Source organism: Ramlibacter ginsenosidimutans (assembly GCF_016654015.1).
Taxonomy (GTDB): domain Bacteria; phylum Pseudomonadota; class Gammaproteobacteria; order Burkholderiales; family Burkholderiaceae_C; genus Ramlibacter; species Ramlibacter ginsenosidimutans.
Window position 1 is genome coordinate 109973 of record NZ_JAEPWM010000009.1, and the last position, 56679, is coordinate 166651.

A 56679-nucleotide genomic window follows, 5' to 3' on the forward strand; every position below is an offset into this window, starting at 1 on the left:
AGGCGCTGGTCGTGGCGCGTGTCGACCATCTCCGGTTCGCCGATCGCGGCGAGCATGCGCTCGGCAGCCGTGGCATACGTCAGCGGCTCCTTCTTGCACAGCTCGAGGAACTCCTCGATCGACATCTCTTCCTCACGCTTTTGCTCGTATCGCGTAAGGAAATTGCGGACGACGTCCATGAAGCCTCCTTCGTTGCGCACTGCAGCCCTATGAACAGTGCGTCTGTCACTGTACTCCGGTGCCGGCTTGCTGGCTCAACGCGCCATGTAGGCCGAACGCCGACTTCACTGTAGGTGAACGGTAGATAAAAACAAGGGGCTCGAGTTGCGTCGCGACGTGTAAACGACACTCTGCGCGTCAGCTCGTGCGGGTCACCTTCTTCAGGTGCGGCGGACTGTCAGGGTCGTTGCCGCGCGTACGCGCCAGCGCTTCGACCATCGGATAGAAACTCTGGATCGCGCAGACCGCATCCAGCTCGGGCACCGCGCTCTCTTGCAACAGGAGGTTCGCGTCCGGCGTGCCGGCCGGCGCCGCCAGCAGCACCCTTGCACCACGTGCGCGCATGGCCTGCGCCACTTCGAGCAGGCCGGCCTGCGCGGGCCCGCGCGGCGCGAACACCAGCAGCGGGTAACCGGCCTCCACCAGGCGCATCGGACCGTGCTGGATTTCCGCGCCGGAGAAGGCCTCGGCCTGGATGCCGCAGGTCTCCTTGAACTTCAGCGCCGCCTCCATCGCCACCGGCAGGCCCAGGCCGCGCCCGACGACGAACAGGCGGTCAGCTTCGCGCAATGTTGCGACGGCTTCCGACCAGTCGGTGTCCACCGCACGCTGCAAGGCATGCGGCAGGTCTTCCAGTGCGGCCGCGAGTGCGGCATCATCCTGCCAGGACGCGACCAGTCGCGCCCCGGCGACCAGCTGCGCGATGAAGCTCTTGGTCGCCGCTACGCTGCGCTCCTCGCCGGCGTGCAGGGGAAACAGCCACTCCGCCGCCTGCGCGAGCGGCGAGCCGGCCTCGTTCACGAAGGCGCAGGTCAAGGCGCCGCAGCGGCGGAAATACTGCGTGGGCCCGATCAGGTCCGGGCTCTGCCCCGATTGCGAGAACGCGAGCGAAGCCAGGCCGTCGCAGCGGATCTGCGATTGATACAAGGTCACCAGCGACATCGGCATGGAAGCCACCAGGCGGCCGAGGCGCGCCATCACCAGGTAGGCCGCGTAGTGGGCCGCGTGGTCCGAGCTGCCGCGCGCGATGGTCAGCAGCGATGCCGGCGGATGCCGGCGCAGCCGCTCGCCGAACGCGCGCCAGCGGTCACGGTCCTGCGCGAGCTGGCGCGCGACCGCCTGCGGCGCCTCGCGCGCTTCATCGAGCATGCGCGACATCGCGCGAACCTCCTGCGATGAAGACCTCCTGCACCTGCAGGTCCCGGTCCAGGACCACCACGTCGGCCCAGGCGCCGACTGCGAGCCGGCCCCGATCGGCCAGTTCCAGGAACTCCGCCGGGTTGGCCGACACGCGCCGCGATGCATCGTCCAGCGGCAGCCCGATCACGTCGACCAGGTTGCGCAAGGCGCGGTCCATGGTGAGCGTGGAGCCGGCGAGCGTGCCGTCGGCCAGGCGCACGCCGCCCAGGCACTTCGTCACGGATTGCCGTCCCAGCCGGTACTCGCCATCGGGCATGCCGGTCGCCGCGGTGGAGTCGGTGACGCAATAGAGGCCAGGGATGCAGCGCAGCGCCGCGCGGATCGCGCCCGGGTGCACGTGCAGCAGGTCGGGGATGATCTCGGCGAACTGCGCATGCGCGAGGGCCGCGCCCACCATGCCCGGCATGCGGTGGTGCAGCGGCGTCATCGCGTTGAACAGGTGCGTGAAGCCGCGCGCGCCGCGTTCCAGTGCCTGCAAACCGTCTTCGTAGGTGCCGAGGGTGTGGCCCACCTGCACGCGAAAGCCGGCCGCCACGAGCTGCGCGATCGCCTCCATGTTGCCGGGAACCTCCGGGGCGAGCGTGAGCAGGCGGATGGGCGCGAGCTGGTGCAGTTCCTGCAGTTCGGCCAGCGCCACGGGCCGCGCGAAATCGGGCTGGGCGCCGAGCTTGCCGGCGTTGATGTAAGGGCCCTCGAGATGCACGCCGAGGATGCGGGCCGCGCCGGATGCGGGCTGGCGGGCCAGCGCGCCCACCGGCCCGAGGGAACGGCGCAGGTCGTCCAGGGGCGCCGTCATGGTGGTGGCCAGCAAGGCCGTCGTGCCATGTTCCGCGTGCTTGCGCGCGACCTGCAGCGCGGCGTCGCCGCCTTCCATGATGTCGCGGCCGGCGGCGCCATGCACGTGCAGGTCGATGAACCCCGGCAGCAGCAGCGGCGCGCCGGGATCTCGGGCGCGCTCCAGCGGGACTGGCGTGCCTTCGACGGCTTCGATGCGCCCGTTCTCGGCACAGCGCAGGGTGCCTTGCACCAGGCCGGCGGGCGTGAGGATGCGACCCTGCAGGCTCCTGGTCACAAGGCGGGTTCCAGCTCTTGCACCGTGCGCTGCGCCAGCATCAGCGCACCCTGCGCGGCGGCGGCCTGCGCTGGCACGATGCGGCTGCGCACGAAGGGCCGCATGCGCGGCGCGAGCCTCTCGCCGATGCTGCCCGCCACTGCCAGCGGCAGGCGTCCGCGCGGGTCGATCGCCAGGGCCAGTTCCTCGAGTGCGGAGGTGGCCTGCGCGAGCAGGCGGGCCGCCGCGGGGTCGCTGTCCTCGCACTCGAACACGGCGCGGGCGAGCTGGGCGAACTCGAACTGGCCGGCGGCGCCGCACCACTCCTGCAGCGACTCGCGGTCGTCGCCGCAGTGCAGCCAGACCTTGCGAGCCAGCGGGCTCGGGTTGGCGCGGCCGTCGAACGCGGCCAGGCCATGGCGCACGGCCTGCAGGCCGAGCCAGCCGCCGCTGCCTTCGTCATCCACGCGGAATCCCCATCCGCCCACTGTAGCGCGGCTGCCGTCCGCGCGGAGCGCTTCGGCGATGCTGCCGGTGCCGGCGATGAGGATCGCGCCGGGCTGTCCGGCGTGGGCGCCAAGGAGCATCGTGTAGGAGTCGGTCTCGGCCGCGAGCACTGCGAAGCCAGGGTTGCGCAACTGGAATGCCTCCCGCCACGGCGCATGGCTGGCGCCCGACAGGCCGGCGGCGAGCGCGCAGTCCTGCCAGTCCGGCATGGGCCGGCCCGCCGCCTCGAAGGCGCGGCGCACGGCCAGCAACACGTTGTCCCAGGCCTGCGGAATGCCCTGCTGCAGCGCAGACGGGCCGGCCGAGCCGGGGAGCGCCGCGCCGCCGCCCACCGGCTGCACGAGCGCGCGCGTGCCGCTACCGCCGCCATCGACGCCGATGAGGTACCGCAGCATCAGAAAGGACTCCTCCCTCCGGCTTTCAGCTGTTCCATGCTGGTTGGAGCGCTGCCGGCCCGCGGAGTTGCAGCGCAGCCGCGTGCGACTGCGGCGCATCCGCAGGTAGGAACGAAGCCGCGCCGGCCGGCTCAGGCCCCGGGCTGGTCCAAGCCGAGCAGCCGCACGGCATTGCCCTTCAGGATGCCGGGCATCACCTCGGGCTTGAAGCCAGCTTCCTCGAAGTCCTTCATCCAGCGCTCGGGCGTGATCAGCGGGTAGTCGCTGCCGAACAGGATGCGGTCCTTCAGCAAGGTGTTCGCGTATTGCACCAGTTGCCTGGGGAAGTACTTCGGGCTCCAGCCCGAGAGGTCGATCCACACGTTGGGCTTGTGGGTGGCGACCGAGAGCGCCTCGTCCTGCCAGGGGAAGCTGGGATGCGCCATCACGATCTGCATGTCGGGGAAGTCGATCGCGACGTCGTCGAGGTGCATCGGGTTGCTGTATTCGAGCCGCAGTCCGCCGCCGCACCGCATGCCCGAGCCGATGCCGCTGTGGCCGGTGTGGAAGATCGCCGGCATCTTGTGCGCGTTGATCACCTCGTAGATCGGCCACGCCATCTTGTCGTAGGGGTGGTAGCCCTGCACGGTCGGATGGAACTTGAACCCCTTGACGCCCTCTTCCTTGATCAGGCGCTCCGCCTCGCGCGCGCCCATCTTCCCCTTGTGCGGGTCGATGCTGGCGAACGCGACCATCATGTCGCTGTTCTCGCGCGCGGCCTGCGCGATCTCCTCGTTCGGGATGCGGCGGCGACCCAGCTTGGATTCGCTGTCCACCGTGAACATCACGAGGCCGATCTTGCGTTCGCGGTAGTAGGCGATGGTCTCCGCAATGGTGGGCCGGCGATTGCTCCGGAAGTACTTGTCGGCTGCACGGTCGTACTCCTCGCCGTAGTTGTCGAAGGGATTCCAGCAGCTGACTTCCGCGTGCGTGTGCACGTCGATGGCGATGAGGTTGGCGTGGTCCATGGTGTCTCCGATGAAGGCGTCACCTAGGGTAAGCCCTAGGCAACGGGCATTGAATTCGTTATTGTTTATAACAATAATCCGCCCACTCCGCAAACACCATGACCTCCCATCCAGACCTCCAGCTCGAGATCGACGGCGACGTCGCCATCGTGCGCCTGAACCGCCCGGCCAAGCGCAATGCCCTTTCCGACGGGCTGGTGCTCGCCGTGCGCGACGCCTTCCAAAGCCTGCCCGACACCGTGCGCGCCGCCGTGCTCGACGGCTCGGGCGACCACTTCTGCGCCGGCCTCGACCTGTCCGAGCTGAAGGAGCGGGACGCCGGCGCGGGCCTGCACCACTCGCGCATGTGGCACGGCGCGCTGGAGGAAGTCCAGTACGGCCCGGTGCCCGTCGTCGCCGCGCTGCATGGCGCGGTCGTGGGCGGCGGCCTCGAGCTCGCCGCCGCGTGCCACATCCGCGTGGCCGACGCGACCACCTTCTACGCGCTGCCCGAAGGCGCGCGCGGCATCTTCGTCGGCGGCGGCGGCGCGGTGCGCATCCCGCGCCTGATCGGCGCCGCGCGCATGACCGACATGATGCTGACCGGCCGCGTGTACCAGGCCGAGGAAGGCGAGCGCGCCGGTTTCGCGCAGTACCTCGTGCCCGCGGGCGAAGCGTTCAGCAAGGCGCTGGCGCTGGCGAAGCGCGTCGCCGAGAACGCGCCGCTGACCAACTACGCACTGATGCACGCCCTGCCCCGCATCGCCGAACAACCGGCCGACCAGGGCTTCCTCACCGAGGCGCTGATGGCCGCCATCGCGCAAAGCGCGCCTGAGGCCAAGAAGCGCGTGCGCGATTTCCTGGAAGGCCGGGCGGCCAAGGTCAGCAAGGGTTGAGGCCGGCATGACAGCGCCGACCACCGCCCCCGTCCGCTACCGGCCCATGCGCTTCGGCGTGACGCGCGGCGTGCTGCGCGAAGGCGCGGGCGGCGTGCGTTACCTGCGCGCGGAGCAGCCGCTGGAGCCGTATGCGAAGCGCATGACCGACCGCCTGCTGCACTGGGCCGGGACGGCGCCCAACCGCGTGTTCATGGCGCGGCGCGTGCGCAATGCGGACGGCAGCCGCGGCGACTGGCAGCAGGTCACCTACGCGCAGGCGCTGCAGCACGCGCGCCGCGTCGGCCAGGCGCTGCTCGATCGCGGCCTGAGCGCCGAGCGCCCCGTCGCCATCCTGTGCGAGAACAGCCTGGAGCACGCGCTGATGGCGCTCGGCTGCCTCTACGCGGGCATCCCGTTCTCCCCGGTGTCCTCGGCCTATTCCACCGTGAGCCAGGACTACGACAAGCTGCGCCACGTGCTGGAGACACTGACGCCGGGACTGGTGTTCACCACCGACGCGCGCGCCTACGGGCGCGCCATCCTGGCCGCCGTGCCGGCCGATGTCGAAGTCGTGCTGGCCGAAGGCGAGATCGCAGGCCGCAAGACCACGCCCTGGCAGCAGCTGCTGGACACGCAGGCTACGCCCGCCGTCGACGCTGCGATGGCCGCCACGGGCCCGGAGACGATCACCAAGTTCCTGTTCACCTCCGGCTCCACCAAGCTGCCCAAGGCGGTGATCAACACGCATGCGATGTGGTGCGCCAACCAGCAGCAGATGCGCCAGTCGATGCCGGTGCTGGCCGACGAGCCGCCGGTGCTGGTGGACTGGCTGCCATGGAACCACACCTTCGGCGGCAACCACAACGTCGGCCTCACCATCTACAACGGCGGCACCTACTACATCGACGATGGCAAGCCCACGCCCGCGCTGATCGGCGAGACGCTGCGCAACCTGCGCGAGATCGCGCCGACCGTCTACTTCAACGTGCCCACCGGCTTCGAGATGGTGGCGCACGCGATGAAGGCCGACCCCGTCCTGCGCCGCACCCTCCTGTCGCGCGTGCGCATGTTCTTCTACGCCGGCGCGGCGCTCGCCCAGCCCGTGTGGGACCTGCTGCACGAGGTGCAGGAAGCGGAGATCGGCGAACGCATCGTGATGGGCACGGGACTGGGCATGACCGAGTCCTCGCCCTTCGCCGTGTTCATCACCAGCCCCGAGGTGAAGTCCGGCTACCTGGGCCTGCCCACGCCGGGCATGGAACTGAAGCTGGTGCCCACCGAGGGCAAGACCGAGATCCGCTACAAGGGGCCCAACGTCACGCCCGGCTACTGGCGCAACGCGGAAGCCAGCGCCGAATGCATGGACGAGGAAGGCTTCTTCTGCACCGGCGACGCCGTGCTGTGGATCGACGACAACGACATCCACAAGGGCCTCAAGTTCGACGGCCGCATCGCCGAGGACTTCAAGCTCGCCACCGGCACCTTCGTGAGCGTCGGCCCGCTGCGCGCGAAGATCATCGCCGCGGCTGCGCCCTACGTGTGGGACGCGGTGATCACCGGCCTGAACCGCAATGAAGTGGGCGCGCTGGTCTTCCCGACGCCGAAGATCCGGCAACTGGCGCCGCACCTTTCCGCCGACGCGCCGCTGCGCGAGGTGCTGGAGAGCGCCGCGGTGCAGGACCACTTCCAGGACGTGCTGGACGCGCTGGCGAAACAGGCCACGGGCAGCGCCAACCGCGTCGCGCGCCTGCACCTGATGGACGAGGCGCCCTCCATCGACAAGGGCGAGGTCACCGACAAGGGCTCCATCAACCAGCGCGCCGTGCTCAAGCACCGCGACGCCCTGGTGCAGGCGCTGCACGACGACCGCCTGCCCTTCACCCTGAAACCGCACAAGGAGAAAGCATGAAGATCCAGGGACAGGCCGCACTCGTCACGGGCGGCGCCTCGGGGCTGGGCGAAGCGACCGCGCGCGAGCTCGCGCGGCTGGGCGCGAAGGTCGCCGTGCTGGACGTGAACCTGGCGCAGGCAGAAAAGGTGGCGGCCGAAATCGGCGGCGTTGCCTGCCAGTGCGACATCACGAACGCCGAGAGCATGTCCGCGGCGATCGCCAAGGCGGCGCAGAAGCACGGCGTCGCCCGCATCCTGATGAACATCGCCGGCATCGGCACGGCCAAGCGCATCGTGCAGAAGGACGGCAGCGCCGCGCCGCTGGAAGACTTCGCGCGCGTCGTCAACATCAACCTGATCGGCACCTACAACGCGAGCCGCCTGTTCGCCGCGGAGTGTGCCAAGCTGGGGCCGCTGGAAGACGGCGAGCGCGGGGTCATGCTGTTCACCGCCTCGGTCGCCGCCTTCGACGGCCAGGTGGGCCAGCAGGCCTACAGCGCGTCCAAGGGCGGCCTCGTGGGCATGACGCTGCCGATGGCGCGCGACCTGGCGCAGCACGGCATCCGCGTGTGCACCATCGCGCCCGGCCTGTTCGCCACGCCGCTGATGAAGCAGCTGCCCGAGCCGGTGCAGGAGTCGCTCGCGAAGTCCATTCCGTTCCCGCAGCGCCTGGGCAAACCCGAGGAGTTCGCCGGGCTGGCTTGCCATATCGTGACGAACACGCACCTCAACGGCGAGGTGATCCGCCTGGACGGCGCGCTGCGCATGGCGCCGCGCTGATCCGCACCCCTTTCAACCCGGAGACAAAAGTCCAATGAAACTCGTCCGCACCCTGATCGCAGCCGCCGTCGCCCTCACCGCGGCCAGCGCGGCGCTGGCCGACATCAACGTCGGCGTCACGCTGTCGCTCACTGGCCCCGGCTCCGGCCTGGGCATCCCCATGCAGAAGCAGCTCACGCTGTTCCCCAAGGAGATTGCCGGCGAGAAGGTCAACCTGATCATCCTCGACGACGCGTCCGACCCGGGCAAGGGCGTGAGCAACGCGCGCCGCTTCATCACGGAGGACCACGTCGACCTGATCTTCGGTTCCTGCATCACGCCGGTGTCCGCCGCCATCGCGCCGGTCGCCGCCGAGAACAAGACGCTGCAGATCTCCGCCGCGCCGGTGGGCGTGCCCCCGGCGGACGAGCACTGGGTGTTCCGCCTGCCGCAGGGCAACGATGTCATGGCCCACGCCGTGATCGAGGACATGAAGAAGCGGGGCGTCAAGACCATCGGCTTCATCGGCTACACCGACGCCTATGGCGAGCTGTGGCTCAAGGCCATGGAGCCGCTGGTGGCCAAGGAGGGCATGAAGATCGTCGACGTGGAGCGCTTCCAGCGCAGCGACACCAGCGTGACCCCGCAGGCCCTGAAGCTCGCCTCCGCCAACCCGGACGCGATCCTGGTCGTGGCCTCGGGCTCCGGCGCCGCGATGCCGGAGATGGCCATCGTCGACCGCGGCTACAAGGGCAAGATCTACCAGACGCACGCGGCCGCCACGCCCGACCTGGTGCGCATCGGCGGCAAGGCCGTCGAAGGCACCTACGTCGTGTCGGGCCCGGCCATCGTCGCCGAACAGCTGCCGGACAGCCACCCCTCCAAGAAGGCCTCCATCGACTTCGTGACCAGGTTCGAGAAGGCCTTCGGCCCCGGTTCGCGCAACCAGTTCGCCGGCCACTCCTACGACTTCGCCATCGTGATGGAGAAGATCGTTCCGATGGCGCTGAAGAAGGGCAAGCCCGGCACGCCGGAGTTCCGCACCGCGCTGCGTGACTCCATGGAAACCATCGGCCGCACCATCCTCGCCCACGGCGTGATGAACTGGACCCCGGCCGACCACTGGGGCTACACGAACGAAACGGGCGTGATGCTGCAGGTCAAGGACGGCAAGTTCGTGGTGGTGAAGTAGCGCCTGTTCCTCCTTCCCCCTCTGGGGGAAGGTCGGGATGGGGGCACCGCGCCCATCGCGTGCGCCGCAGCGCCCCCACCCTAGCCCTCCCCCAGAGGGGGAGGGAACAAGTACAACCATCTGTCCCCCATGGATCTCTCCATCGCCAGCATCCTCGCGCTCGACGGGCTCACCAACGGCGCCGTGTATGCCTTGCTGGCGCTCGCCACCGTGCTGGTGTTCGCCGTGACGCGCGTGATCTTCATCCCGCAGGGCGAGTTCGTCGCCTTCGGCGCGCTCACGCTGGCGCTGTTCCAGGCCGGCAAGGTGCCGGGCACCGTGTGGTTCCTGCTGGTGCTGGCCGGCCTCGCCGCGCTCGCGGACCTGGTGAACGGCGTGCGTCACCACAGTTCCCCCCGACGCATCGCCCGGCAGATGCTGCGCACGCTGGCGTGGCCCGTGATCGCCTCGGCCATCGCCATCTGGGCCGCGCCGCGCGGCCTGCCCTTGTTCGCCCAGGCGCTGCTGACGCTGGCCCTGGTCACGCCCTTCGGCAGCCTGATCTACCGGCTCGCCTACGAATCGCTCGCCGACGCGTCGGTGCTGGTGCTGCTGATCGTGTCGGTCGGCGTGCACTTCGCGCTGGTGGGGCTGGGCCTGTTCTTCTTTGGCGCGGAGGGCTTCCGCAACCCGAGCTTCTGGGATGCGCGCTTTTCCGCCGGCACGGTGACCCTCACCGGCCAGGCGCTGATCATCTTCCTCGCCTCGATCGCGCTGATCGTGTTGCTGTACCTGTTCTTCGAACGTACGCTGACCGGCAAGGCGCTGCGCGCCACGGCTGTCAACCGCGCGGGCGCGCGCCTGATGGGCATCTCGTCGGCCGGCGCGGGCCGCCTGGCCTTCACGATGGCTGCGCTGATCGGCGCGCTCTCGGGCCTGCTGATCGGGCCGACGACGACCATCTTCTACGACAGCGGCTTCCTCATCGGCCTCAAGGGCTTCGTCGCCGCCGTATTCGCCGGGCTCTCCAGCTATCCGCTGGCGCTGGCCGGTGCGCTGGGCGTGGGCCTGCTGGAAAGCTTCAGCTCCTTCTGGGCCAGCTCCTTCAAGGAAGTGATCGTCTTCTCCTCCATCCTGCCCGTGCTGCTGTGGCGCTCGCTGTCGGATCCGCACCGGGAAGAGCACTGATGCCCACCCCCACGTTTGCGGCTTCGCCGCGCCGCTTCGCCTTCCCGCTGTTCGCGCTGGTGATGCTGCTGCTGCCGGCGCTGCCCGTGCCGGACTTCTGGATCACGCAAGGCATCTACATCGGCCTCTACGCACTGGCGACGCTGGGCCTGGTGCTGCTCACCGGCGTCGCGGGCCTGACCTCCTTCGGCCAGGCTGCCTTCGTCGGCGTCGGCGCCTATACCGCCGCCTTCCTGACGGTGAAGCTGGGCGCGTCGCCCTGGCTCGCGCTGCTGGCCGGCGTGGCGCTCGCCGTGCTCGCCGCCCTGGTGCTGGGTGCGATCACGCTGCGCATGTCGGGCCACTACCTGCCGCTCGCCACCATCGCGTGGGGCCTGGCGCTGTACTACGCGATGGGCAACATGGAGTTCCTCGGCAAGTACGACGGCATCCTGGGCGTGCCGACGCTGCACGTGTTCGGCATCGACCTGGGCACCGGGCGCAGGCTGCACGTGCTGGTCTGGGTGTTCGCCCTGCTCGCAGCCTGGGGCTGCGCCAACCTGCTGGACTCGCGGCCGGGCCGCGCGATCCGCGCCGTGAAGGACGGCTCCACCATGGCCGAGGCGATGGGGATCTCGACCTTCCGCTACAAGCTGGTGGTCTTCGTGCTGTCGGCCGTGCTGGCCGCGGTGTCGGGCTGGCTGTTCGCCTTCTTCCAGCGCACCGTGAACCCGAGCCCGTTCTCCATCACCAAGGGCATCGAGTACCTGTTCATCGCCGTGCTGGGCGGCGTGTCGCACGTGTGGGGCGCCTTCCTCGGCGCGGGCGTGGTGCGAGTGGTCGAGGACCAGTTGCAGGTGCTGCTGCCGCGGCTGATCGGCGCGAGCGGCAACTTCGAAACCATCGTCTTCGGCGTCGTGCTGATCGTGGTGCTGAAGTACGCACCCGACGGCCTGTGGACCTTCGTGCAGCGCTGGCTGCCGCGCGCCGACCGCAAGCGCGACTGGGAGGGCGCCGCCGCCCTGCCCGCGCGCGACAAGCCCGCGCGCGGCGAACGCCTGCTGGAAGTGCAGGCCGTGCGCAAGCAGTTCGGCGGCCTGGTCGCGGTCAATGACGTGAGCTTCGAGATCCGCGCCGGCGACATCGTCGGCCTGATCGGGCCCAACGGCGCGGGCAAGTCCACCACCTTCAACCTGATCACGGGCGTGCTGTCGCTCACCGGCGGGCAGGTGCTCTGGCGCGGCCAGGCGATCGGTGGCATGCCTTCGCGCGCGATCGCGCGGCGGGGCATCTCGCGCACCTTCCAGCACGTGAAGATGATCCCGGAGATGACGGTGCTGGAGAACGTCGCGCTCGGCGGCTACCTGCGCGGCTCCAGCGGCACCACGCGCGCGATGCTGCGGCTGGACCGCGACGAGGAGCGGCGCCTGTTCGCCGAAGCCGAGCGCCAGCTCGCGCGCATCGGGATGGCCGACCGCATGCACGAACTGGCGGGCAACCTCGCGCTCGGTCCGCAGCGCCTGATGGAAATCGCCCGCGCCCTGTGCACCGACCCGGCGCTGCTGCTGCTGGACGAGCCGGCCGCGGGCCTGCGCCACAAGGAAAAGCAGGCGCTGGCCGACGTGCTGCGCCAGTTGAAAGGCGAAGGCATGAGCCTGCTGCTGGTGGAACACGACATGGAATTCGTCATGGGCCTCACCGACCGCATCGTGGTGATGGAGTTCGGCACCAAGCTGATGGAGGGCACGCCCGCGCAAGTGCAGGCCAGCCCGCAGGTGCGCGCCGCCTACCTCGGGACCGAACATTGATGGCCCAGCCCCTGCTCCAGGTGAGGGACCTGCACGCCGGCTACGGCCGCGCCGAGGTGCTCACCGGCCTCGACTTCGAGCTGGCGAAGGGCCAGGTCGTCACCGTGATCGGTCCCAACGGGGCCGGCAAGTCCACCACGCTCAATGCGCTGATGGGCCTGCTGCCCGCGCGCGGGCGCATCGTCTTCGACGGCGCCGACCTCGCCGACACGACACTGGAAGAGCGCGTGATGCTGGGCCTGGCGCTGGTCCCGGAGAAGCGCGAGCTGTTCGGCACCATGCCGGTGGAGGACAACCTGGTGCTCGGCGGCTTCCGCCCCATGAAGCTGCGCGTGCCCAACTGGCGCTCGGGGCTGGACCGCGTCTACGAACTGTTCCCGCGGCTGAAGGAACGCCGCACGCAGCTCGCCGGCACGCTGTCCGGCGGCGAGCGGCAGATGCTGGCCGTGGGCCGCGCGCTGATGGCGCAACCCAAGCTGCTGATGCTCGACGAGCCCAGCCTCGGCCTCGCGCCGCTGGTGGTGCGCGAGATCTTCGGCATCATCGAGCGGCTGCGCGAGCAAGGCGTGTCCATCCTGCTGGTGGAGCAGAACGCGCGCGCCGCGCTGCAGGTCGCGGACCACGCGTACGTGCTGGAGACCGGCGAGATCAGCATGCAGGGTCCGGCCGCGCAGCTGGCGGACGACCCGCGCGTCATAGAGACTTACCTGGGTGCGGCCAGGCCCGCGTCCACGTGACACTGGCAGTCCGATTCCAGCAGGAGACTTCCGCATGACCACCCGCCGCCTTTTCGTGCAAACCGGCGTCGCCGCCGGCGCCCTGTCCGCCTTCCCGTTCGCCGCCTTCGCGCAGGCCTTCGAGCAGGCGAAGATCATCAACGGCTTTCCTGCCGGCGGCACGGCCGACGCCTGCAGCCGCGTGATCGCCGACCGCCTGGGCCACACGGCCTATGCGAAGAACGCGGCGCTCGTGGACAACAAGACGGGCGCGGGCGGCCGCATCGCCTGCGAGGTGGTGAAGTCGGCGCCCCCGGACGGCTCCACGCTGCTGCTCACACCGTACTCGTGCATGTCCATCTATCCGTACATCTACAGCAAGCTGGCCTACGACCCGTTCCGGGACTTCGCGCCGGTGAGCATCGTGGCGGTGATGACGCATTGCCTGTCGGTCGGGCCGATGGTGCCCGCGAGCGTGAAGACGGTGAAGGACTACCTCGCCTGGGCGAAGGCGAATCCGGACAAGGCCAGCTACGGCTCGCCCGCGGCCGGCTCGACGCCGCATTTCCTCGGCGCGCTGCTGGGCCTGAACAACGGCGTGGAACTGAAGCACGTGCCGTATCGCGGCTCGCTGCCCGCCATCTCGGACATGATCGGCGGCACGCTGGCCTCCGCCTCGACGCCCACCGGGGACGCGCTCACCAACCACAAGGCCGGCAAGATCCGCATCATCGCCACGTCGGGCGCGACCCGCTCGCCCTTCGTGCCGGACGTGCCGACCTACGCGGAGCAAGGCTTCCCCGAGCTCACCGCGGACGAGTGGTTCGGCATCTACGCCCCCGCGCGCACGCCCGCCAGCGTGATCGCGAACGCCAACGCGGCGATCAACGCCACGCTCAAGGACAAGGCCGTCATCGACACGCTCGCCGTGTCGGCGCTGGTCCCGCGCGGCTCCACGCCCGCGGAGATGGACAAGTCCCAGCGGGACGAGTTCACCCGCTGGGGTCCCCTCGTCAAGAAGGTCGGCTTCACCGCCGAATCCTGAACCCGGCGCCCGATGGACGATTACCGCCCCCCGGTGGACGACCACCGCTTCCTCCTGCTCGACGTGCTGCACGCACGCGAGTCGCTGCAGCCGCTGCCCGCATTTGCCGAAGCGGACGCGGAACTGCTCACGCAGGTGCTGGAGGAAGCGGGGCGCTTCGTCGGCGAGGTGGTGGCGCCGCTGCAGGCGGCGGGCGACCATCCGGGCTGCCGCTTCGAGGACGGCCGCGTGGCGACGCCGCCCGGCTTCGCGGATGCGTACCGGGCGTTCTGGCAAGCCGGCTGGCCATCGCTCTCCTGCGCGCCCGAGGACGGCGGCCAGGGACTGCCGTGGGTACTCGAAGGCGTGCTCTACGAGATGCTCAGCGCGGCCAACCACGGCTGGACCATGGCGCCCGGGCTGCTGCACGGCGCCTACGAGTGCCTCAAGCACCACGGCAGCGAGGAACTGAAGCAGCGCTACCTGGCGAAGATCGCCAGCGGCGAATGGCTCGCGACCATGTGCCTCACCGAACCGCACGCGGGCAGTGACCTCGGGCTGGCGCGCACGCAGGCGCTGCCGCAGGCCGATGGCAGCCACCGCCTGCGCGGCACGAAGATCTTCATCTCCGGCGGCGAGCACGACCTCACCGACAACATCGTGCACCTGGTGCTCGCGCGCGAGCCGGGCGCACCGCCGGGACCCAAGGGCCTGTCGCTGTTCCTCGCCCCGAAATTCCTCCCTCCCACCCTGGGCGAGCGCCCGGATGCGGGCACGCGCAACGCCGTCGTGTGCGAGCGCATCGAGGAGAAGATGGGCCTGCACGGCAGCCCCACCTGCGTGCTGCGCTTCGACGATGCCATCGGCTGGCGCGTGGGCGAGCCGGGCCGCGGCCTCAACGCGATGTTCGTGATGATGAACGCGGCCCGCCTGCACGTGGCGCTGCAAGGCATCGGGCTGCTCGACGCGGCCTGGCAGAAGGCCGATGCGTATGCGCAGGAGCGCACGCAGATGCGCGCGCCCGGAGCGCTGCGCGGCACTGGCGCGGCCGATCCCATTGCAAGTCATCCCGCGGTGCGGCGCATCCTGGACACCGAGCGAGCCTGGGTCGACGGACTGCGCGTGCTGGCCTATCGCACCGGCGTCGAACTCGATCTCGCGCGGCACGCGCAGGAGCCGTCGCGCCGCGCCTCGGCGCAGCAGTGGTGCGGCCTGCTCACGCCCGTGCTCAAGGCCGTGTGCACCGAGCAGGGCTTCGGCGGCGCGAGCCGCTGCCTGCAGGTGTTCGGCGGCCACGGCTACGTGCGCGAGTGGGGCATCGAGCAGATCGTGCGCGACGCGCGCGTGCCGATGATCTACGAGGGCACGAACGAGATCCAGGCGATCGACCTGCTGGTGCGCAAGGTGCTGGTGGATGGGGGCGAAGGGATGTTCGCGGTGCTCGCTGGGCTCGAGGGAGAGATGCGTGCCAGTGCGGCCGCCGAGCGCGCCCACCCCCACCTCCACCCCGCGAAAAGGCAAATGCCTTTTCGCGAGGACCCCGGAGGCCCTCCCCCAGAGGGGGAGGGAGAAACAGAGGCGGTGCTCGCGCGGTTTGCCGAGCTCAGAGAGATCACGAAGGAGCTCGTCGCCGCTGCTGCCCTGTCCGACACCCTCGCCTACGAAGCCGCCGACGATTACCTGCGCGCCGTCGCGCTCGCCCTGTTCGGCTGGGCGTGGTGGACCATAGCGCGCACGCCCGGCGCCGATGCGCCGCGCTGGTCGCAGCCCGCGGCCGCCGCACGCCTGCGCATCCTGCCCGAATTCGACCTGCGCCTGGGCATCCTGCGCACGCAGTGCGCCGCCCTCCGCAACACCGTGCCACCCCGTCTTTCCGTCGCCTGAACCCATGCCCCGGCCCGCAGTACCCGCCCGCAGCAACCCGCCCGCCGCCGTGGAGGAAGTCGACACCAGCTTCCTCGAGACGCTCCTGGGCTACAACGCCCGCCGTGCCGCGCTCGCGGTGATCACAGTGTTCGTGGAGCGCATGGCGCCGTTCCAGCTGAAGCCGGTCGACTTCTCCGTGCTCTCGCTGGTGCGGCACAACCCCGGCATCACTTCGCGGCAGCTGTGCACGGCGCTCGGCATCCTGCCGCCCAACCTGGTCGGCATGGTGAACGCGCTGGAGAAACGCGAACTGGTCGCGCGCCAGCCCCATCCGCGCGACGGCCGTGCGGTGGGCTTGCACCTCACCGCGCGTGGCGAGAAGCTGATGCGCGATGCCGAGAAGACCGCGGCCGAGCTGGAAGCGGATTTCGCGGCGCGCCTCTCCCCTTCCGAGCTGCGCAACCTGATCACGCTGCTGAAGAAGGTGTACAGCTGAGGCGCGCGAGCGGCGCATCGCACGGCACGGTTTCGGCTGCCGGCGTTGTTTCACTGTCACGCTGCTATTGTTTCAGTAGCGCAGGCTGCGTAAACTCCGTTCCCCGCCCCGCAGCTCGCCGGGTGCCAGGAGTGCCCCCCGGATGAGTGCCAAGGAGAACGTCACCATCTACCAGCTGCTCGCGCTGCTGGAGGCGCGCTATGCCATCCGGGTGCTCTGGGCCCTGCGCGACGGCCATCCGCAAACTTTCCGCCTCCTGCAGGACAGCGTGGGCGGCATCACGCCGAACACGCTGAACACGCGCATCAAGGAATTGCGCGAGGCCGGGCTCATGCAACACAACGGAGACGGCTACAGTGTCACCACGAGCGGCACCGACCTCCTGAAGCGCCTGGCCGACCTGCAGCCCTTCGCCGCCCGGTGGGTGGCCGCCCAGGCGAAGAAGAAGACGCAAGCGAACTGATGCAAGACATTTCCATCGAGCGCTGGGAAGCAGCGCGGAGCCCGCAATGGGAGCGAACGCTCGATTGCGGAGCGGCGACGCTGCCCGCGGATGCGCAGCAGGCCACCCTGGTCGGACGCGCGTGGGTCGAGGGCCAGGGCGCCATCCTGGTGAAGGTCGAGGGCGACGCGCTGGTGGACCTCTCCGCGCTGGCCCCCACCTGCAGTGCGCTGCTGGAACGGCCCGATGCGGCGGCCGCCGTGCGCGCGCATGCCGGCAAGCGCCTCGCCGCCCTCGGCGAGGTCCTCGCCAACAGCGGCGCGGACCGGCGCGTCGCCGACCTGCCGTGGCTGCTCGCGCCGTGCGACCTGCAGGCCATCAAGGCCTCGGGCGTGACCTTCGTGGCCTCCATGCTCGAGCGCGTCATCGAGGAACAGGCGCGCGGCAATCCGGCGCTGGCGCAGTCGGTGCGCAAGGAGGTGGTCGCCGTGATCGGCGACGACCTGTCCAAGGTGCGGCCGGGCTCGCCCGAGGCCGAGCAGCTGAAGCAGGTGCTCGTGTCCAAGAACCTCTGGTCGCAGTACCTCGAGGTGGGCATCGGCCCCGACGCGGAGATCTTCACCAAGTCGCAGCCGATGAGTGCGGTCGGCACGGGCGCGGAGATCGGCATCCACCCCAAGAGCGAGTGGAACAACCCCGAGCCCGAGATCGTGCTGGTCGTCAACAGCCGCGGCGAGACCGTGGGCGCGACGCTCGGCAATGACGTCAACCTGCGCGACTTCGAGGGCCGCAGCGGCCTGCTGCTCGGCAAGGCAAAGGACAACAACGCGAGCTGCGCCATCGGCCCCTTCATCCGGCTGTTCGACGCGAAGTTCGGCATCGCCGACGTTCGCCAGGCCGACCTGGCTATGCTGGTGGTCGGCCCGGAAGGCTTCCGCATGGAAGGCGCGAGCAGTCTGAAGCAGATCAGCCGCGATCCGCTCGACCTGGTGGCGCACGCGATCGGGCCCAACCACCAGTACCCGGACGGGCTCGTGCTCTTCCTGGGGACCATGTTCGCGCCCACGCAGGACCGCTTCGGCCCGGGCCAGGGCTTCACGCATGCGGTCGGGGACGCCGTCGCCATTTTCACGCCGCGCCTCGGTACACTCGTCAACCGCGTCAACACCTCCGACCGCATCGAGCCCTGGCGCTATGGCGTGACTGCGCTCATGCGCGACCTCGCCCGCCGCGGCCTGCTCTGAACCTCCTGCGAAAGAACAACATGATCACCACCCCCAGCGGCCTGCAGTACGAAGACGAACTCGTGGGCCAGGGCCCCGAGGCGAAATCGGGCAACGACGTGCGCGTGCACTACACGGGCTGGCTGTACAACAATGGCGTGCAGGGGGCGAAGTTCGACTCGAGCCGCGACCGCAACGACCCGTTCGAGTTCTCGCTGGGGGCCGGCATGGTGATCCGCGGCTGGGACGAAGGCGTGGCCGGCATGAAGGTGGGCGGCAAGCGCACGCTGGTCATTCCGCCGCAACTGGGCTACGGCGCCCGCGGCGCCGGCGGCGTGATCCCGCCCAATGCGACCCTGAAGTTCGACGTCGAGCTGATCGAGACGCGCTGATCCCCGCGCGGCGGGGGCGGCGAGCGGCAGCGAACCCCGGCATTCCTGTAGGCTGGCGGTGAGCGACAGCGAACCCCAGCATTCCCCCGCAAGCTGGGGTTCGCCTGCGGCTCACCACCAGCCTACGAACATCCCGTCACCGCGCCTCCACCGTGATTTTTTGATGCCCTTGGCTTGAAAAGGGCTACTGAGCCCCAAGCTCTCCCGCGTACCCAAGAACACGGATCCGTTTTCCCCATGTCCCAAGACGACATCCAGAACACGAGTGAAATGCCCCAGGACTCCCCGGCCCCCGACGCCGCCGCGAACGACGGCCAGCCCTCCGCGCAGGACTGGCAGGCCCAGGTGGCCGCGCTCTCGGCCAAGAACACCGAGCTGATGGACCAGTTCCTGCGCGCGCAGGCCGAGATGCAGAACATCCGCCGGCGCTCCGAGGAAGAAGTGTCCAAGGCGCGCAAGTACGCCCTCGAAAGTTTTGCCGAGGCCCTGCTGCCGGTGTGCGACAGCCTCGAGGCGGGCCTGCACCACCAGGAGCAGACCGCCGAGCAGATCCGCGCCGGCGCCGAAGCGACCCTGCGGCAGCTGAAGTCCGCGCTCGAGCGCAACAAGGTGCTCGAGATCAATCCCGCCGCGGGAACCCGGTTCGACCCGCACCAGCACCAGGCCATCTCCGTGGTGCCCGCCGCGCAGGAGCCCAACACGGTCGTGACCGTGCTGCAAAAGGGTTACCTGATCGCCGACCGCGTGCTGCGTCCCGCGCTGGTCACCGTGACCGCGCCCAAGTGAAAGCCAGCCCGGCGCTTGAATCCGTAACAGTTATCCACAACTAGGCCACAGACTGATTCACAGCCCCTCGGGCGAACAGATTAGGAGAAAGCAAATGGCAAAGATCATCGGCATCGACCTGGGCACGACCAACTCGTGCGTTGCCATCATGGAAGGCAACAACGTCAAGGTCATCGAGAACTCGGAAGGCGCGCGCACGACGCCTTCGATCGTCGCGTACCAGGAAGACGGCGAGGTGCTCGTCGGCGCTTCCGCCAAGCGCCAGGCCGTCACCAATCCGCGCAACACCATCTATGCCGTCAAGCGCCTGATCGGGCGCAAGTTCACCGAGAAGGAAGTGCAGAAGGACATCGAGCTGATGCCCTACAAGATCGTCCAGGCCGACAACGGCGACGCCTGGGTCGAGGTGCGCGGCAAGAAGCTGGCGCCCCCGCAGATTTCCGCCGAGATCCTGCGCAAGATGAAGAAGACCGCCGAGGACTACCTCGGTGAAGAGGTCACCGAGGCCGTGATCACGGTGCCCGCGTACTTCAACGACTCGCAGCGCCAGGCGACCAAGGACGCCGGCCGCATCGCCGGCCTCGACGTCAAGCGCATCATCAACGAGCCCACCGCGGCGGCCCTGGCCTTCGGCCTGGACAAGCATGGCAAGGGCGACCGCAAGATCGCCGTGTACGACCTCGGCGGCGGCACGTTCGACATCTCGATCATCGAGATCGCCGACGTCGAAGGCGAGAAGCAGTTCGAAGTGCTCTCCACGAACGGCGACACGTTCCTGGGCGGCGAGGACTTCGACCAGCGCATCATCGACTACATCGTCACCGAGTTCAAGAAAGAGCAAGGCGTCGACCTGAAGAACGACGTGCTCGCGCTGCAGCGCCTGAAGGAAGCGGCCGAGAAGGCGAAGATCGAGCTGTCCAACAGCACGCAGACCGACATCAACCTGCCGTACATCACGGCCGATGCGTCGGGTCCGAAGCACCTGAACATCAAGCTCACGCGCGCCAAGCTGGAGTCGCTGGTCGACGAGCTGATCCAGCGCACGATCGAGCCCTGCAAGATCGCGATCAAGGACGCCGGCGTGTCGGTGAACGACATCCAGGACGTGATCCTGGTGGGCGGCATGACGCGCATGCCCAAGGTGCAGGAGAAGGTCAAGGAGTTCTTCGGCAAGGAGCCGCGCAAGGACGTGAACCCCGACGAAGCCGTGGCCGTCGGCGCCGCCATCCAGGGCCAGGTGCTCTCGGGCGAGCGCAAGGACGTGCTGCTGCTGGACGTCACCCCGCTGTCGCTGGGCATCGAGACCCTGGGCGGCGTGATGACCAAGATGATCAAGAAGAACACGACCATCCCGACCAAGTTCGCGCAGACCTTCTCGACGGCCGACGACAACCAGCCCGCCGTGACGATCAAGGTCTTCCAGGGCGAACGCGAGATGGCCAGCGGCAACAAGCTGCTGGGCGAGTTCAACCTCGAAGGCATCCCGCCGGCGCCGCGCGGCCTGCCGCAGATCGAGGTGACCTTCGACATCGACGCCAACGGCATCCTGCACGTGTCCGCCAAGGACAAGGGCACGGGCAAGGAGAACAAGATCACCATCAAGGCGAACTCGGGCCTCAACGAAGCCGAGATCGAGAAGATGGTGAAGGACGCGGAGATGAACGCCGCCGAGGACAAGAAGAAGCTCGAGGTCGTGCAGGCGCGCAACCAGGGCGAGGCGATGGTCCACAGCGTGCGCAAGTCGCTCAGCGAATACGGCGACAAGATCGACGCGGGCGAGAAGGCGAAGATCGAGGCTGCTGCGAAGGAACTCGAGGAAGCCCTCAAGTCCGACGACAAGGAGCAGATCGAGGCCAAGACGAACGCGCTGATGTCCGCCAGCCAGAAGCTGGGCGAACAGATGTACAAGGCGCAGGAAGCCGCGGGCGGCGCGGGCGCGCAGGAAGCAGCGTCGGCGGCCGGGGCGCAGCAAGCGTCTTCGGGTCCGGCGAACGACGACAATGTCGTGGACGCTGAAGTGAAGGAAGTGAAGAAAGGTTAAGCAACGCTTCGTGCGTGCTTGACTCGCCGCGTTCGACTCTCACGCCTGCGGCGGAGGTCGACGCGGCGTTTCTGCTGTAGAACGACCATACATGGCCACGAAACGCGATTACTACGAAGTCCTGGGCGTTCCCAAGAACGCCAGCGAGGACGAGATCAAGAAGGCTTATCGCAAGCTGGCGATGAAGTACCACCCTGACCGCAACCAGGGGGACGGCGCCAAGGATTCCGAGGTGCGCTTCAAGGAGGCCAAGGAAGCGTACGAGATGCTCTCGGACGCGGAGAAGCGCGCGGCGTACGACCAGTTCGGGCATGCGGGCGTGGACCCGAACATGCGCGGCGGCGCGGGCGGTGCGGAAGGCTTCGGCGGCTTCGCGGAAGCCTTCGGCGACATCTTCGGCGACATCTTCGGCCAGCAGCGCGGCGCCGCCGGCGGCCGCGGCGGCCGGCAGGTCTATCGCGGCAGCGACCTGTCGTACGCGATGGAGGTCACGCTGGAGGAAGCGGCCAAGGGCAAGGACGCGCAGATCCGCATCCCGTCCTGGGACGAGTGCGAGGCCTGCCACGGCACCGGCGCCAAGCCGGGCACGCAGGCCAAGACCTGCACCACCTGCCACGGCGCGGGCGTCGTGCAGATGCGGCAGGGCTTCTTCAGCGTGCAGCAGACCTGCCCGCATTGCCGCGGCACGGGCAAGATCATCCCGGAGCCCTGCCAGAGCTGCCATGGCCAGGGCAAGGTGAAGCGCCAGAAGACGCTGGAAGTGCGCATCCCCGCCGGCATCGACGACGGCATGCGCATCCGCAGCGCCGGCAACGGCGAGCCCGGCACCAATGGCGGCCCGCCCGGCGACCTGTTCATCGAGATCCGGCTGAAGAAGCACGCGATCTTCGAACGCGACGGCGACGACCTGCACTGCGTGGTGCCCGTGAGCATCGCGCGGGCGGCGCTCGGCGGCGAGATCGAGGTGCCGACGCTCGGCGGCAAGGCCGCGATCGACATCCCCGAAGGCACGCAAGCCGGCAAGCAGTTCCGCCTGCGCGGCAAGGGCATCAAGGGCGTGCGTTCGAGCTACCCCGGCGACCTGTACTGCCACATCGCCGTGGAGACGCCAGTGAAGCTCACCGAGCACCAGCGCAAGCTGCTCAAGGAACTCGAGGAGTCCCTGAAGAAGGGCGGCTCCAAGCACTCGCCCAACGAGGAATCGTGGGCGGACAAGCTGAAGGGCTTTTTCAGCGCTTAGGTCGGCGGGAGCGGGAGCGGGAACGGACTGCCGGACGCAGAGACCGCGAAGCAAGCAGAGGACGCAAAAGAATCCATCAAGGAATTCTTCTGCGTCCTTTCCCTCTTTTGCGCCCTCTGCGTCCGGCTGTCCCGGTTTAGCTGCCCGCTAACTGCCCGCGGTTCGCGAAGTGTGGTGGGCGCAGGACACCCGCGCGGCGCCAATGCACGCGCGGGGTGCCAAGCGGGCGGGGCGCGGCCACAATCGCCTCCATGGCGCTCAAGCTGTTCCGCAGCACCGGCTACTCCACCCTGCTGATGCCGGGCGAAGCACGCGTCGCGCCGCATCCGGCGCGGCTGGTGCTTTGGGCCTGCCTGTGGCTGGCGCTGGCCTGCAACGTCGGCCTCTGGCGATTCATCACGGAGGGCACCGAGCCGCGTGCCACCCTGGCGTCCGTGCTGCTCATCGCCGGCGGCAGCGGCGTGGTGCTCAACCTGCTCGGCTGGCGGCGCACGCTCAAGCCGGCGCTGAGCCTGGCACTGGTCCTCGGGGCGCTGTTCGCCACCGGTCTGTGGAGCCAGCACCTGCCGATCGAGGCGCTCTGGCAGGGACCGCCCCGCACCTGGATGCCGGCGTGGCCGAGTTTCCTGCGCTGGCAGGCGCTCGTGCTCCTGCTGGCGCTCGCGCTGGTGCCGGTGGTCTTCGTGTGGAACGCGCAGGTCCGGCGCCTCTCCGGGCCCGCGCAGTTGCAGGCGAACTTCTGGGGTGCGTGCCTCGCGGCGGCGCTGCTGGTCGCCGGCTTCGCTCTCGCGCGCTAGCGCCCGTCGGGGTTTGGCCTACACGGCGCCCCGCTTGTTTCCTACTGCCTCAGCCACAAGCTGGTCCTACGTTGTGGCTGCGGCCGCAACGCCGCCACAAGGAAGGGAACATGCGAAGGGAATTCCGGTCCGGCCCGCTGGGCACCGGCTGTGCGCTCGCCCTGCTGCTCGCGGGCGGCACGGCCATGGCGCAGCCGGTCGGTCCCGACGTGCGCCTGGGCAACGCGCAGTTCCAGCAACTGGGCAAGTCGTTGCTCGTGACCACCACCGATGGCGCCGGCACCCGGCGGTCGGTGATCGACTGGCGCAGCTTCTCGGTCCCCGCCGGCAGCATCACGCACTTCCTGCAGCCCGGCCCGGACAGCACGTCCATCAACCGCGTGCTGGGCAACAAACCCTCGGACATCCTCGGCACGCTCAGCTCCAACGGCCAGCTCGTGCTGGTGAATCCCTCGGGCATTGCGATCGGCCCGGGCGCGACCGTCGACACGGCGGCGTTCACCGCCTCCGCGCTGGCCCTGTCCGACGCGGACGCGCTCGCCGGACGGATGCGCTTCAGCGCCGAGCGCGGGCATCGCGGCGTCGATGTGCAAGGACAGGTGCTCGCGCGAAGCGGCGACGTGGTCCTGCTCGGGACCGACGTCAACGTGGGCAAGGACGCGATCGTCCAGGCGCCGAACGGCGCCGTGCTGCTGGGCGCGGGGCAGACCGTGGCGCTCACCGGGCGAGGGATCGAAGGCATCGTGCTGCAGGTGACGTCGCCCGCTGACCGCGCCGTCAACCTGGGTCGGCTGGAAGGCGATGCGGTAGGAATGTTCGCTTCCCAGCTGCGCCACACCGGCGTCATTGCCGCGAACCACGTGGTGCTCGCCGGCGACAAGGTGCGGCTGGAGCAAGGCGGGCCGGCCGGCAGGGCGGACGGATCACCCGGCCGCGGACCGGAGCCGGACCTTTCGGGCACCATCGAGTCGCCTCCGCCCCGGGGCGCGGGCGGCAGGGGCAGCTCCGCTGCGTCGGCTGCCGCACGCGCGGACGCGTCCCGCTCCACCGCGGTCCTTGCCGCGCTGGAAGCCGGCAAGGCCGGGGTGGTGGCCGCCAACGGCGAGCTGGTGACCAGCCTGCAGGCGCCGACCGAGCCCGGCGACAGCGCGGCCGAACGGCGCGACCGGCGCCGCGCCGCGGAAGTCGTGGAGCAGTGCACGCGCTGAGCCCGCGTGTACGTGGTTTCCCGCAGTTTCATATTTGTTCAAATAGATAGACTGTCGGTGTGATGCCACGCATCGCACGAGAGAGCATTTCAGGACTCCCCTGCCCCCGGCCTCCTCCGGGGGCTTTTTTCTGGGCGCTCGCAACATCACGAACGCGGAGCCTCGTCCTGGTCCAGGCCGAGGGGCAACCGGCCGAGACGCGAAGATCGACCTGCCGCTCAGAACGCGGCGAGCAGTTCCTAGTTCGGGCGCGAGAAGCGCCAGCGAGCTTTCGCATCGCTGGGGTTCGCTTTGCTCACCGCCAGCCTACGAAGGCACTACGACGGCACGCGAGGACCGTAGGCTGGTGGTGAGCCGCAGGCGAACCCCAGCTGCCTGCGCCGCGCGATCCCCGCCGTGCCGCGCACGGCAACGCACTTTCTTCCTCGCAAGGTTCGCGTGCGGGGCTCGCGCCGACCCCCGCGATCGCGAGTCGATGCTAGATTGGAACGCCATCCGCAGTCTTCTTCATGGCCGAGTCCCGCACGGCGATCTACGGCGCCCTGGCGGCGAACGTCGCCATCACCGTCACCAAGTTCATCGTTGCCGGCATCACCGGCAGCTCCGCCATGCTGTCCGAAGGCATCCACTCGCTGGTGGACTCGGGCAACAGCCTGCTGCTACTCCTGGGCGAGCACCGCAGCGAGCAGCCGGCCTCGGCCCAGCACCCCTTCGGGCATGGCAAGGAGCTCTACTTCTGGAGCCTGATCGTCGCCGTGCTGATCTTCGGCGCGGGCGGCGCCGTCTCGTTCTGGGAAGGCGTGCTGCACGTGCGCGATCCGCATGCGCTGGAAGACCCCTTCTGGAGCTACATCGTGCTGGGCTGCGCGGCGGTGTTCGAGGGCGCGAGCTTCACCATCGCGTTCCGCCAGTTCACGCGTGAACGCGGCGATACGCCCTTCTGGCACGCCTTGCGCATCAGCAAGGACCCGGCCACCTACACGGTAATGGCGGAAGACTCCGCGGCGCTCGTCGGGCTCGCGCTTGCCGCGATCGGCATCTTCGCCAGCCACGCGCTCAACATGCCGCGCCTCGACGGCGCCGCGTCCATCGCCATCGGCCTGCTGCTGGCCGGCGTCGCGGTCCTGCTGATCCGCGAATCCCGCGGACTGCTCGTCGGCGAAGGCGTGAAGCCGGAGACCGCGCGCGAGATCCAGGCCATCGCGCGCTCCGCTCCCGGCGTGCGCGACGTCGGCCGGGTGCTCTCGATGTACGTCGGCCCCGAGGACGTGCTGGTCACCTTCGCCGTGACCTTTGCGCCCGAGATGCCCGCCTCCGAGCTGGCGCGCACGATCAAGCAGATCGAGCACACCGTGCGCGAACGCTTCCCCAAGGTGCAGCGGATCTTCGTCGAGCCGGTGGCGCCCCCAGCGACGGACGCGCCGGCGCACGGCTGATCGTTGTCGCTCAGGGCAGCAGCGCCATCGGGAGTTTGCGTTGCATGTGTCAGAACAGGCAGCCCTGCCCGGGCGGCGACGGCGGACGGAACAGGTCGGTGCGGAACACCTGCCGCTTCGCATTGAAGCCCAGGCGCCGGGCCGTGCGCTCGAAGCGCTGGCGCACCAGCTGCGCCCAGGTGCCCGAGCCCTTCATGCGCGTGGCGAAGTCGCTGTCGTAGTCCTTGCCGCCACGCATCTCCTGGATGCGGTGCATCACGCGCTGGGCGCGCTGCGGGTAGTGCTGCTCCAGCCACTGCCGGAACAGCGGCGCGACCTCCCAGGGCAGCCGCAGCACGTGGTAGAAGGCCTCGCGCGCGCCCGCGTCCCACGCGGCCTCCATCACCTGTTCCATGTCGTCGTTGAGGAAGGGAATCTGCGGCGCGAGGCTGACGCCGCAGGGGACGCCATGCTCGGCCAGCGTGCGCAACACGCGAAGCCGCCGATGCGGCGCGGCGGCGCGCGGCTCGAGCTTGCGGGCGAGCTCGGCGTCCAGGGTGGTGATGGTGACGTAGACCGCCACGAGCCCCTGCTGCGCCATGGGCGCGAGGAGGTCGAGGTCGCGCTCGACGCCGCTGGACTTGGTGACCAGGCCGAACGGATGGTTCGCCTCGTGCAGCACTTCGATCAGCCCGCGCGTGAGCCGCAGTTCGCGCTCCACGGGCTGGTAGCAGTCCGTGGCGGTGCCGATCGCGATCAGCTGCGGCCGATAGGACCGGCGCGCGAGCTCGGCCCGCAGCAGTTCCACCGCGTTGCGCTTGGCGATGATCCGGGTCTCGAAGTCGAGCCCCGGCGAGAGATTCAGGTAGCTGTGCGTGGGCCGGGCATAGCAGTAGATGCACCCGTGCTCGCAGCCGCGGTAGGGATTGATGGACTGGTCGAAGTAGATGTCCGGCGAGTCGTTGGTGGCGATGATGCTCTTCGCCGTCTCCCAGATGATCTCCGTGCGCGGCGGCGCGGCCGGATCGTCATCGGCGTGCTCCCAGCCGTCGTCGAAGCCCTCCCGGGCATCGGAGGCGAAGCGATGCGGAAAGCGTGTTGCCGTGCCGCGCCCCTTGATGGCCTCGATCGGGACGCGCACCTCCGCGGCCCGGGTGTCGGTACTGCGGTCGATACTGTTCATGCGTACAGTATGCCACCGCGGCGAGCGTCCGTGCACGGGGCGGGGACTACACGCGAAACGGGGCGGACCTGACAGTGGCGCGCCGTCCTGCGCCGGAGACTGGCCTCAGAACAGGAGCCACACCATGTTCGGACTGCCCCCCTATGCCTGGTTCTTCGTCTTCGCCATCATCGCGGCGGCCGCGGCGCGCGTGCTCGTCGGGCGAGTGCGCGACGACGCCGCGTCGTTTCCGGGATGGATCCTGTATGCCGTGGCGATCGGCTGCGTGATCCTGGGCGTCGCGACGCTCTGGCTCGGCCGCGCGGCGTAGCGCCCGCGCCGGCGACAGGCGCTCAGGCCGTCGCCATCGCAGGCAGGGCCAATCGCCCGCGCGCTTCGGCGTACTCGCGCGCAAGGCGCGCCACGAGCTCGGCGACGGACACGATTTCCTTCACGGCGCTGATGCCCTGCCCCGAGCCCCAGATGTCCTTCCACGCCTTCTTGCTGCCTTCGCCGCCGCCGAAGCTCATCTTGCTGGGGTCGCTCTCGGGCAGCCGATCGGGATCCAGCCCCGCGTTGCGGATGCTGGCCTTCAGGTAGTTGCCGTGCACGCCCGTGAACAGGCTGGAGTAGACGATCTCGTCGGAGCTGCCCTCGACGATCGCGCGCTTGTAATCGTCGCTGGCGCGCGCCTCGTGCGTGGCGATGAAGGCGGAGCCGATGTACGCGAAGTCCGCGCCCAGCGCCTGCGCGGCCAGCACCGCGCCGCCGTTCGCAATGGCACCCGACAAGGCGATCGGACCGTCGAACCATTCGCGGATCTCCTGCACCAGCGCGAACGGGCTCTTCACGCCCGCATGGCCGCCGGCGCCGGCCGCCACCGCGATCAGGCCGTCGGCGCCCTTCTCGATGGCCTTGCGCGCGAACGTGTTGTTGATGATGTCGTGCAGCACGATGCCGCCGTAGGAGTGGATGGCCTCGTTCACGTCGGGGCGCGCGCCCAGCGAGGTGATGACGATGGGCACCTTGCGCTTGACCACCACCTCCATGTCGTGCTCGAGCCGGTCATTGCTCTTGTGCACGATCTGGTTGATGGCATAGGGCGCGGCCGGGCGGTCCGGGTGCGCGCGGTCGTGCGCCGCCAGGGTCTCCTCGATCTCGTGCAGCCATTCGTCCAGCTGCGCCGCGGGCCGCGCGTTCAGCGCCGGCATGGAGCCGACGATGCCCGCCTTGCACTGCTCGATCACCATCTTCGGGTTGCTGACGATGAACATCGGCGAGGCGATCACGGGCAAGGGCAGGTTCTGCAGGACACGCGGCAATCTGGACATCGGTTCTCCTGTTGCTGGGGTTCGGCTACGCCTCACCGCCAGCCTACGAATTCATGGTCGGCAGGCTGGGGTGACGCAGGAACCCCAGCGGTGCGCGCAATTGCGCGCGGTCTTCAGAACGCTTCCATCGGCAGCGCGGTCACGCTGTCGCCGCCTTCGACGATCGCATCGCGCAGGCCCGGCGCGCGGGCGAGGATGTGGTCGGCGTAGAAGCGCGCGGTGGCGATCTTCGCCTGCATGAACGACGCGTCCTGTCCCTTGTGCAACAGGTCCTCGGCGACCAGCAGCGAGCGCGCGAGCTGCCAGCCCGCCACCAGGTTGCCGGCCAGCATCAGGTAGGGCACGGAGCCGGCGAACACCGCGTTCGGCGAGGCCTTGCCCTGCTGCACGACGAAGCCGACCACGTCGAGGAAGGCCTTGCGCGCGGCGACTAGCCGCCTGGCCACCGCCCGCGCGGCGACGCTGTCGCGGCGCACGAGCTCGCCCTCGGTCTTCTCGATCTGCGCCGCGATCGCCTGCGCCACCTGGCCGCCATCGCGCGCGGTCTTGCGGCCGACCAGGTCGTTGGCCTGGATCGCGGTCGTGCCTTCGTAGATGGTGAGGATCTTGGCGTCGCGGTAGTACTGCGCCGCACCCGTCTCCTCGATGAAGCCCATGCCGCCGTGCACCTGCACGCCCAGCGACGTGACTTCCAGGCTCATCTCCGTGCTGTAGCCCTTGACCAGCGGCACCAGGAATTCGTAGAAGGCCTGGTTCTGCTTGCGCGCCTGCGCATCCGGATGGTGGTGCGCGGCGTCGTACGCGGCGGCCGCCACGCTGGCCATGGCGCGGCAGCCCTCGGTCATGGCGCGCATGGTCATGAGCATGCGGCGCACGTCCGGGTGGTGGATGATGGTCGCGGGACCGTTGACGCTGCCGTCCACGGGACGCGACTGCACGCGGTCGCGCGCATAGGCCACGGCCTTCTGGTAGGCGCGCTCGGCCACCGCGATGCCCTGCACGCCGACGGCGTAGCGGGCGGCGTTCATCATGATGAACATGTACTCGAGCCCGCGGTTCTCCTGGCCCACCAGGTAGCCCACGGCACCGCCATGATCCCCATATTGCAGGACGGCGGTCGGCGAGGCCTTGATCCCCAGCTTGTGCTCGATGCTGACGCAGTGCACGTCGTTGCGCGCGCCCCGCGAGCCGTCGGCGTTCACCAGGAACTTGGGCACGACGAACAGGCTGATGCCCTTGACGCCGTCGGGCGCGCCGGGAATGCGGGCCAGCACCAGGTGGACGATGTTGTCCGCCATGTCGTGCTCGCCGTAGGTGATGAAGATCTTGGTGCCGAACACCTTGTAGGTGCCATCAGGCTGCGGCTCGGCGCGCGAGCGCACCATGGCGAGATCGCTGCCCGCCTGCGGCTCGGTGAGGTTCATGGTGCCGGTCCACTCGCCCGTGACCAGCTTCTCCAGGTACACCGACTTCAGGTCGTCCGAGCCCGCGGTCAGCAGCGCCTCGATGGCGCCATCCGTGAGCAGCGGGCACAGCGCGAAGCTCAGGTTGGCGGAGTTGAGCATCTCGATGCACGCGGCGCCGATCGTCTTGGGCAAGCCCTGGCCGCCGAAGTCGGCCGGGTGCTGCAGGCCTTGCCAGCCGCCTTCGGCGAACTGCTTGTAGGCCTGCACGAAGCCGGCAGTCGTCGTGACCTGGCCGTCCTTCCAGCTGGAGGGATGGCGGTCGCCCTCGACGTTCAGCGGCGCCAGCACGCCCTCGTTGAACTTCGCGCACTCCTCGAGCACGGCCTGCGCGGTGTCCAGCCCCGCTTCCTCGAAGCCGGGCATCTGCGCGATCTGTTCGATGTCGGCCAGGTGCTCGATGTCGAACAGCATGTCCTTGACGGGGGCGATGTAGCTCATTTGACTCTCTCCTGGATTTGCTCCTTCCCCGCTGGGGGAAGGCTGGGATGGGGGCGCTCCAAGTGTCGGGGAGCGCCCGCACCCCGCCCCTCCCCGGGACGGGGAGGGAGTCGGCCTTACAGCGCCTTCACCAGTTCCGGCACGGCCTGGAACAGGTCGGCCTCAAGGCCGTAGTCGGCCACGCTGAAGATCGGCGCTTCCGGGTCCTTGTTGATCGCGACGATCACCTTGGAGTCCTTCATGCCCGCCAGGTGCTGGATCGCGCCGGAGATGCCCAGGGCGATGTACAGCTGCGGCGCCACGATCTTGCCGGTCTGGCCGACCTGGAAGTCGTTCGGCGCGTAGCCCGCGTCCACGGCGGCGCGCGATGCGCCGATGGCGGCGCCCAGCTTGTCGGCCAGCGGCTCCAGCACTTCGTGGAACTTCTCGGAAGAACCGAGCGCCCGGCCACCGGACACGATGATCTTGGCGGCGGTGAGTTCGGGGCGGTCGTTCTTCGCGATCTCCTGGCCCAGGAAGCGGCTCTTGCCGGCGTCGCCGGCGGCACTGGCGTTCTCCACGCCGGCGCTGCCGCCGGTGGCGGGAGCGGGATCGAAGGCCGTGGTGCGCACGGTGATCACCTTCACGCTGTCGGCGCTCTGCACGGTGGCGATGGCGTTGCCGGCGTAGATCGGGCGCTCGAACGTGTCCGGGCTGTCGACCTTCGTGATGTCGGAGATCTGCGCGACATCCAGCTTCGCCGCGACGCGCGGGGCGATGTTCTTGCCGCTGGCGGTCGCGGGGAACAGGATGTGGCTGTAGTTGCCGGCCAGTGCGAGCACCTGCGCGGCGACGTTCTCGGCCAGGCCGTGCTCGAACTGGGGGCCATCCGCGAGGATGACCTTGGCAACGCCCGCGACTTGCGCAGCGGCTTTGGCGGCTTCACCGGCATTGGCACCGGCAACCAGCACGTGCACGTCGCCGCCGCAGGCCTTGGCTGCGGTGATGGTGTTGAGGGTCGAAGGGCGAATCGACTTGTTGTCGTGTTCGGCGATGACGAGGGAGGTCATGGTTGTTCCAAGATGTTGAACGCAGAGTGCGCAGAGGTTACGCAGAGGACGCAGAGGAATACCAATTGAAATTGGATGTTCTCTGCGTCCTCTGCGTGTCTTCGCGTCCTCTGCGTTCTGATTGCCTGATGATCAGATGACCTTCGCTTCGGTCTTCAGCTTCTGCACGAGCGTCGCAACGTCGGGCACCTTGACGCCGGCGCCGCGCTTGGGCGGCTCGCTGACCTTCAGCGTCTTCAGGCGCGGCTTGACATCGACGCCGAGGTCTTCGGGCTTGAGCGTGTCCAGCTGCTTTTTCTTCGCCTTCATGATGTTCGGCAGCGTCACGTAGCGCGGCTCGTTCAGGCGCAGGTCGGTGGTGATCACCGCCGGCAGCGTGACCTCCAGCGTCTCAAGGCCGCCGTCCACTTCGCGCGTGACCTTGGCCTTGCCGTCGGCCACTTCCACCTTCGAGGCGAAGGTCGCCTGCGGCAGGTCGGCCAGCGCGGCCAGCATCTGGCCCGTCTGGTTGCAGTCGTCGTCGATCGCCTGCTTGCCCAGGATCACCAGGCCCGGCTGCTCCTTGTCGACCAGCGCCTTCAGCAGCTTGGCCACGGCCAGGGGCTGCAGCTCCTCGTCGGTCTGGACCAGGATGGCGCGGTCGGCGCCGATCGCCATGGCGGTGCGCAGCGTTTCCTGGCACTGCTGCACGCCGCAGGAGACGGCGATCACCTCGGTGGCGGCGCCCTTTTCCTTCAGGCGCACCGCCTCTTCCACCGCGATCTCGTCGAACGGGTTCATGCTCATCTTCACGTTCGCGATGTCCACACCCGTGTTGTCCGACTTGACGCGGACCTTCACGTTGTAGTCCACCACCCGCTTCACGGGGACCAGGACCTTCATTGGGGCACTCCTAGAGTTGTGGGGAATTGACGTATGCGTCAACCCTGAAATTCTATGTGGGGGACGCACCCCCACCCCCCCGGATCATGGGGGGAACACAAAAAAGAACGACCGTTCGTTTTTCTGGATTATAGGGCCGCAGGCGCGGCCGTCCAGCGCATCGCGCGATTTCTTCGCGAGCGCCGATGCGGGTAAGTCAGGACCGGGCCCCTCAGGGCCGCCGCTTACAGTGCCCGCACACGAAGATCAGGAGTTCGGTCGATGAAACGCAGTCTCCTCGCACTCGCCTCGTTCGGCTCCCTCGCCCTCTTCACCGCCGGCGCCGCGCACGCGCAGACGGTGCTGACGGTGTCCAGCTGGGTCCCACCCACGCACGCGCTCAGCGTCGCGCAGAAGGAGTGGTGCGACCTGGTCGAGAAGAACGCGGCCGGCAAGGTCCGCTGCAACGTGCTCCCGCGCGCGGTCGCCAACCCGCCGGGCACCTACGACGCGGTGAAGAACGGCCTGGCGGACGTTTCCTTCACCGTGCACGGCTACACGCCCGGGCGCTTCGTGCTCACGCAGATGGCGGAGTTCCCCTTCCTCGGCGACCAGTCCGAGCCGATCTCGGTGGCCTTCAACCGGGTCGCGATGAAGCACCCGCAGTTCCTGCAGGAGCACCAGGGCGTGCACGTGCTGGCCTTCTTCACGCACGGCCCCGGCATCGTGTTCAACACCAAGCGGCCCGTGACGAAGCTGGAGGACCTGCAGGGCCTCAAGTGGCGGGTGGGTGGCGGCATGGTCAACGAGATCGCCAAGGCGCTGGGCATGAACGTCACGCTCAAGCCCGCGCCCGACTCCTACGAGCTGCTCTCCGGCGGCGTCATGGACGGCACGCTCTTTCCCGCGGAGTCCATCGAGTCCTTCAAGATCGACAAGCTCATCAAGTACGCGACCACCTTTCCCGGCGGCCTGTACAACACCAGCTTCGTCTTCATGATGAACCAGGCCACCTACGACAAGCTGGACCCGGCCGCGAAGAAGGCCGTGGATGCCGCTTCCGGCGAAGTCGCCGCGCGCATCATGGGCCGCAACTGGGACAAGGTGGACCGCCGGGCCTACGCGCTCATGCAGGCCAACAACGTGCAGGTCACCAAGGCCGACGCGAAGTTCGTCGCCGACGTGAAGGCGCGTACCGCCCCGCTCGAGCAGCGGTGGTTCGACGACGCGAAGGCCAAGGGCCTGCCGAACGCGGACAAGGTGCTCGCCGAGTTCCGCTCCGAGATCGCCAAGGCGTCGAAGTAGGGTGCCGTCGCTGCGCTTCGAGAAGATCCTCGCCCTGGCCTGCGGCTTCCTTTCGGCGGCCGCCCTCTTCGCCATCATGGCGCTCACCTTCTTCGACGTGGGCGGGCGCAAGCTGCTGGACAACTCCATCCCCGGGTCGCTGGAGCTCACCGAGCTGCTGATGGTGGTCGTGATCTTCGCCGCGCTGCCGCTGGTGTCGCTGCGCGGCGAACACGTGCTGTTCGACTCCTTCGACACGTACCTCCCGCCGCGCGTGCTGCGCCTGCAGAAGGCGGTGATCGACCTGCTCATCGCCGTCGCGCTGCTGTCGCTCGCGGTGCTGATGTGGAAGACGGCAGGTGAATTCGCCGCCACCGGCGAGACCACCGCGCAGTTGAAGATCCCGAAAGCGCCCTTCCTCTACGGCATGGCCGTGCTGTGCGGCCTCGCGGGCGTGGTGCACCTGCGGCTGATCGCCCGGCCGCCGGCGGCGCTGGCCGAAGGCGAAGGCGTGGCGCTGTGATCGCCGCGCTCGCCGGCTTCGCCCTCGTCTTCCTGCTGGCGGTGCTGCGCGTGCCGCTGTCCTTCGCCATGGGCGGGGTGGGCCTCGTCGGCATCGGCCTCACGCGCGGCTGGGAACCGGCGCTCGCCTCGACGGCGCAGGTCGTGTACGAGACCGGCTTCGCGTACACGCTGTCGGTGATCCCCCTGTTCATCCTGATGGGGAATTTCGTGGCGCGCGCCGGCCTGGCGCAGGAACTGTTCGCCGCCGCCTACGCGTTCATCGGCCACCGGCGCGGCGGACTGGCGCACGCGACGGTCGCCGCCTGCGCGGGCTTCGGCGCCATCTGCGGCTCCTCCATCGCGACGGCCGCCACCATGGGCAAGGTCGCCTATCCGTCCATGAAGGAGCTGGGCTACAGCGACACGCTGTCCATGGGCGTGATCGCCGCCGGCGGCACGCTGGGCATCATGATCCCGCCGTCCACCATCATGGTGATCTACGGGATCATCACCGAGACCAACATCGGCAAGCTGTTCGCCGCCGGCGTGATCCCCGGCCTGGCCTCGGCGGCGCTGATGATGGCGGGCATCGCCTGGATCACCGCCCGCGATCCCGCGCATGCACCCGCCGGCCCGCGCAGCTCCTGGCCCGAGCGGTGGAAGGCGCTGCGCGGCATCTGGGGCGTGCTGGTGCTGGTGATCGTGGTGCTGGGCGGCATCTACGGCGGCATCTTCACCGCCACCGAAGGCGCGGGCATCGGCGCGGCGGGGGCGTTCCTGTTCGCGGTGGCGCGGCGGCGGCTGACGCTCGCGCAGCTCGCCGAAGTGCTGGTCGAGTCGGCGCGCACGACCGCGATGCTGTTCACGCTGCTGATCGCGGCCACGCTGTTCGCCAACTTCGTCAACTTCACGAGCATGCCCGGGGACCTCAAGGCGCTCATCACCACCAGCGGGCTGTCGCCGCCGATGATCGTCGTGGCGATGATGGTGATCTACGTGATCCTCGGCACGGTGATGGAGGAACTGACGATGGTGCTGCTCACCATCCCGCTGTTCTTCCCCATCGTCACGGCCCTCGGCTACGACCCCGTGTGGTTCGGCGTGCTGATCGTGATGGTGGTGCAGATCGGCCTGATCTCGCCGCCCGTGGGCATGAACATGTTCGTGCTCAACGCGCTGCTGCCCGGCGTAGGCCTGGGCGCGATCTACCGGGGCTGCTGGCCCTTCGTGTTCGTGCTGGTGCTGATGCTGGGACTGCTGATCGCGTTCCCGTCGCTGAGCCTCTGGCTGCCCTCGCTCATGCGCTGAGCGCGCGCGCTCAGCCTCCCCGCGACAGCGTCGCGTCGTCCCTGGTGCCGCCGTCGGCCGACGGCAGCGCGGCGCCTGCCGCGGGCAGGATACGCAGGACGCGCTGCGGATAGGGGATGTCGATGCGCGCCTCGCGCAGCGCCCGCAGGATCTTGAGGTTCACGTCCGAGCGCACGTTCAGCGTGCCGTTCTGCGGGTCGTCGATCCAGAACAGCAGGCGGAAGTCCAGCCCGTCGTTGCCGAAAGTCGCCAGCCGCGCGGAGGGCGGCGGGTCGGCCAGCACGCGCTGGGTGCGCAGCGCCGCGTCGCACAGCAGCGCGATGACCTCGTCCGGATCGCTGTCGTAGCCCACCACGACCTCGGTGGAGACCAGCACCCGCGGATCGGCGATCGACAGGTTCTCCACCCGCTCGGAGATCAGCTTTTCGTTGGGCACCACCGAAGCGCGGCCGTCGGGTGCGCGGATCAGCGTGTAGCGGGTCTTGATGTCCGCGACCACGCCTTCGAAGCCATCCACCTTCACCGTGTCGCCGATGCGCAGGCTGCGCTCGGCCAGGATCACGAAGCCGCTCACGTAGTTGGCGGCCAGCTTCTGCAGGCCGAAGCCCAGGCCGACGCCCACCGCGCCGCCGAGCACCGACAGCGCGGTGAGGTCCACGCCCGCCACCGACAAGGCGAACAGGAAGCCGATGGTCAGCAGGGAAGCGCGCACGGCGTTGACGGCGACCTTGCGCAGCGACAGGTCGCTCACCGCATCGCGCAGCACCCGGCGTTCGAGCACGGCGGAGAACCACAGCGCGAGCACGAGCACCAGGCCCGAGGAGATGAGGCCCTGCACGATCCCGAGCAGGGTGACGCGCGTCTTGCCGAAGGTGAAGCGCACGTTGTCCATCTCCGTCATCACGGCGGGCAGCAGCCCCATGATCCAGAGCACCGCGGCGATCCAGGCCAGCCACGAGAACAGCGTCTCCATGCGCCGCGCCAGGTGCGAGCGCGGGAACACGAGCGGAAACACGCGCGCGAGCAGGCGGATGCCCGCGAGCGACATCAGCACCGGCAGCGCCAGGCGCAGCAGCGGCACCGGCTGCAGGCCGCCGAGGATCTTGCGAGCGGCGTAGGTGAGGACCAGCGCGATCAGCGGAAACAGCAGCCCGTCGACGAGGTAGCGCCCGAACAGCACGGACTCCGGCGGCTGGCGCCGCCCCGACAGCCAGCAGATGCCGTAGGCCGCGGCCAGGCAGGCCACCAGGGTGAAGGTTTCCCAGCCGATGCCGCGGTGGTTGAGGGACCCGATCAGGTCGTCGAACTCGATCATCCGGCCCGGCCCTTGTCCCCGCCGGGCTTGCGCTTCTCCGTGAACGCCGTGACGCCCTCGAGCGCGCAGGGCTCCATCATGTTCACCGCCATGGTCTGCGTGGCGAGCTGGTAGGCCGCGGCCACGCCCATCTCGCGCTGCCGGTAGAAGAGGTCCTTGCCCATGGCAAGCGCCACGCGCGGCTTGGCGAGGATGGCCTGCACCAGCCGTTCGACTTCCGCATCGAGCTGCTCCGGCGCGACCGCGTGGTTCACCAGGCCGCGCGCCTGCGCTTCCTGCGCGGAGATGAAGTCGCCGGTCACCAGCATCTCCATCGCCTGCTTGGGCGCCATGTTGCGCAGCAGGGGCACGCTGGGCGTGGAGCAGAACAGACCGTAGTTCACGCCGCTGACCGCGAAGCTCGCTTCGGTGGAGGCGACGGCCAGGTCGCATTGCGCCACCAGCTGGCAGCCCGCCGCCGTCGCGATGCCATGCACGCGGGCGATCACGGGCACGGGCAGCGCCTGCAACGCCAGCATCATGCGGCTGCAGCGGGCGAACAGGTCCTGGTAGTAGGCCAGCTCGGGCCGCGCGATCATTTCCTTCAGGTGGTGCCCCGCGCAGAACGCCTTGCCGGCGCCCGCGAGCACCAGCACGCGCACCGATTCGTCGCCGGCGAGCCGGTCCAGCGCAGCCTGCAGGGCCTGCAGCACTTCCTCGCTCAGGGCATTGAAACTGGCGGGCCGGTTCAGCGTGAGCGTGACCACCCCGCGCGCATCGCGCGCCTCGATCAGCGGCTGCTCCATCGCAGCACCCTCCTCGTGTCGTTCTTGTTCAGACCTGCGCCAGCACGCGCACGTGCGCCTCGACGCTGCGACCCAGCGCATCGAGGTTGTAGCCGCCCTCCAGCGAGGACACGATGCGGCCCTTCGCGTGGCGGCTCGCGACATCCATCAGCTGCCGCGTGATCCACGCGTAGTCGGCCTCGACCAGGCCCAGCTGGCCGAGGTCGTCTTCGCGGTGCGCGTCGAAACCGGCGCTCACGAAGATCATCTCCGGCCGGAATTCTTCCAGCCGGGGCAGCCAGTGTTTCTGGATCAGCTCGCGGATGGCCGGGCCCTTCGTGTACGCGGGCACGGGCAGGTTCACCATGTTGGCCGCGTGCGCGTCGAAGCCGCTGTAGGGATAGAACGGGTGCTGGAAGATGCCCACCATCAGCACGCGCTCGTCGCCGGAGAGGATGTCCTCGGTGCCGTTGCCGTGGTGCACGTCGAAATCCACCACCGCAACGCGCTGCAGGCCGTGGCGCTCCAGCGCGTAGCGCGCCGCAATGGCAATGCTGTTGAACACGCAGAAGCCCATGGCCCGGGCGCGCGTGGCATGGTGCCCCGGCGGCCGCACGGCGCAGAACGCGTTCTCCAGCTCGCCCGCGATCACCGCGTCGGTGGCCGCGATGGCGGCGCCGGAGGCGCGCAGGACGGCGTTGAGCGTGTGGCGGTTCATCGCCGTGTCGGGATCGATGTGCACCAGGCTGGAGCCGCCGGCTTCTTCCTGCTGCCGCAGTTCCTCGGCCAGCCCGATGATGGAGGCGACGTGCATGCGGTCATGCGCCAGTTCCACGATCTCGGGACTCGCCAGCGGCGCCTCGCGGCGGTCCACCACGTCCAGCAGGCCGGAGGCCAGCATGCGGTCCTCGATGGCGTCCAGTCGCTGGGGGCACTCGGGGTGCCCGCGCCCCATGTCGTGTTTCCTGCAGTCCGGGTGTGTGAAATAGCCGGTCTTCAACATGCCTTGCCTCGGCGTCCGCCCAATATCGGATAAGGTCGTGCTTGATGGAAGCACGACAAAAACTCCAAACGCTCCTTGCCCAGCTTAACACGGTGATCGTCGGGAAGCCGGCCCAGGTGCGCGACTGCGTGGCCTGCCTGCTGGCGGGGGGACACCTGCTGATCGAGGACGTCCCGGGGGTGGGCAAGACCACCCTCGCCCATGCCCTGGCCCGCGCGTTCGGCCTGCAGTTCTCGCGCGTGCAGTTCACGGCGGACCTGATGCCCAGCGACCTGTCCGGCGTGTCGGTGTACGACCGCGGCAAGGAGGGCTTCGTGTTCCACCCGGGCCCCATCTTCGCGCAGGTGCTGCTGGCCGACGAGATCAACCGGGCCAGCCCGAAGACGCAGAGCGCGCTGCTCGAAGCCATGGAGGAGAAACAGGTCACGGTCGAAGGCGCGACGCGCGCCCTGCCCTCCCCCTTCTTCGTGATCGCGACGCAGAATCCGCATGACCAGCTGGGCACCTTCGCCCTGCCGGAGTCGCAACTGGACCGCTTCCTCATGCGCATCTCGCTGGGCTACCCCGACCGCGCGGCGGAGCGCGCCTTGTATGCGGGAGCGGACCGGCGCGAGATGGTGGAGCGCCTGGGCAACACCTTGTCGCCCATCGAGCTGCAGGTGCTGCAGCAGCAGGCCATGGACATCCATGCGGCCGATCCGCTGCTCGACTACGTGCAGGACCTGGTGGCCGCCACGCGTTCGGGCCGCTGGTTCCTGCAGGGCCTGAGCCCGCGCGCAGGCATCGCCGTGCTGCGCGCGGCCAAGGCGCAGGCCCTGCTGTCCGGACGCGACTACGTGGCGCCCGACGACGTGCAGGCGATCTTCCCGCAGACCGTGGCGCACCGCCTCATCCCGGTCGGCGATGCCGGCCGCGGGCCGGTCGAACAGGTGCGCGCGATGGTGGAGGCGGTGCCGCTGCCATGAGCAGCGTCCAGGGTTCGGCCTGGCCCGCCGAGCGCGGGCCGCTCACGCCCGACGCGCAAGCCCCGGCGCTCAACCCGGTGGCGTTCGCGCGGCGGCGCTTCCGCGCCTGGTGGCAGGCGCGGCTGCCGCACTCCGACACGATGACGCTGACCCAGCGCAACGTGTACATCCTCCCCACGCGCCCAGGGTTCATGCTTGCAGGGACGCTGCTGGTGCTGCTGGTGGGATCGATCAACTACCAGCTGAACCTCGGCTACTTGCTGACCTTCCTGCTGGCCGGCTGCGCGATCGTCGGCATGCACGTGTCCCATGCCACGCTGCGCGGCCTCACGCTGGCGCTGATGCAGCCGCCGCCGCAGTTCGCCGGCGCCAGCGCCCCGCTGACCGTCACCCTGGCCAACGCCCGCGCGAGCACGCGCTACGGCATCGGCCTGGCCGTGCTGGACGCGACGCAGGACGACCGCTGGGCCTGGACCGACGTGCCGCCGCAGGGCAGTTGCACCGTGCAGGTCGCCTTCCGGCCGCAGCGGCGCGGACTGCATCGCGTGCCGCCGCTGACGGCGGAGACGCGCTTTCCGCTGGGCACCTTCCGCGTGTGGACCGTGTGGCGGCCGGCGGCGCAGGTGCTCGTGTATCCGGCGCCCGAGGCGCATCCGCCGCCGCTGCCGGCCGGCGAGCCGCGCTCGGGCGGCCCCGCGGCGCTGCGTCGCGCGCAGGGCACGGGCGAGTTCGAGGGCGTGCGAGCGTACCGGCGCGGCGACCCCATGAAGCTGGTGGTCTGGAAGAAGGCGGCCCGCAGCGGCGAGCTCGTGAGCCGCGACACCCTGCAGGCGCAGCGCGTGGAGCTGTGGCTCGACTACCGCCAGTGCGGGGTTGCCGATCCCGAGGGCCGGCTCGCCCGGCTGGCGGCCTGGGTCTTGCAGGCGGACCGGCTGGGCCTGGACTACGGCCTGCGCCTGCCTGGCCAGGAGGTCGAACCGGGCGCGGGCGAGGCGCACAAGCGCCGCTGCCTGGAGGCGCTGGCGCTGTGCTGACGCTCGCGGCTCGCCTGCGCACGCTGCCGCGCGAGGCGCGCGACACCTTGTTCCTGCTGCTGGTGATCGGCTGGGTGCTGCTGCCGCACCTGGGCCACCTGCCCTGGTGGTGCACGCTGCTCGCCGCGGGCGTGCTGCTCTGGCGCGCCACGCTGGCCGTGCAGGCGCGTCCGCTGCCCGGTCGCGCCTGGCTCGTGCTGCTGCTGGTGGCGACGGTGATCGGCACCTGGGCCAGCCACCAGACCCTGCTCGGACGCGACGCCGGCGTGACGCTGATCGTGGCGCTGCTCGCGCTGAAGACGCTCGAACTGCGCGCGCGGCGCGACGCCTTCGTCGTGTTCTTCCTGGGCTTCTTCACGATGCTCACGAACTTCTTCTTCTCGCAGTCGCTGGCCGTGGCCGCCGCGATGCTGGTCGGACTGCTGGGCCTGCTCACCGCGCTGGTCAACGCCCACATGCCGGTGGGCCGCCCGCCGCTCGCGCAGGCGGCGCGCACCGCCGCCTGGATGACACTGCTGGGCGCGCCGGTGATGGCGCTGCTGTTCGTGCTGTTCCCGCGCCTGTCGCCGCTGTGGGGGATCCCGGCCGACGCCATGAGCGGGCGCAGCGGCCTGTCCTCGCAGATGCGCGTGGGCTCGCTGGCGGACCTGGTGCTGGACGACAGCGTTGCCTTCCGCGTCCGCTTCGAGGGCGACCCGCCGCCGCAGAGCGAGCTTTATTTCCGCGGTCCGGTGCTCAGCGACTTCGACGGCCGCGAATGGCGGCCGCTGCTGCCGCGCCTGTCGGCGCGCTTTCCGCCGCCGCGGATCGCCGACCCGCAACTGGTGGGGTTCGGTCCGCCCGTTCGCTACGAGGTCACGCTGGAGCCGAGCAATCGCCCCTGGCTGCTGACGCTGGACGCAGCCACCGAGCCGCCGAGCGCGCCGGGCATGGAGGTCGCGATGACCAGCGAACTGCAGTGGGTGCTGTCGCAGCCGGTGGTGGACCTGGTGCGCTACCGCGCGGTGAGCCACACGCGCTTCCGCCACGGGCCCGCCCGCCGCTCGATGGTGCTACCGGAGTACACGCAGTTGCCGCCCGGCTTCGATCCCCGCACCATCGAACTCGCGGGGCGGCTGCAGCGCGAGAACCCCGGCGCCACGCCCGCCGGCCTGGTGCAGGCGGCCCTGCACCTGCTGCGCACGGGCGGCTACAGCTACACGCTGTCCCCCGGCGTGTACGGCGAGAACACGGCGGACGAGTTCTGGTTCGACAGCAAGGAAGGCTTCTGCGAGCACATCGCCTCCGCCTTCGTCGTGCTGATGCGCGCCATGAGCATCCCCGCGCGCGTCGTCACGGGCTACCAGGGCGGCTCGCCCAACAACGTGGACGGCTACTGGGTCGTGCGCCAGAGCGATGCGCACGCGTGGGCCGAGGTGTGGCTGTCCGGCCGCGGCTGGGTGCGCGTGGACCCGACCGCCGCCGTAGCACCGGGGCGCACGGGATCCTTCCAGCGGCTGGTCGCGCCGCAGGGCGTGCTGAGCTCCGCGATGGAGACGGTCAGCCCGGACCTGTGGGCGGCCCTGCGCGCGAGCTGGGACGCCACCAACAACGGCTGGAACCAGTGGGTGCTGAATTACACCCAGAGCCGCCAGCTCGGCATGCTGCGCGACCTGGGCTTCAGCTCGCCGAGCTGGGAAGACCTGAGCCGCGTGCTGCTGGCCGTGATCGTGATCGTGGCGCTCGCCGGCGCGGCATGGAGCTGGTGGGACCGCCAGCAGCACGATCCCTGGCAACGCCTGCTGGCCCGCGCGCGCAAGCGGCTGCGCCAGGCTGGCCTCGAGATCGGGAACACGGAGCCACCGCGCGCGATCGCAGAACAGGCGAGCCGCCGTTTCGGCGCCGACGCGCGGGCCCTGGCGCAGTGGCTGCTGAAGCTGGAAGCGCAGCGCTACGCGCGCACGCCCGCCCAAAGCCTCTCCGCTTTGCGGCGAGAATTCCACCAGATCTCCTGGCCCCATTGATGCGTCCTGCTGCCTTCCTCCCCGCCCTGCTGCTCGCCAGCGCCTGCTCGCTCGTGGCCTGCGCCTCCCATGCGGGACCGCGCGGCAAGCCCGAGTCCCAGCGCAGCGACGCCGCCTATGCGCTGCGCCCCGACGCGATGGAATTCGCGGACGACGTGGCCGCCCGCCACGACCTCGACCCGGCGTGGGTGCGCAAGGCGCTGGGCCAGGCCCGCAACCTGCCGGTGGTGAGCCGCCTCATGCAGCCGGCGCCCCCGGGCCAGCCCAAGAACTGGAACGCCTACCGCAGCCGCTTCATCGATGCGACGCGCATCGCCGCCGGCGTGCGCTTCTGGCAGGAGAACCGCGGCACGCTGGCACGCGCCGAACAGGAGTTCGGGGTGCCGGCCGAAATCATCGTGGGCATCGTCGGCGTCGAGACCATCTACGGCCAGCAGATGGGCGACTTCCGGATCATCGATGCGCTCGCGACGCTGGCCTTCGACTTTCCGGCCAGCCATCCGCGCGCCGCGGAGCGCACGCAATACTTCCGCAACGAGCTGGACCAGTTCCTCGCCTGGTGCCAGGAGAAGCACGTGAACCCGCTGCGGCCGCGCGGCAGCTATGCCGGCGCGTGGGGCATGCCGCAGTTCATGCCCAGCAGCCTGGCGCGCTGGGGCGTCGACTACGACGACGACAAGCACATCGACCTCGCGCGTGACGCCGACGACGTGATCGGCTCGGTCGCCAACTACTTCAAGGGCTACGGCTGGATCCCCGGCATGCCCGCTTACTATCCGGTCCGCCTCGATCCCGCGCGGACCGACCTGGACGCGCTGCTCGCGCCGGACATCCTGCCCACCTTCAGCGTCGCGCGCTTCCAGGAGCTGGGCGCCGTCCTCGACGGCCCGGCGCTGGAGCACAAGGGACCGCTCGCGCTGATCGAACTGCAGAACGGCGGCGATCCCCCGACCTACGTCGCGGGCACCGAGAACTTCTACGTGATCACGCGCTACAACTGGTCCAGCTACTACGCAATGGCCGTGATCGAACTGGGACGCGAAGTGAAGGAAGCCCTGGGCGCGACTTCCGCGCGCAATCCATGAGCCCGCCGGGCCGCCCCAAGGGCGAATACCGCAGTGCGCAGCACGAAGGTACTCCAGTGAGCGCGGCCCTGCTCGGGGCCGAGGGCTGGCAGCGGATGTGGACGGCGCTGGGTGCGCAGACGGCCAGCGGCGGCTTGCTGAACCAGCTGGTGCGCGCGTACGGCGAGCCGGAACGCCACTACCACACGCTGCAGCACCTGCGCGAGTGCCTCGCGAACTTCGACGCAGCGCGCTCGCTGGCGCGGCAGCCGGAACAGGTCGAACTGGCACTGTGGTTCCATGACGCCGTGTACGACCCGCGGCGCCACGACAACGAGGAGCGCAGCGCCGCCTGGGCCCGCGACAGCGTGCGGGCCGCCGGCTGCGATGCAGCGCTGGAGCAGCGCGTGGCGGACCTGGTGCTCGCGACGGCGAAGCACGAAGCGGCGGCGGAAGACAGCGACGCCCAGTTGCTGCTGGACGTGGACCTCGCGATCCTCGGCGCGAGCCCCGCGCGCTTCGACGAGTCGAGCGTGCAGGTCCGCGCCGAGTACGCGCACGTGCCCGAGCCCGAGTTCCGTGCCGGCCGCTCGCGCGTGCTGGCGGGCTTCCTCGCGCGTCCGCGCATCTACCAGACCCCGCCCTTCCACGACGCGCTCGAGGAGCGCGCCCGCGCCAACATCGCACGCGCGCTCGCCGCCTTGCAGGCCTGAGCCCGGGGCATCGGCTCGCGTTGTGAAACTCGTGTTGGGGGCGTTACTTCGGTAACACCGTTGCCCGCCGGGCAGCCGCCTGGCCGATTGCAGCTCCCCGGCGCGCGCGCGCTCTGGCACATTCGGAAGCGCCATGGACTTCGATCTCGCGATCGACACTATGGCGCACTACATCCGCGTACGGATCACCGGCGGCCCGAGCTTCGGGCAGCTGCTCTCGCTGATCCACCTGCTGGGGGTGGAGAGCGAGACCTGGGACGAAGACAAGGTGCTGGTGGACCTGCGCGGCGTGGTGACGCCCTTTTCCCGCCCGGAGCAATTCCGCATCGGCGAGGAGGCGGCTGCGAGCCTGTCGCACATGCGCCGCATCGCCTCCGTCGTCCCGCCCGAACGGGTCACGCGCGTGAGCGAGAAGGCGGCGCGGCGCAACGGCGTGAACGTGCGGGTGTTCGACGACGAGACCCAGGCGATCGCCTGGCTGGCGGCCCCGGTCACCGATTAGCGTGGCGGTGCCCGGACCCCGCTGCGCAGCCGGCCGGCGCTGCGTTCACGTCGGGATCAGGAAGTCCCGGCTGATGCGCACGCCCAGGTCGTTCACGCGGTCGAGGAACTGCGTGAGGAAGGCGTGCAGGCCGTTCGAGAGGATTTCCTCGATGTCGCCGTACTGCAGTTCGGCGCGCAGCCGGCCCGCGCGCCGCAGCGTCTCGGAGGACTGGTCGTTGGCCACCATCGCGAGGTTGCTCACCACCTCGTTGAGGCTGGCGTGCAGCGAGCGCGGCATGTCGGGGCGCAGGATCAGCAGGTCGGCGACGCGCTCGGGCTTGATCACGTCGCGGTAGACCTTGCGATAGATCTCGAAGCCGGAGACGCTGCGCAGGATCGCGCTCCAGTGATAGAAGTCGTACTCCTGGTCCTTCTCGCTGGCCGCGCCGAAGAAGTCGCTCTGCAGCGCGTGGAACTTCACGTCCACCAGCCGCGCCGTGTTGTCCGAGCGCTCGAGGAAGGTGCCCAGGCGCATGAAGTGCAGGGCCTCGTCCATCAGCATGGTGCCCACGGTGACGCCGCGCGAGAGATGGGAGCGGAACTTCACCCACTCGAAGAACTGGCCCGGGTCGCGTTCGAACTCGCCGCCGCGCAGCATGCGGTTCAATTCCAGCCAGGTCTGGTTCTGCGTCTCCCACACCTCGGTGGTCAGCGTGCCGCGCACTGCGCGCGCGTTCTCGCGCGCGGCCCGCAGGCACGACAGGATGGACGAGCCGTTGGTCTCGTCCTTCACCATGAACTGCATGACCTGCTGCGGCTCGATGTCGCCGTGCTTGGCCTGGTAGGCGGGCATCAGCTCGCTGATCGACAGCATGCCCTGCCAGCCGACCTTGGACACAGCCGCGGACTGCGGCAGCAGCGACGTCTGGTAGTTGACGTCCAGCATGCGCGCAGTATTTTCCGCCCGCTCGGTATAGCGGGCCATCCAGAAGAGGTGATCGGCGGTACGACTCAACATGGGCCTGATTCCTGGCGATGCACGGATCCATTCAGTGCCACCGCGGAACCGGCTCTGCCGGGCCGCTGGTGGCGCCCCCTTGAGGGGGAGGCGCCGCAGGCGCTTCGGGGGTGGGCCTTCATGTCAGAGCTCGAGGATCCAGGTGTCCTTGGTGCCGCCGCCCTGCGAGGAGTTGACCACCAGGGAGCCTTCCTTGAGCGCCACGCGCGTGAGGCCGCCCGGCACCATCTGCACCTCGCGGCCCGAGAGCACGAAGGGGCGCAGGTCGATGTGGCGCGGCGCGATGCCCTTCTCCACGTAGGTGGGGCAGCTGGAAAGCGAGAGCGTCGGCTGCGCGATGTAGCCCTCCGGCTTGGCCTGCAGGACCCGGCGGAACTGCTCGATCTCGTCCTTCGTCGCGGCGGGGCCGACCAGCATGCCGTAGCCGCCCGCGCCGTGCACCTCCTTCACGACCAGGTCCTTCAGGTTGGCCAGCACGTAGCCCAGGTCGTCGGCATTGCGGCAGCTGTAGGTGGGCACGTTCGACAGGATCGGCTTCTCCCCGAGGTAGAACTCGATCATCTTCGGCACGTACGGATAGATCGACTTGTCGTCGGCCACGCCCGTTCCTATGGCATTGCACAGGGTCACGTTGCCGGCGCGATAGACGCCCAGCAGGCCCGCGCAGCCCAGCGTGGAATTCGGCCGGAAGGCGAGCGGGTCCAGGAAGTCGTCGTCCACGCGGCGGTAGATCACGTCCACGCGCCGCGGCCCGCGCGTGGTGCGCATGTAGACGAAGTTGTCCCGCACGAACAGGTCCTGGCCCTCGACCAGCTCCACTCCCATCTGCTGCGCGAGGAACGCGTGCTCGAAGTAGGCGCTGTTGTACATGCCTGGCGTGAGCACCACGACGGTCGGGTCGTCGGTGGTGGACGGCGCCGAGGCGCGCAGCGTCTCCAGCAGCAGGTCCGGGTAGTGCATCACCGGCGCCACCTTGTAGGCGCTGAACAGCTCCGGGAAGAGCCGCATCATCATCTTGCGGTCTTCCAGCATGTAGCTCACCCCGCTGGGCACGCGCAGGTTGTCCTCCAGCACGTAGTACTCGCCCTCGCCCTTCGCATTGGGCGCCCGCACGATGTCGATGCCCGCGATGTGCGAGTAGATGTTGTTCGGGACCTTCACGCCCACCATCTCCGGGCGGAACTGCGCATTGCCCGTGATCTGGGCGAGCGGGACGATGCCGGCCTTGACGATGTCCTGCTCGTGGTAGACGTCGTGGATGAAGCGGTTCAGCGCGTTGACCCGCTGCACCAGGCCACGTTCCATCAGCTGCCATTCGGCCGCCGGGATGATGCGCGGGATCAGGTCGAAGGGGATCAGGCGCTCGGTGCCCGAGCCGTCCTCGTCCTTCGCCCCGTAGACCGCGAAGGTGATGCCCACCTTGCGGAAGATCATCTCGGCCTCGTCGCGGCGCGAGCGCATGATCTCCTGCGGCTGCCGTCCCAGCCACTCGGCATAGGTGCGGTAGTGCTCGCGCACGCCCTGCACCTGGGCCTGCACCATGCCGCCCAACGACTGCCCCTGGAACTGCACCGGACCGTCGCCGGGCAGTTGGGAGAACATCTCGTCGAATTTCTGCATCGTCGTGGGCCTTCTCGACAAGGATAGCAAGTTCCCGGCCCGTGGAGGGGCCCGCGAAAGGGGCGCTATGCACCATCCGCGGCGGCTGGCGCCACCTCGTGGTGCCAATAACGCCGCTGCACGGCGCGTTCGCAGCGGACGGCGGCCGGGGCGCGCGAGTCCCAGGTGAGCGCGCCGCAGGCCGGCGACACCCACAGCGCGATGCCGTGGTCGGCATAACGCCGCGCGACGTCCGGCGCAGGATGGCCGAAGCGGTTGCGGTAGCCGGCCTGGGCCACGGCCAGCCTGGGGTGGACGGCGTCCAGGAAATCGTCGGACGATGAAGTGCGGCTGCCATGGTGCGGCACGAGCAGGAAGTCCGAAGCGAGCGGCGCCTCCTGCGCGACCAGCCTGGCTTCCTGCGGTTTCTCGATGTCGCCCACCAGCAGCGCGTGCACGCCTTGCGCGCTGGCGATGCGCAGCACGCAGCTCATGGCGTTGGGGCGGGCGGGCGCACCGTAGTCGGCGGCCATCGGCTGGAGCACCTCGAACTGCACGCCATCCCAGCTCCAGGACTGGCCGGCCATGCAGGCGCGCGAGGCGCGCAGCGCCTGCAGCGGATGCGAGGGCTCCAGCGAGCTCAGGAGCTGCGCCTGCGGCTGCATGCGCAGCACCGCCGCGGCGCCGCCCGTGTGGTCCGTGTCCCGATGGCTGAGGACGAGGAGGTCCACGCGTTCGTCCAGGGCCCGCAGCAAGGGGACCAGCACGCGCTGGCCGGCGTCGGTCTCGCGGCTGTACGCCGGCCCCGAGTCGTACACCAGGCCGTGGCCTGCCGTGCGGACCAGCACCGCGTTGCCCTGCCCGATGTCCGCGGCCAGCAGCTCGAACTCGCCGGGCGGCGGACGCGGCGCCTGCCACAGCAGCACCGGCAGCACCAGCGGCACACCCGCGAGGCGCGCGGACCAGGGCAGTCGCGCGGCGAGCAGCACGCCACCGACGATGCCTGCCGCGGCGGCCCACAGCGGTGGGGCCGGCGCCGACCAGGTGGCGAAGGGCAAGGCGGCCAGCCAGCGCAGCACGGTCGCCAGTGCGTCCACCGCCCACCCGGCCGCGGTCCAGGCCGAGGGCAGCAGCACGCCGGCCATGCCCAGCGGCGTGACGACCAGCGTGACCCAGGGGATCGCAATGAAGTTCGCGGCCAGGCCCACGATCGAGACCTGGTTGAAGAGGAGCAGCGACAAGGGCGTGAGCGCCACCGTCACGACGCCCTGCTCCCGCGCCATTGCCGCGAGCGCGTGCCAGGCGCGCCGTATCAGCGATGGCCGCGACGCCTCGGAGCCGGCGATCTCCGCCGGGCCGCTTGCGAACAGCACGCCCACCGCCACGAAGCTGAGCCAGAAGCCGGCCTGCGTGAGCGACCAGGGATCGGCCGCGACGACCACCGCGCACGCCAGCAGCCAGACCCAGGGCCAGGGCCACGAGCGCGCCCGCAGCCGCAGTGCGGCGACCGCGCACAGCATCAGCACCGTGCGCTGCGCGGGCACGCCCCAGCCGCTGAAGAGCGAATAGGCCGCCGCGAGAGCGACGCCGCCGACGAGCGCCGCGTGCTGCGCGGGCCACGCCAGGCACAGCCGCGCGCTGCGCCGCCACAGCGCGCCCAGCACGGCGGCGGTGGCCCACGCGAACATGGTGATGTGAAGGCCGGAGATGCTCATGAGGTGGGCCACGCCGGTCGCGCGGAACACGTCCCAGTCCGCACGTTCGATCGCGCCCTGGTCTCCCACCACCAGCGCCGCCACGACGCCCGCCACCCGCGGGTCCGGCACCTGCTGGTAGATGGCCTCGCGGACCGCCTGCCGCGCCTGTTCCACCGGGTGCAGCCAGGTCGAGCCCAGGCGCTGCGGCACGGGATCGCGCGGGCCCGCGCGCACGGAGCCCGTCGCCTGCACGTCCTGCTCCCACAACCACAGCTCGAAATCGAAACCGGAGGGATTGAGCTGCCCGTGCGGCGCCTTCAGCCGCAACGCGAGCCGCCAGCGCTCGCCTGCCTGCAGGTCCGCTGGTTGCCGCTGCGGATCGGGCAGCACGTCGGCAGCGCCGTCCACGCCACCGTACCACCCGAGCATCAGCTGCGGGGGCAGCTGCACGGGCACGTCGCCGAGCCGGGCCGACTCGACGTCGAAGCGGAAGCGCAGGCCCGCGTCCGTGCGGTGCGGCATCGCGCCGACCACGCCGGTCACCAGCAGGTCGCGCCCCTCGAGGCGGGGATCGAGGCCGTCCTGCAGGTAACTCGCCGCGCGCCAGCCGGCCGCTCCCGCCGACAGCGCAGCCGACGCCGCGAGCAAGGCGCACCAGCGCACCGCGGTTGCCCGGCGCCACGCGCTCGCCGCGACCAGCGCGGCGAGCGCGGCGAGACTCAGCGCAACGTAGCTGCCCAGGCTCCAGAGCCGCGGCTGCTGCAGCTGCAAGCTCGCGCCCAGCACCACGCCGAGCAGGAGCGGCGCGATGCGGCTGGGACGGTGGGCGGATGCAGGACTCATCCGCCTTCAACGCGCCCAGGCGCGCAGCGGCCTCCTGCGATCGGGGGAAGCCTACCTTCACGATGCCGCTGCGCAGGCACCACCCGGCGATTCCGTGTGGACGCGGGTCTGCGCGACGGCGTTGCGCGCTGCGATGGCGCGCAGCGCCCCGGTCGAGCTCAGCCCTTTTTCAGGGGGATGTAGATCTCGCTGCCACCCGCCCTGACTTCCGCGCTCTTGGCGGCCATTCCTTCTTGCGCGCTCGCGTAGTCGCGCACTTCCTGCGTGATCTTCATCGAGCAGAACTTCGGACCGCACATCGAGCAGAAGTGGGCCACCTTGGCGCCGTCGGCCGGGAGCGTCTCGTCGTGGAATTCCTTCGCCGTCTCGGGATCGAGCGACAGATTGAACTGGTCCTGCCAGCGGAACTCGAAGCGCGCCTTCGAGAGCGCTTCGTCCCGGGCCCGGGCGCCGGGGTGGCCCTTCGCCACGTCGGCGGCATGCGCGGCGATCTTGTAGGCGACGATCCCCTGCTTGACGTCCTCCCGATCGGGCAGGCCCAGGTGCTCCTTCGGCGTCACGTAGCAAAGCATCGCGGTGCCGAACCAGCCGATCATGGCTGCGCCTATGGCGCTGGAGATGTGGTCGTATCCCGGGGCAATGTCGATGGTCAGCGGGCCGAGCGTGTAGAAGGGCGCCTCGTGGCAGTGCTTCAGTTGCTCCTCCATGTTGGCCTGGATCATGTGCATCGGCACGTGTCCCGGACCTTCGATCATGGTCTGCACGTCGTGCTTCCAGGCGAGCTGCGTCAGCTCACCCAGCGTGCGCAGTTCGGCGAACTGGGCCTCGTCGTTGGCATCCGCACCGGAGCCGGGCCGCAGGCCGTCGCCCAGCGAGAAGCTCACGTCGTAGGCCTTCATGATTTCGCAGATCTCCTCGAAGCGCTCGTACAGGAAGTTCTCGCGATGGTGCGCGATGCACCACTTCGCCAGGATGGAGCCGCCTCGTGAGACGATGCCCGTGCGGCGCCTGGCCGTCATCGGGATGAAGGGCAGTCGCACGCCAGCGTGGATGGTGAAGTAGTCGACGCCCTGTTCGGCCTGCTCCACCAGGGTGTCGCGGAAGATGTCCCAGGTGAGGTCTTCGGCCACGCCGCCCACCTTCTCCAGCGCCTGATAGATCGGCACCGTGCCGATCGGGACCGGCGCATTGCGCAGGATCCAGTCGCGCGTGGTGTGGATGTTCCTGCCCGTGGACAGATCCATGACCGTGTCGGCGCCCCAGCGGATCGCCCACACGAGCTTCTCCACCTCCTCCTCGATGCTCGAGGTGACGGCGGAGTTGCCGATGTTGGCATTGATCTTCACCAGGAAGTTGCGGCCGATCGCCATCGGCTCCAGCTCCGGGTGGTTGATGTTGGCGGGGATGATCGCGCGCCCGCGGGCGACCTCGGCTCGCACGAACTCGGGCGTGATGCGCTCGGGGATGCTGGCACCCATGGGATTGCCGCGCAGGCGCTGCGCGCGCTCTTCGTCGGCGAGGTACTCGGCCATCCACTCGCGCCGACCGTTCTCGCGGATGGCGACGTACTCCATCTCCGGCGTGACGATGCCACGCCGCGCGTAGTGCATCTGCGTCACGTTGGCGCCGGCACGCGCGCGCCGCGGTGTGCGCTGCAAGCCGGCTGCGTGCGCGCGCAGATCGTCCAGGCGTGCCACCTCCCGCTCGCCGCCGCGTCCGCCGTCGTCAATGGACTGCGGCTGCCGGCCTGTGTAGCCCTCGGTGTCAGCCCGGGCAGCGATCCACTCGCTTCGCTCCGCGGCCAGGCCGCGCCGCACGTCGACATCGGCGGTGGGGTCGGTGTAGGGCCCGGAAGTGTCGTACAGCGTGACCGCCTCCCCATTCGAGAGGGCGACCTCGCGCATCGGCACGCGCAGCTGGGGATGCAGCTGGCCGCGCACGTGGAGTTTGCGAGAGGCGGGGAAGGGCTCGCGCGTCAGTGCGAGCAGCTGGGTGAATGTGTCGGGTGCGTTCAAGATCCGTCCTTTCGGTTGCAGGGGTGCTCCGAAAGTGACGGCAGGACGGGCGCGTGTGCGCCTGCCATCCTGTCAGCTCTTCTTACGCCGGTACGAACCGGTTCAAGTTCACGGGTTTGGTCTGCCATCTCAGCGATCGGCCTTGCGGCCGATCGCACCCCGGAGCGAGAGGCAGTATAGCGGCGCGAGAAGCGCCCGCCTCGATCAACCAGCAGCAATGGCCGCCTGCCAGGCGCGTGGATCCGGGCACAAGCTGCATTCAACTTGGTCTATGGATCCGGTGGCGATCCGTCGAACTTGGCGTGGGTCGTGCGACATCGTGCTCTTCCTTTGTTCCAGGTCTTGAAGCAGATGCAACGCTCCGCGCCGGAGCTGCGTTGCTTTCGACGCCTCGCAGGTCTTGCGCAACGCGGTCGAACCGGCAGAGTCCCGGGAAGCGGGGAGTCAGTTCCTGGCAGCGGAAATCGACAGGCGTTGTCGGCGCGGAAAAGCTCAGGCAGCACCGCGGCCGCGTTCCGGGGCAGGCTTGAGTCGCGCCCCCGATCTCACCCACGGCCGGCCACATGCGTGACCAGGTACAGCCCGAGCCCGATCAGGCCCCCGACGATCGTGCCGTTCACGCGGATGGCCTGGAGGTCCTTGCCGATGTTGAGTTCGATCTGCGCGGCCAGTTCTCGCGCGTCCCAGTTGCGCACGGTGTCGCGCACGTGTCGCGTCAGGAACTCCGCGAACTCCGGCGCGAGCCGGGTGGCGGCTTGCTCGAGATGCGAGCGCAGCGCCTGGCGCAGGTCGGGGTCCTCGGTGAGCTGCTTGCCGAGCCATGATCCACCGCGCGCGACGGCCTGGCTCAATGTCGAGTGCTCGCTCGCGAGGTCGTCGGACAGCCAGTTCCTGATGGAACGCCAGAGACCGTCGGCGTAACTGGCGAAGGTCTCGTCCTCCAGCAGGTATTGCTTGATGGCTTCGCCGCGCTCGCTGAGCGCCGGGTCCGACTGCAGCCGCAGCACGAACTGCTGCACCCACTCATCGAACAGCTGTCGGTACGCATGCGCCGGATTGGCCCGGATGCTCTCCAGGCGACCCACGATCGCCTCGGCGATCGCGGATGCGACGTTGGTCGCGATCCATTGCCGGGGCAGCAGCTTCTGCTTGCGCGGGTGCTCCTGCGTCAGCCAGTCGATCACCTGCGCCGCGAGCCACGCGCGCGTCTCGGGCCGGTCCACCAGTTGCACCGCGCGGTCCAGCGCCTCTTCCAGCAGCCGGTCGTGGCGCCCTTCCCGGGTCAGCGTCTCGAGCACGCCGCGCAGCGATGCGGTCAGGTCCAAGCCCCGGAACGCCTGGCGTGCGGCATCGCGGATCAACTGCTCGACCCGGGCGTCCTCCACCACCTGCAGGACACCTTGCAGGACGCGCGCCACATGCACGCCGAGGCGCTGCGCATGCGCAGGGTCCGTCAGCCATTCGGCCACGTAGCGCGACGGATCGTGCTGCCGGATCAGCCCGACCAGCGTGTCGGGTGCCAGGAACTTCTCGCGGACGAAAACGGACAGGTTGTCGGCGATGCGGTCCTTGCTGCGGGGGATGACGTCGGTGTGCGCCGTGATGAAGGGGATGCCGGTCGGAATGCGGCGGAACAGCGCGCTCACGGCGAACCAGTCGGCCAGTCCGCCCACCAGGGCGGCTTCCGCCACCGCGCGGATCGCGAGCACCCAAGCGTTGGGCGGCACCAGCATGGTCACGCCGAAGATGCACGCCGCCGCGCCGAGCAGCAAGCCGGCGTTGCGTTTGGCGTGTGCGAGTTCCTGCCGTTTCTGCTCCACGACACAGCTCCCAGGTGATCGGTGGAGTCTGCCAGAGGGCCAGGGCACGAAACGAAGCGCACGCGGAGCCCGGTGACGCGGCTGGCTCTCACACTGTCGGACATGCGCAGCCTGACACCCGGGAGACGCTGCGAGGCGAACCACCACCGTGAGTGGGGAGGGCGACTCAGGCGGCGGGCAGGGCCAGCGCTTCCAGCCGGCCGGCGATCGCGGACAGCGGCAGCACCTCGCGCACGCCGCCGGCGGCGATCGCCTGCCGCGGCATGCCGAAGACGACGCAACTGGCCTCGTCCTGCGCGATGGTGAAGGCGCCGCTCTGGCTCATCTCCAGCATCGCCTCGGCGCCGTCGCCGCCCATGCCGGTGAGCATCACGCCGATGGCCCGCTGGCCGGCGGCGCGCGCCACCGAGCGCAGCAGCGTGTCCACCGAAGGCCGATGGCGGTTCACCGGTGGATCTTCGGTCACGCGCAGCTGGTAGCCCGAGCCGCGGCGGGACAGCACGAGGTGGCGCCCGCCGGGAGCGATGTAGGCCACGCCGGTGCGCACGACCTCGCTGTCCTCGGCCTGCTTCACGTGCATGCGGCACAGCGTGTCCAGGCGGCGCGCGAAGGTCTCGGTGAAGCCGGGCGGCATGTGCTGCGCGATCAGGATCGGCGGCATGTGCGGCGGCAGCGCCGTGAGCAGGTCGCGCAGGGCCTCCACGCCGCCGGTGGACGCACCGATGCCGATGACGCGCTGGCCGCCGGCGGGAGCGGCGGGCTGGGCCGCCGGCGGCAGGCTCGCCTCCTTCGGCGCGGGCGCGGTGACCGCAATCGGCCGGCGGCGCACGATGCGCGCGCCGGCGGCGGCGCGGATCTTCTCAGCGATCTCCTGCGCCGTCGCCTCCAGGCCGTCGAAGTTCGCCGGCTTGGGGAAGAAGTCGACCGCTCCCAGCTCCAGTGCCCGCAGCGTGGTCTCCGCGCCCTCGCGCGTGAGCGAGGAGATCATCACCACCGGCAGCGGCCGCGCCGCCATGAGCTGGCGCAGGAAGTCGAGGCCGTTCATGCGCGGCATCTCGACGTCGAGCGTGATCACGTCGGGCGGGTTGCGGCGGATCCGCTCCATCGCCAGCAGCGGGTCGGGCGAGGCCGCGAGCAACTCCATGTCCCGCTGCGAGCTGACCACGCGCCCGAGGAAAGCGCGCATCACGGCGGAGTCGTCGATGACGAGGACGCGGATCATGGCCGCGGCATGAAGATCTCGACTTCGCCGGAGCGCTTGCCGTCCAGTCCCTGGAGGTACTGCCGCTCGCGGCGCACGACGGGTTCGTGCGGCACGAGCGCCAGCCGCTTCACCTGCACCTTGCCGGTGTCCACGCAGAAGTGGACCTTGCGCGGGCACACGTCCAGCAAGTCCTGCGCCAGCAGGTGGATGCCTTCCACGCGCAGGAACTCGAGGACGAAGCGGGCATTCCTCGGGCCGACGTCCAGGCGGTCGAAGCCGGCCAGCAGCCGTGCGCCCCCGAACACCTTGGCCACGAGCCGGCGCCGGTCCGCGCCGAGTCGCAGGGTCTCGTTGATCAGCACTTCCATCGCGTACACGCCGAAGCGTGCGGAGGCGGCCCACGGCGCGTCGGCGCGGGCGGCGTCGCCCGGCAGCATGAAGTGGTTCATGCCGCCGACGCGCGTGACAGGATCCCACAGGCAGGTGGAGACGCAGGAGCCAAGCACGGTGGTGATGGCACCCGAGCGGGCCGCGTGGTACTGGCCGGGCAGGATCTTCACCGCGGGCACCTGGAATTCCCGGTCGAAGTAAGCCAGCGGGACCGAGGGTGCGGGCACGGCGGAGTCCCTAGTCCTCGATGCGCTGGTACGCGGTGCGCCCGCAGGAACGGAAGCCGGGGTGGGCGGCCGGGAAGCTCTCGGCGTGGCCCACCACCAGCAGGCCGCCCGGCACCAGCAGCTGCGCGAAGCGGGCGAGCAGGCGCTGCTGCAGCTCGCGATCGAAATAGATCGCGACGTTGCGGCAGAAGATGGCGTCGAAGGGCTCCTGCACGGGCCACGCGGGCGCATGCAGGTTCAGCTGTTCGAATCGCACCAGGGTGCGCAGTTCGGGACGCACGCTCACCAGCCCCTCGTTGGCGCCGATCCCGCGCAGGAAATGCCGGCGCAGGCGCTCCGGCGACAACGTCGCCGTCCGCTCGATGCGGTAGACGCCGGCTTGCGCGGCGCGCAGCACCTCGGTGTCGATGTCGGTCGCCAGCACATTGCCGGGGCAGTTCGCCTCGCGCAGCACCATGGCGATGGACCACGCTTCCTCGCCGGTGGAGCAGGCGTTGGTCCAGCAGCGCACGGCGCGGCCGCGCCGCGCGCGCTGCTGCGCGTACCCGAGCAGCAGCTCGAAGTGCTGCGGCTCGCGGAAGAAGGCGGTGAGGTTGGTCGTGAGCGCGTTGACGAAGGCCTGGCGCTCGTCCGAGGCGTGGCGCTGCACCAGCTGCAGGTAGTCTCCGAAGCTGGCCATGCCGCGTGCGCGCAGGCGGCGCAGCAGCCGGTTGTAGACCATGCTGCGCTTGTTGGTGCCCAGCTTGATGCCGGCGTAGTCGGCGATCAGCTGGCGCACCGTCGCGAAGTCGCGGTCGTCCAGCAGCCAGGCAGCGTGTTCGAACACGAAGTCGGGCAGCGGGCTCCCGGCGGCAGCGCCGAGGGTCGCCGGGACAGTGGACCCGGGCCGATCGCTCACCGAATGCGGCGCGCTCAGAATTCCTTCCAGTCGCCGCCCACCGCCCTGGCCAGCGGCGCGGCGAGCGAGTCCCGGCCGACGGCAGCGAGCCGGGTCGAAGGCTTCACGGCGAAAGCCTGGGAGGGCCGCAGCTCGGTGACCGTGCTGGCCGCCTGCGCCGTGTGCAGCGGCGCCGGCGCATCGGCCGGCCGCACCTCGGCCAGGCGGAAGCGCGAGACCACCTGCAGCAGCGCGCCGGCCTGCGACTTCATGGACTCGGTCGCCGCGGCCGCCTCTTCCACCAGCGACGCGTTCTGCTGCACCACGCGGTCCATCTGTGCGACGGCGGTGTTGACCTGCTGGATGCCTGCGTCCTGTTCCTCGCTGGCCGCGGCGATCTCGGCGATCAGTTCGCTCACCTTCTTCACCGACGCGACGATCTGCTCCATCGTGTCGCCCGCCGCGTCGACCAGCTTGCCGCCGGCATCGACCTTCTCCACGGACGCGCCTATCAGGCCCTTGATCTCCTTGGCGGCCGCCGCGCTGCGCTGCGCCAGGCTGCGCA

51 protein-coding genes and 1 riboswitch (2 of these 52 only partly in view) are annotated in these 56679 nt (G+C 69.5%); of the genes, 29 read left to right on the forward strand and 22 right to left on the reverse strand.

Annotated elements, in window-relative coordinates; translation table 11 throughout:
* From JJB11_RS19460 to JJB11_RS19480, 5 genes are all read right to left on the reverse strand, one after another.
* On the reverse strand, positions 1-179 hold the beginning of the coding sequence (locus tag JJB11_RS19460) for a PrkA family serine protein kinase (protein WP_201175322.1). Its footprint begins 1744 nt before the window's first position; the window shows 179 of its 1923 coding nt (coding positions 1-179); it begins with the start codon at positions 177-179; its stop codon lies off the left edge, out of view.
* 178 nt (positions 180-357) lie between these two features.
* Entirely contained in the window at positions 358-1368 is a 1011-nt protein-coding gene (locus JJB11_RS19465) for an SIS domain-containing protein (RefSeq protein WP_201175625.1), read from the reverse strand.
* Positions 1358-2491, reverse strand: a complete 1134-nt coding sequence (gene nagA / locus JJB11_RS19470; RefSeq protein WP_201175330.1) for an N-acetylglucosamine-6-phosphate deacetylase — start codon at positions 2489-2491, stop codon at positions 1358-1360. The genes JJB11_RS19465 and nagA overlap by 11 nt, the downstream gene beginning before the upstream one ends.
* Positions 2488-3372, reverse strand: a complete 885-nt coding sequence (locus JJB11_RS19475; protein WP_201175332.1) for a glucosamine kinase nucleotide-binding domain-containing protein — start codon at positions 3370-3372, stop codon at positions 2488-2490. Before JJB11_RS19475 ends, nagA begins: the two co-directional genes overlap by 4 nt.
* Positions 3373-3503: 131 nt before the next feature.
* On the reverse strand, positions 3504-4379 hold the full coding sequence (locus tag JJB11_RS19480; protein WP_201175334.1) for an amidohydrolase family protein: 876 nt from the start codon (positions 4377-4379) through the stop codon (positions 3504-3506).
* Between the two features lie 98 nt (positions 4380-4477).
* On the opposite strand from JJB11_RS19480, the gene JJB11_RS19485 reads away from it, so the two are divergent.
* The 19 genes from JJB11_RS19485 (at position 4478) to JJB11_RS19575 (ending at position 25698) form a co-directional block, all read left to right on the forward strand.
* Positions 4478-5254, forward strand: coding sequence for a crotonase/enoyl-CoA hydratase family protein (locus JJB11_RS19485; protein ID WP_201175335.1), 777 nt, complete (start codon positions 4478-4480; stop codon positions 5252-5254).
* A gap of 7 nt (positions 5255-5261) precedes the next feature.
* Entirely contained in the window at positions 5262-7145 is a 1884-nt protein-coding gene (locus tag JJB11_RS19490; protein ID WP_201175337.1) for a feruloyl-CoA synthase, read from the forward strand.
* Complete coding sequence (locus JJB11_RS19495) at positions 7142-7906, forward strand: SDR family NAD(P)-dependent oxidoreductase (RefSeq protein ID WP_201175344.1); 765 nt, start codon at positions 7142-7144, stop codon at positions 7904-7906. Before JJB11_RS19490 ends, JJB11_RS19495 begins: the two co-directional genes overlap by 4 nt.
* Positions 7907-7940: 34 nt before the next feature.
* Entirely contained in the window at positions 7941-9077 is a 1137-nt protein-coding gene (locus tag JJB11_RS19500; RefSeq protein ID WP_201175346.1) for an ABC transporter substrate-binding protein, read from the forward strand.
* 129 nt (positions 9078-9206) lie between these two features.
* Positions 9207-10244 (forward strand): branched-chain amino acid ABC transporter permease, encoded by a 1038-nt coding sequence (locus JJB11_RS19505; RefSeq protein ID WP_201175348.1) that lies wholly within the window; start codon positions 9207-9209, stop codon positions 10242-10244.
* On the forward strand, positions 10244-12031 hold the full coding sequence (locus JJB11_RS19510; RefSeq protein WP_201175350.1) for a branched-chain amino acid ABC transporter ATP-binding protein/permease: 1788 nt from the start codon (positions 10244-10246) through the stop codon (positions 12029-12031). The genes JJB11_RS19505 and JJB11_RS19510 overlap by 1 nt, the downstream gene beginning before the upstream one ends.
* A complete protein-coding gene (locus JJB11_RS19515) occupies positions 12031-12768 on the forward strand; it encodes an ABC transporter ATP-binding protein (protein ID WP_201175357.1) in 738 nt (245 codons plus the stop codon). The genes JJB11_RS19510 and JJB11_RS19515 overlap by 1 nt, the downstream gene beginning before the upstream one ends.
* Before the next feature lie 34 nt (positions 12769-12802).
* Complete coding sequence (locus JJB11_RS19520; protein WP_201175359.1) at positions 12803-13792, forward strand: Bug family tripartite tricarboxylate transporter substrate binding protein; 990 nt, start codon at positions 12803-12805, stop codon at positions 13790-13792.
* 12 nt (positions 13793-13804) lie between these two features.
* Positions 13805-15655 carry an acyl-CoA dehydrogenase family protein gene (locus JJB11_RS19525; RefSeq protein ID WP_201175361.1) on the forward strand — a complete coding sequence of 617 codons (1851 nt, stop codon included), beginning with the start codon at positions 13805-13807 and terminating at the stop codon, positions 15653-15655.
* 4 nt (positions 15656-15659) lie between these two features.
* Positions 15660-16133, forward strand: a complete 474-nt coding sequence (locus tag JJB11_RS19530) for a MarR family winged helix-turn-helix transcriptional regulator (protein WP_201175363.1) — start codon at positions 15660-15662, stop codon at positions 16131-16133.
* Positions 16134-16275: 142 nt separating this feature from the next.
* Positions 16276-16596: a winged helix-turn-helix transcriptional regulator gene (locus JJB11_RS19535; RefSeq protein WP_201175366.1), complete on the forward strand. Its 321-nt coding sequence runs from the start codon at positions 16276-16278 to the stop codon at positions 16594-16596.
* Positions 16596-17819 (forward strand): fumarylacetoacetate hydrolase family protein, encoded by a 1224-nt coding sequence (locus JJB11_RS19540; RefSeq protein ID WP_201964956.1) that lies wholly within the window; start codon positions 16596-16598, stop codon positions 17817-17819. The genes JJB11_RS19535 and JJB11_RS19540 overlap by 1 nt, the downstream gene beginning before the upstream one ends.
* Before the next feature lie 20 nt (positions 17820-17839).
* Positions 17840-18190 (forward strand): FKBP-type peptidyl-prolyl cis-trans isomerase, encoded by a 351-nt coding sequence (locus tag JJB11_RS19545; protein ID WP_201175368.1) that lies wholly within the window; start codon positions 17840-17842, stop codon positions 18188-18190.
* A gap of 237 nt (positions 18191-18427) precedes the next feature.
* Positions 18428-18976: a nucleotide exchange factor GrpE gene (gene grpE, locus JJB11_RS19550; protein WP_201175370.1), complete on the forward strand. Its 549-nt coding sequence runs from the start codon at positions 18428-18430 to the stop codon at positions 18974-18976.
* 79 nt (positions 18977-19055) lie between these two features.
* Positions 19056-21017 (forward strand): molecular chaperone DnaK, encoded by a 1962-nt coding sequence (gene dnaK, locus JJB11_RS19555; RefSeq protein ID WP_340643164.1) that lies wholly within the window; start codon positions 19056-19058, stop codon positions 21015-21017.
* 91 nt (positions 21018-21108) lie between these two features.
* Positions 21109-22257: a molecular chaperone DnaJ gene (gene dnaJ / locus JJB11_RS19560; protein ID WP_201175379.1), complete on the forward strand. Its 1149-nt coding sequence runs from the start codon at positions 21109-21111 to the stop codon at positions 22255-22257.
* A gap of 251 nt (positions 22258-22508) precedes the next feature.
* A complete protein-coding gene (locus JJB11_RS19565) occupies positions 22509-23054 on the forward strand; it encodes a hypothetical protein (RefSeq protein WP_201175381.1) in 546 nt (181 codons plus the stop codon).
* Positions 23055-23164: 110 nt separating this feature from the next.
* Positions 23165-24262 carry a two-partner secretion domain-containing protein gene (locus JJB11_RS19570; protein WP_201175383.1) on the forward strand — a complete coding sequence of 366 codons (1098 nt, stop codon included), beginning with the start codon at positions 23165-23167 and terminating at the stop codon, positions 24260-24262.
* 509 nt (positions 24263-24771) lie between these two features.
* Entirely contained in the window at positions 24772-25698 is a 927-nt protein-coding gene (locus JJB11_RS19575; protein WP_201175384.1) for a cation diffusion facilitator family transporter, read from the forward strand.
* A 49-nt stretch (positions 25699-25747) separates the two neighbouring features.
* On the opposite strand, the gene JJB11_RS19580 is transcribed toward JJB11_RS19575, so the two are convergent.
* Complete coding sequence (locus tag JJB11_RS19580; RefSeq protein WP_201175386.1) at positions 25748-26860, reverse strand: PA0069 family radical SAM protein; 1113 nt, start codon at positions 26858-26860, stop codon at positions 25748-25750.
* Positions 26861-26984: 124 nt separating this feature from the next.
* Between JJB11_RS19580 and JJB11_RS19585 the strand changes: the two genes are divergently transcribed.
* Positions 26985-27170 carry a hypothetical protein gene (locus JJB11_RS19585; RefSeq protein ID WP_201175388.1) on the forward strand — a complete coding sequence of 62 codons (186 nt, stop codon included), beginning with the start codon at positions 26985-26987 and terminating at the stop codon, positions 27168-27170.
* Positions 27171-27192: 22 nt separating this feature from the next.
* Here JJB11_RS19585 and JJB11_RS19590 read toward each other — a convergent pair whose 3' ends face one another.
* The 4 genes from JJB11_RS19590 to JJB11_RS19605 all read right to left on the reverse strand — a co-directional run bounded on the left by JJB11_RS19590 (position 27193) and on the right by JJB11_RS19605 (position 32005).
* Positions 27193-28170: an NAD(P)H-dependent flavin oxidoreductase gene (locus JJB11_RS19590; RefSeq protein WP_201175390.1), complete on the reverse strand. Its 978-nt coding sequence runs from the start codon at positions 28168-28170 to the stop codon at positions 27193-27195.
* A gap of 113 nt (positions 28171-28283) precedes the next feature.
* Positions 28284-30074 carry an acyl-CoA dehydrogenase gene (locus JJB11_RS19595; protein ID WP_201175392.1) on the reverse strand — a complete coding sequence of 597 codons (1791 nt, stop codon included), beginning with the start codon at positions 30072-30074 and terminating at the stop codon, positions 28284-28286.
* Positions 30075-30190: 116 nt separating this feature from the next.
* Positions 30191-31123: an electron transfer flavoprotein subunit alpha/FixB family protein gene (locus JJB11_RS19600; RefSeq protein WP_201175394.1), complete on the reverse strand. Its 933-nt coding sequence runs from the start codon at positions 31121-31123 to the stop codon at positions 30191-30193.
* 132 nt (positions 31124-31255) lie between these two features.
* Positions 31256-32005 (reverse strand): electron transfer flavoprotein subunit beta/FixA family protein, encoded by a 750-nt coding sequence (locus JJB11_RS19605; protein WP_201175396.1) that lies wholly within the window; start codon positions 32003-32005, stop codon positions 31256-31258.
* A 261-nt stretch (positions 32006-32266) separates the two neighbouring features.
* Between JJB11_RS19605 and JJB11_RS19610 the strand changes: the two genes are divergently transcribed.
* The 3 genes from JJB11_RS19610 to JJB11_RS19620 are packed head-to-tail and all read left to right on the forward strand — an operon-like array spanning position 32267 to position 35080.
* The gene (locus tag JJB11_RS19610; protein WP_201175398.1) at positions 32267-33289 is read left to right on the forward strand and encodes a TRAP transporter substrate-binding protein; all 1023 of its coding nucleotides are present in this window, start codon (positions 32267-32269) and stop codon (positions 33287-33289) included.
* Position 33290: 1 nt separating this feature from the next.
* Positions 33291-33791 carry a TRAP transporter small permease subunit gene (locus tag JJB11_RS19615; protein ID WP_201964957.1) on the forward strand — a complete coding sequence of 167 codons (501 nt, stop codon included), beginning with the start codon at positions 33291-33293 and terminating at the stop codon, positions 33789-33791.
* Positions 33788-35080, forward strand: a complete 1293-nt coding sequence (locus tag JJB11_RS19620; RefSeq protein ID WP_201175400.1) for a TRAP transporter large permease subunit — start codon at positions 33788-33790, stop codon at positions 35078-35080. Before JJB11_RS19615 ends, JJB11_RS19620 begins: the two co-directional genes overlap by 4 nt.
* A gap of 10 nt (positions 35081-35090) precedes the next feature.
* Here JJB11_RS19620 and JJB11_RS19625 read toward each other — a convergent pair whose 3' ends face one another.
* Genes JJB11_RS19625 through JJB11_RS19635 form a run of 3 tightly spaced genes read right to left on the reverse strand, consistent with a single transcriptional unit; the run spans position 35091 to position 38162 of the window.
* Positions 35091-36395, reverse strand: a complete 1305-nt coding sequence (locus tag JJB11_RS19625) for a mechanosensitive ion channel family protein (RefSeq protein WP_201175408.1) — start codon at positions 36393-36395, stop codon at positions 35091-35093.
* Positions 36392-37180, reverse strand: coding sequence for an enoyl-CoA hydratase (locus JJB11_RS19630; RefSeq protein WP_201175410.1), 789 nt, complete (start codon positions 37178-37180; stop codon positions 36392-36394). Before JJB11_RS19630 ends, JJB11_RS19625 begins: the two co-directional genes overlap by 4 nt.
* Positions 37181-37208: 28 nt before the next feature.
* Positions 37209-38162, reverse strand: coding sequence for a histone deacetylase family protein (locus JJB11_RS19635; RefSeq protein WP_201175412.1), 954 nt, complete (start codon positions 38160-38162; stop codon positions 37209-37211).
* A gap of 44 nt (positions 38163-38206) precedes the next feature.
* Here JJB11_RS19635 and JJB11_RS19640 point away from each other — a divergent pair, with 44 nt between their 5' ends.
* The 6 genes from JJB11_RS19640 (at position 38207) to JJB11_RS19665 (ending at position 44443) form a co-directional block, all read left to right on the forward strand.
* A complete protein-coding gene (locus JJB11_RS19640) occupies positions 38207-39127 on the forward strand; it encodes an AAA family ATPase (RefSeq protein WP_201175414.1) in 921 nt (306 codons plus the stop codon).
* Positions 39124-40161, forward strand: coding sequence for a DUF58 domain-containing protein (locus JJB11_RS19645; RefSeq protein WP_201175416.1), 1038 nt, complete (start codon positions 39124-39126; stop codon positions 40159-40161). Before JJB11_RS19640 ends, JJB11_RS19645 begins: the two co-directional genes overlap by 4 nt.
* Positions 40155-42164, forward strand: coding sequence for a transglutaminaseTgpA domain-containing protein (locus JJB11_RS19650; RefSeq protein WP_201175418.1), 2010 nt, complete (start codon positions 40155-40157; stop codon positions 42162-42164). The genes JJB11_RS19645 and JJB11_RS19650 overlap by 7 nt, the downstream gene beginning before the upstream one ends.
* Positions 42164-43249 carry a lytic murein transglycosylase B gene (gene mltB / locus JJB11_RS19655; protein WP_201175420.1) on the forward strand — a complete coding sequence of 362 codons (1086 nt, stop codon included), beginning with the start codon at positions 42164-42166 and terminating at the stop codon, positions 43247-43249. Before JJB11_RS19650 ends, mltB begins: the two co-directional genes overlap by 1 nt.
* Complete coding sequence (locus tag JJB11_RS19660; protein WP_242529039.1) at positions 43246-43941, forward strand: HD domain-containing protein; 696 nt, start codon at positions 43246-43248, stop codon at positions 43939-43941. Before mltB ends, JJB11_RS19660 begins: the two co-directional genes overlap by 4 nt.
* Before the next feature lie 133 nt (positions 43942-44074).
* Positions 44075-44443: a SpoIIAA family protein gene (locus tag JJB11_RS19665; RefSeq protein ID WP_201175422.1), complete on the forward strand. Its 369-nt coding sequence runs from the start codon at positions 44075-44077 to the stop codon at positions 44441-44443.
* A gap of 45 nt (positions 44444-44488) precedes the next feature.
* Here JJB11_RS19665 and JJB11_RS19670 read toward each other — a convergent pair whose 3' ends face one another.
* The 9 genes from JJB11_RS19670 to JJB11_RS26425 all read right to left on the reverse strand — a co-directional run.
* Positions 44489-45442, reverse strand: coding sequence for an alpha-E domain-containing protein (locus tag JJB11_RS19670; protein WP_201175424.1), 954 nt, complete (start codon positions 45440-45442; stop codon positions 44489-44491).
* Between the two features lie 123 nt (positions 45443-45565).
* Positions 45566-47062 carry a circularly permuted type 2 ATP-grasp protein gene (locus tag JJB11_RS19675; RefSeq protein WP_201175426.1) on the reverse strand — a complete coding sequence of 499 codons (1497 nt, stop codon included), beginning with the start codon at positions 47060-47062 and terminating at the stop codon, positions 45566-45568.
* Positions 47063-47127: 65 nt separating this feature from the next.
* Positions 47128-49581, reverse strand: coding sequence for a DNA internalization-related competence protein ComEC/Rec2 (locus JJB11_RS19680; RefSeq protein ID WP_201175431.1), 2454 nt, complete (start codon positions 49579-49581; stop codon positions 47128-47130).
* Positions 49582-49739: 158 nt separating this feature from the next.
* On the reverse strand, positions 49740-51596 hold the full coding sequence (thiC, locus tag JJB11_RS19685) for a phosphomethylpyrimidine synthase ThiC (RefSeq protein ID WP_201175433.1): 1857 nt from the start codon (positions 51594-51596) through the stop codon (positions 49740-49742).
* A 62-nt stretch (positions 51597-51658) separates the two neighbouring features.
* Positions 51659-51768, reverse strand: a riboswitch (TPP riboswitch).
* Between the two features lie 373 nt (positions 51769-52141).
* Positions 52142-53416 carry a DUF445 family protein gene (locus JJB11_RS19690; RefSeq protein WP_201964959.1) on the reverse strand — a complete coding sequence of 425 codons (1275 nt, stop codon included), beginning with the start codon at positions 53414-53416 and terminating at the stop codon, positions 52142-52144.
* Between the two features lie 166 nt (positions 53417-53582).
* Complete coding sequence (locus JJB11_RS19695; protein WP_201175434.1) at positions 53583-54638, reverse strand: protein-glutamate methylesterase/protein-glutamine glutaminase; 1056 nt, start codon at positions 54636-54638, stop codon at positions 53583-53585.
* Entirely contained in the window at positions 54635-55237 is a 603-nt protein-coding gene (cheD, locus tag JJB11_RS19700) for a chemoreceptor glutamine deamidase CheD (RefSeq protein ID WP_201175436.1), read from the reverse strand. The genes JJB11_RS19695 and cheD overlap by 4 nt, the downstream gene beginning before the upstream one ends.
* Positions 55238-55247: 10 nt before the next feature.
* Positions 55248-56075 carry a CheR family methyltransferase gene (locus JJB11_RS19705; RefSeq protein ID WP_242529048.1) on the reverse strand — a complete coding sequence of 276 codons (828 nt, stop codon included), beginning with the start codon at positions 56073-56075 and terminating at the stop codon, positions 55248-55250.
* Between the two features lie 74 nt (positions 56076-56149).
* Positions 56150-56679, reverse strand: the 3' portion of a protein-coding gene (locus JJB11_RS26425) for a methyl-accepting chemotaxis protein (protein ID WP_277988857.1). 1186 nt of this gene lie beyond the right edge of the window; the window shows 530 of its 1716 coding nt (coding positions 1187-1716); its start codon lies off the right edge, out of view; its stop codon occupies positions 56150-56152.

What these genes read in the sequence shown, in the direction of transcription:
- JJB11_RS19635 (WP_201175412.1), bottom strand. Translation starts at nt 38,162, where the DNA reads ATGTTGAAGACCGGCTATTTCACACACCCGGACTGCAGGAAACACGAC.
- JJB11_RS19535 (WP_201175366.1), top strand. Translation starts at nt 16,276, where the DNA reads ATGAGTGCCAAGGAGAACGTCACCATCTACCAGCTGCTCGCGCTGCTG.
- JJB11_RS19465 (WP_201175625.1), bottom strand. Translation starts at nt 1,368, where the DNA reads ATGCTCGATGAAGCGCGCGAGGCGCCGCAGGCGGTCGCGCGCCAGCTC.
- mltB (WP_201175420.1), top strand. Translation starts at nt 42,164, where the DNA reads ATGCGTCCTGCTGCCTTCCTCCCCGCCCTGCTGCTCGCCAGCGCCTGC.
- JJB11_RS19540 (WP_201964956.1), top strand. Translation starts at nt 16,596, where the DNA reads ATGCAAGACATTTCCATCGAGCGCTGGGAAGCAGCGCGGAGCCCGCAA.
- JJB11_RS19495 (WP_201175344.1), top strand. Translation starts at nt 7,142, where the DNA reads ATGAAGATCCAGGGACAGGCCGCACTCGTCACGGGCGGCGCCTCGGGG.
- JJB11_RS19695 (WP_201175434.1), bottom strand. Translation starts at nt 54,638, where the DNA reads ATGATCCGCGTCCTCGTCATCGACGACTCCGCCGTGATGCGCGCTTTC.
- JJB11_RS19575 (WP_201175384.1), top strand. Translation starts at nt 24,772, where the DNA reads ATGGCCGAGTCCCGCACGGCGATCTACGGCGCCCTGGCGGCGAACGTC.
- JJB11_RS19490 (WP_201175337.1), top strand. Translation starts at nt 5,262, where the DNA reads ATGACAGCGCCGACCACCGCCCCCGTCCGCTACCGGCCCATGCGCTTC.
- JJB11_RS19500 (WP_201175346.1), top strand. Translation starts at nt 7,941, where the DNA reads ATGAAACTCGTCCGCACCCTGATCGCAGCCGCCGTCGCCCTCACCGCG.
- dnaJ (WP_201175379.1), top strand. Translation starts at nt 21,109, where the DNA reads ATGGCCACGAAACGCGATTACTACGAAGTCCTGGGCGTTCCCAAGAAC.
- JJB11_RS19660 (WP_242529039.1), top strand. Translation starts at nt 43,246, where the DNA reads ATGAGCCCGCCGGGCCGCCCCAAGGGCGAATACCGCAGTGCGCAGCAC.
- JJB11_RS19485 (WP_201175335.1), top strand. Translation starts at nt 4,478, where the DNA reads ATGACCTCCCATCCAGACCTCCAGCTCGAGATCGACGGCGACGTCGCC.
- JJB11_RS19515 (WP_201175357.1), top strand. Translation starts at nt 12,031, where the DNA reads ATGGCCCAGCCCCTGCTCCAGGTGAGGGACCTGCACGCCGGCTACGGC.
- JJB11_RS19545 (WP_201175368.1), top strand. Translation starts at nt 17,840, where the DNA reads ATGATCACCACCCCCAGCGGCCTGCAGTACGAAGACGAACTCGTGGGC.
- JJB11_RS19585 (WP_201175388.1), top strand. Translation starts at nt 26,985, where the DNA reads ATGTTCGGACTGCCCCCCTATGCCTGGTTCTTCGTCTTCGCCATCATC.
- JJB11_RS19525 (WP_201175361.1), top strand. Translation starts at nt 13,805, where the DNA reads ATGGACGATTACCGCCCCCCGGTGGACGACCACCGCTTCCTCCTGCTC.
- JJB11_RS19625 (WP_201175408.1), bottom strand. Translation starts at nt 36,395, where the DNA reads ATGATCGAGTTCGACGACCTGATCGGGTCCCTCAACCACCGCGGCATC.
- JJB11_RS19570 (WP_201175383.1), top strand. Translation starts at nt 23,165, where the DNA reads ATGCGAAGGGAATTCCGGTCCGGCCCGCTGGGCACCGGCTGTGCGCTC.
- JJB11_RS19590 (WP_201175390.1), bottom strand. Translation starts at nt 28,170, where the DNA reads ATGTCCAGATTGCCGCGTGTCCTGCAGAACCTGCCCTTGCCCGTGATC.
- JJB11_RS19530 (WP_201175363.1), top strand. Translation starts at nt 15,660, where the DNA reads ATGCCCCGGCCCGCAGTACCCGCCCGCAGCAACCCGCCCGCCGCCGTG.
- JJB11_RS19505 (WP_201175348.1), top strand. Translation starts at nt 9,207, where the DNA reads ATGGATCTCTCCATCGCCAGCATCCTCGCGCTCGACGGGCTCACCAAC.
- JJB11_RS19480 (WP_201175334.1), bottom strand. Translation starts at nt 4,379, where the DNA reads ATGGACCACGCCAACCTCATCGCCATCGACGTGCACACGCACGCGGAA.
- JJB11_RS19600 (WP_201175394.1), bottom strand. Translation starts at nt 31,123, where the DNA reads ATGACCTCCCTCGTCATCGCCGAACACGACAACAAGTCGATTCGCCCT.
- grpE (WP_201175370.1), top strand. Translation starts at nt 18,428, where the DNA reads ATGTCCCAAGACGACATCCAGAACACGAGTGAAATGCCCCAGGACTCC.
- JJB11_RS19605 (WP_201175396.1), bottom strand. Translation starts at nt 32,005, where the DNA reads ATGAAGGTCCTGGTCCCCGTGAAGCGGGTGGTGGACTACAACGTGAAG.
- JJB11_RS19520 (WP_201175359.1), top strand. Translation starts at nt 12,803, where the DNA reads ATGACCACCCGCCGCCTTTTCGTGCAAACCGGCGTCGCCGCCGGCGCC.
- JJB11_RS19665 (WP_201175422.1), top strand. Translation starts at nt 44,075, where the DNA reads ATGGACTTCGATCTCGCGATCGACACTATGGCGCACTACATCCGCGTA.
- JJB11_RS19610 (WP_201175398.1), top strand. Translation starts at nt 32,267, where the DNA reads ATGAAACGCAGTCTCCTCGCACTCGCCTCGTTCGGCTCCCTCGCCCTC.
- JJB11_RS19475 (WP_201175332.1), bottom strand. Translation starts at nt 3,372, where the DNA reads ATGCTGCGGTACCTCATCGGCGTCGATGGCGGCGGTAGCGGCACGCGC.
- JJB11_RS19675 (WP_201175426.1), bottom strand. Translation starts at nt 47,062, where the DNA reads ATGCAGAAATTCGACGAGATGTTCTCCCAACTGCCCGGCGACGGTCCG.
- JJB11_RS19565 (WP_201175381.1), top strand. Translation starts at nt 22,509, where the DNA reads ATGGCGCTCAAGCTGTTCCGCAGCACCGGCTACTCCACCCTGCTGATG.
- JJB11_RS19670 (WP_201175424.1), bottom strand. Translation starts at nt 45,442, where the DNA reads ATGTTGAGTCGTACCGCCGATCACCTCTTCTGGATGGCCCGCTATACC.
- JJB11_RS19630 (WP_201175410.1), bottom strand. Translation starts at nt 37,180, where the DNA reads ATGGAGCAGCCGCTGATCGAGGCGCGCGATGCGCGCGGGGTGGTCACG.
- JJB11_RS19640 (WP_201175414.1), top strand. Translation starts at nt 38,207, where the DNA reads ATGGAAGCACGACAAAAACTCCAAACGCTCCTTGCCCAGCTTAACACG.
- JJB11_RS19595 (WP_201175392.1), bottom strand. Translation starts at nt 30,074, where the DNA reads ATGAGCTACATCGCCCCCGTCAAGGACATGCTGTTCGACATCGAGCAC.
- JJB11_RS19645 (WP_201175416.1), top strand. Translation starts at nt 39,124, where the DNA reads ATGAGCAGCGTCCAGGGTTCGGCCTGGCCCGCCGAGCGCGGGCCGCTC.
- JJB11_RS19680 (WP_201175431.1), bottom strand. Translation starts at nt 49,581, where the DNA reads ATGAGTCCTGCATCCGCCCACCGTCCCAGCCGCATCGCGCCGCTCCTG.
- JJB11_RS19510 (WP_201175350.1), top strand. Translation starts at nt 10,244, where the DNA reads ATGCCCACCCCCACGTTTGCGGCTTCGCCGCGCCGCTTCGCCTTCCCG.
- JJB11_RS19580 (WP_201175386.1), bottom strand. Translation starts at nt 26,860, where the DNA reads ATGAACAGTATCGACCGCAGTACCGACACCCGGGCCGCGGAGGTGCGC.